The following is a 54970-nucleotide window of genomic DNA, read 5'->3' as shown; positions in this document are numbered from 1 at the left end:
ACACCTTTGCCGGTGTGATCGGCGGCGCCATCGCCCCGCTGATGTTCACGGTGCTGCTCTCCCAGTTCGGCACCTGGATTCCGGTGGCCATCTACGTTGCCGTCGCCGCCGTCGTGACCCTGGTGGGTCTCGCCATGGGCCGCGACAACGACACCGTTGAGGACCAGGACTACCGCCTCCTCCTGGAAGGCGCGGCGGAAGCCAAGCGGGCGTCGGGAGTGGGCGACTCCCGCTGAACCGTCAGGTGCGCAGCAGGATATCGCGGGTGACTGCCAAGTGCTCGTCGATCGCCTTCTGCGCCTGGACGGCGTCGCCGGCCACCAGGGCGTCAAGGATGCCCTGGTGTTCGGCGCACACGTCCTGGCGCCGGCCGCCTGTCCGGAACAGGGCGGCAACGCCCACCAGGATCTGGCGGACGTGAAGCTTGCTGTAGGTCCGGGAGATAAGTTCATTTCCGGCGGCGTCGATGAGCTGCTGATGGAAAAGGGTGTCCAGCCGGATGAATTCGCGGGCATCCCCCGGACTTTCGGTATCCGGAATCCTGGCCTGGAGGTCCAGCGTTTCCTGCATCAGACCCGCGGGGACGCGCTGCTCGGCGATGACCAGCCGGGCAGCGTAATTTTCCAGCACGCCGCGCAGCTCCATGAGCTCGGAAATCTCCCTGCCGGTGATGGCCGGGACGTACGCACCGCGCTGCGGAATCAGCTCCACCAGCCCGTCGGATACCAGGAGGAGCAGGGCTTCACGGACCGGGGTACGGGAAACACCGATGTCTGCCGCCAGCTCTGTCTCGTTAAGGAACCGGCCCTGAAGCTCCGGATCAGTCAGGACGTTCTCGCGCAGGTGGATGTACGCCTTCTCGCGACCGGACGCAGCCGTTCCCGGCATTTTTCCCATACATTATGTATACAACAGATTGGAGTTCTTCCATGCGTCTTGCAGTCGCCCAAATCATCAGCAGCGCAGACCTTGCTGCCAACCTGGAGCTGATCCGGGAGTACGCAACGGAGGCCAAAGCCGCCGGCGCGGAACTGGTGGTCTTCCCCGAGGCATCTATGCGCGCTTTCGGCCATTCCCTGAAGGACATCGCCGAACCGCTTGATGGACCGTGGGCGGAAAAGGTCCGCGGCATTGCCCGGGAACTGGACATTGCGATCGTAGCGGGGATGTTCACTCCTGGAAAGGACGGCCGCGTCCGCAACACGCTGCTGGTCACCGGCCCCGGCCTGGACACCTCATACGACAAGGTGCACCTCTTCGACGCCTTCGGCTTTATGGAGTCCAAGACAGTTGATGCGGGAGAAAGCCCGGTGACGTTCGAACTCAACGGCACCGTCTTCGGACTTGCCACCTGCTACGACGTCCGTTTTCCTGCCTTGTTTACCGCCAATGCCAAGGCCGGCGCGCAGGTCAACATCGTGTGCGCGTCCTGGGGTGCGGGCGAGGGCAAGGCCGAGCAGTGGGACCTGCTGGTCCGGGCCCGCGCGCTGGACAGCACCACGTTCGTTGTGGCCTGCGGCCAGGGCGACCCCGAAACCACCGGGGCAGGGCCGGCCGGAGCGGCTCCCACCGGAATCGGGCACAGTGCCGTCATCTCCCCGCTGGGGTCCGCACTGGCGGCGCTGGACGGAAAGCCCGGGCTCGCCGTCGTGGACATCGACCCCTCACTTGTGGACGAAGTCCGCACCAAGCTTCCCGTTCTGGCCAACGCCCGCCAGTTCTGAACCTGCCGGCTGCACGCCCCCGCCGCTTTACCCGGCAGGGTCCAGGAAGCTGCGGAGGGCGTGCACCCATTCTTCAAACGCGTCCAGGTGCGCATCGTGTGACGCGCTGGGCAGGTCAACCCTGCTGACTTGGCGACCGCGCTGCACGAACTCATCCTTCGCGTGCGGCCGGAACATCCCCTTGCCGCCGTACACTGCCAGCACAGGAATCCGAAGGGACTCCCACTCAGTCCACCGGGTCTTCCCAAGCCCGGCCGCCGCAGCAGCCATGACGGCGGCGTCGAGCCGGGGCCGGAAACCATCCCCATAGGGTTCAAGGTCGGCCGCCCATGCGTAAGCAAGTGCTCCGTCACCGAAGACATCCAGCGCCGCTTTCCTGCTGGTAAACGAAGCGGGCCAGGACGCAAAGTAGTCCCCCAAGGCCGCGAGGTCCGCCGGGTCCCCGCCGCCGGCGTCGACCTCCAGCAGGACGAGCCGGTTCACTAGGTCGGGGCGCGCCGCCGCCGTCAGCATCGCCGTGTGGCCACCCATCGACTGGCCCACCAGCACCACCGGCCCGGCTGCCTCCTCTTCGATGACACGGACGACGTCGGTGACAAAAGCCTCTAGTGAAAGATCGGGCGGGCAGCGGGTACTGCCTCCGTGGCCCCGGAGGTCCAGGAGGACAGTGCGAAACTCGGGAAGGGCGGCCGCCGTCGGAAAGAATTCCCTGGCGCTGCCTGCCAGCCCATGAAGAATGACCACAACAGGTCCCGGACCCCCTGAGTCATAGCACTGCAGGTGGGCTCCCGGCGCGGTCACAACGGTGAATTCCCGCAGCCGTGGTTCCTGGGCCGATGGTGTAGGCATGATGCCACGCTACGGCAGCTTTTCCGGGAGGGACCGGTGAGTCCTCGTTCACAGACAGGAAACGTAACCGGGAACGACGCACGACGGCCGCTTCTCACCTTCCCAACAGGCAGTCGCCTGTGGGTTCGCCTGCAAGGGGGACAGCGGGCTTTCGATGAGAGGTACGGGATGGCGCTCGTTAACATCGCCGAAACAAACCTGACACGCGAACTTCACGCAAAGCCGATTTGTGTAACGTCACGGCAACTTTGAGCGGTCTTTTCCGAAACACAACCAACGAAAGATGGACGGCGGGGGAAAGGCACGGGGCTGCAGCGCCCCGTCAAGCTCACATCCGAAGGGACCTGCCGGTGGAAATCTCTGCCCAACACGTCTGGCTGATGATTTCAGCCGCGATGGTACTGCTGATGACGCCCGGGCTCGGACTCTTCTACGGCGGCATGACCCGTGCCAAGGCCGCGCTGAACATGATCATGATGAGCTTCATCTCCGCCGGCATCGTCGGCGTGGTGTGGGTCCTGTGGGGCTACTCCATGACCACCGGCGACGGAGTGCTGGGCATCTTTGGCAACCCCTTCGCCAACTTCGGGCTGCAGAACCTCATGGGCTCCCCGGACCTCATCAAGGCCGGCTACAGCGCCACCTTCGCCATCATCACGGTGGCACTGATCAGCGGCGCCATCGCCGACCGCGCGAAGTTCAGCGCATGGGCCCTGTTCGTGCCGGTGTGGATCACCCTTGTTTACTGCCCGCTCGCCTACATGATCTGGGGCGGCGGGCTGATGAGCGCCGGTGGAGCAGTCACCGCCATCTTCGGCCAGGTCATCGACTTCGCCGGCGGCGCTGTTGTGGAGATCAGTTCCGGAACAGCCGCACTGGTTCTTGCCCTGATCGTTGGCCAGCGGCACGGCTTCGCCAAGGATCCCAACCACCGCCCCCACAATGTGCCCTTCATCATGCTGGGCGCCGCCATCCTCTGGTTCGGCTGGTTCGGCTTCAACGGCGGTGCTGCAACTACGGCCGAGCAGGCCGGCCTGATCTGGGTCAACACCCTGGTCACTCCGGCGGCAGCCATGCTGAGCTGGCTGGTCACCGAGAAGCTCCGGCACGGCCACCCCACTTCCCTCGGCGCGGCATCCGGCGTGGTGGCCGGACTCGTGGCCATCACCCCGTCCTGCGCCAACATCAGCCCGGTGGCCGCAATCGGCCTGGGCCTGGTGGCGGGTGCCGCCTGCGCCGTGTTCGTTGACCTCAAGTACCGTTTTGGGCTGGATGACTCCCTGGATGTGGTGGGAGTCCACCTGGGCGCCGGACTCATCGGCACCCTGGCACTGGGATTCATCGCCCTCCCCGTGGACGGCCAGGGCGGCGGGCTCTTCTACGGCGGCGGGGTCCAGCAGCTCATCGCCCAAACCGCGGCCGTTGTCATCACCCTGCTGCTGTCCGGCCTGGGAACCCTGGTCATCGGCCGGATCATCAACAAGGCCATCGGGTTCAGGGTCAGCCATGAGGCGGAAACTGCCGGCGTGGACCTCTCCGAGCACGCCGAGAGCGCCTACGCGTTCGGCGAGCTGGGCTCCGGCTTCAACCCCCTGCGGTCCCCCGCTTCCCATCTCCCGACCGCTGCCGTTCCGGCCGCCGCCAAGGATTCCACCGCCAGGGATTCCGCTGCCAAGGATTCCGCTGAACTCCATGCCAAGGAAGACTCCTTCGCATAGCGGGCTGCGCCTAAGGGTTCCCCGAACCTAGTCCGCCAGGATCTTGTACAGTGCACGGCGGGTCTCATCCAGCTTTTCGATGGCAGCCGCCCGCTGTTCCTCCGTGACGCCGCTGCGAAACTGGTGGATGACGCCCATCAGCTTGCCGATGCTCTGGTGGAACTCCCGGTCGGAGCTGTCCGGACCGGCGTTCCACGCATTTTCCATCTCCTCGGCATGCTCCGCCACGTAGGCCCTGCCGGCGTCGGAAAGTGCAAACTCCGTGCCGCGGCCTTCGCTCAGCGCGGTAATCAGGTCCTCGTCCACGAGCTGCTGCAGCGTGGGGTAGATGGATCCGGGACTGGGCCGCCACGCGCCGTCCGTCTTTTCGGCAATGGTCTTGATCAACCCGTAACCGTTCGAGGGTGCTTCGGCCAGGAGCGACAGGATGGCGGCGCGCACATCCCCGCGGCTGGCCCGCCGGGAGCCACGTCCGAAACCGGGACCAAAGCCGGGCCCGAATCCCGGACCAAAACCAGGCCCAAAGCCGGGACCGAACCCGCCGCCGCGGTGTCCGTGCGGGCCCCTCCGGCCCCGGCCCCGCTCAAACCGGCCCCTTGCAAATTCCGGCCCGGGAAATTTTTCGTCAGTAATGCCTTTCATGGTGGCATCGTCCTTTCATCTTTACGCTGACTTCTTCAGCGATAGTTAACGATATGTCGTTAACTATCGCTGAGTCAAGCGATTTTCGTGACCATATCCTGACCTTCCGGGCTCTGGCCCGCCTTGATATAGGGGCGTATCCTCGATTCACACCTCCGAGTTCGAGGGCTGATGAATGGCGAAGAAGCGGAAGCGCAAGCGCGGTCCCGGACGCGCCTTGGGGCAACTCCTGGGGTTCCTTGCCGCGAGCATCATGTGCGGGATCCTGGTTGCCAGCCTGGTGGCGCCTGCACTGGCAGCGGCCAAGTTTGGGGTTAGCAACTCCGTCGGGTTTTTTGAAGGCCTGCCCGCGGAGCTGACCGTGGAGCCGCCGTCGCAATCCACCAAAGTCCTGACCTCCGACGGCCAAACCATCGCCACGTTCTTTGCCGAGAACCGCGTCAGGGTACCGCTGGATCAGATGTCCCCGTACATCAAGGACGCGGTCATCGCAATCGAGGACAGCCGGTTTTATGACCACGCCGGCGTGGACCCTCAGGGGATTGTGCGGGCCTTGGTCTCGAATGTGACCAAGGGTGACAGGCAGGGCGCCTCCACCATCACCCAGCAATACGTCACGAATGTCATCAACGAGGCGCGGCTTTCGCAGGACCGGCCGGACGAGGTGATCCTCAGCGGGCAAAAGGACCTTGGCGACAAGTTGCGGGAGATGAAACTCGCCCTCGCCCTGGAAAAGGAGTTCAGCAAGGAGCAGATCCTCGAGGGCTACCTGAACATCGTGTTCTTCAACAGCGACGCCTACGGTGTTGAGGCTGCTGCGCGCTACTTCTTCAGCACCACGGCCAGGGACCTTAACCTGCCCCAGGCCGCCCTGCTGGCGGGGCTCGTGAACAGCCCCACGTTCTACAACCCGGCGCTCAACCCGGACAACTCAATGGTGCGGCGGAACCAGGTGCTTGGCGAGATGCTCCGCCTCGGCAAGATCACGCAAGCCGAACACGATGAAGCAGTGGCCACCCCGATCGAGCTCAAGATCAGCCCGGAGCGGCAGGGCTGCGCCAATGCCACGATGGCCCCGTACTTCTGCGACTACATCTCGCATCTCATCCTGAACAACCCGGCGTACGGGCCGAATGAGACTGAACGCCAGCGCAAGCTGTACCGCGGCGGGCTGACCATCGTGACCACGCTGGACAGCCGGCTCCAGGCGGCGGCGCAGGCGCAGGTGGATGGCACGGCGGGGCCCAACCCGGACCGGTGGGGTGCAGCACTGGTAACGGTGCAGCCAGGAACCGGGAAGATCCTGGCGATGGCACAGAACACCGTGTTCCTTGCCGAACCGGGCAAGTTCGATACCCATTTGAACTTCAATGTTGATGCCAAGGACCCGCAGGGCAATAATCTGAACGGAGCCGGCGGGTTCCAGACGGGCTCGACCATGAAGCCCTTCACGTTCGCTCAGTGGCTGAACGAGGGCAAGCCCCTTACCGCGGAAGTGGACGCATCACGCCGGGTCTACCCGCTGGGGTTCCCGTGGAGGTCGAGCTGCGGCAAGGTGTTGGGCGCCTACAGCACCGCGCAGAACAATCCTGAACTGGGTGCCGCCGATGACCTGCAGAACGCCGAAGAGGGCTTCTACCGGAAGATGGCCATCAACTACGGCCTGTACAACTCCATCAACACGGCCACCTTCGCTTCGGCCACTCAACTGGACTTCTGCGGCATCCAGAAGATGGTGGACGCGGTAGGACTGCACAACGGACTGGACGGCTCCCCCATCAACATGCACCAATTGGGCAACCTGCTGGGTGCCACCAACGTCGCTCCGCTGCATATGGCGAACGCTTTTGCCACTTTCGCCAATGACGGCCGCTACTGCACCCCGGTTGCCCTCCTTGAGGTCACTGAAGCCTCCGGCGGGAAGCTTCCGGCTCAGCCTGTCGAGTGCAGGGATGCCGTAAAGCCGGACGTTGCCCGCGGTGTGAACAACGTGCTGCAGGACGTGCTGGTGAGGGGCTCCGGCTTCTGGATCAACCCGAAAGTCCATGACAAGGTGCCGACGGCTGCCAAAACCGGCACGTCCAACAACAACGGTGCAACCTGGATCGTCGGCTATACCAGTGGACTTGCCACTGCCTCCTTCTTCGGGGACCCACTTGAGAGCCAAAAGCGCCCCGGCCAGAACGTCACCATCAACGGGACGTTCTACCCCCGGCTCGACGGCTACATGATCGCAGGACCACAGTGGGCTAATTACATGCTGAAGGTGGCACCGCTCTACCCGGCCGGTCCGTTCCCGCCGCCTCCCCCATCGATGATGGGCCCCAACCCGTCACCGAGCCCAAGTCCGAAGCCCTGACGGCTGCAGCCGCCGAGCGACGGCTTGGCGTGGCGGCACTACCCTGAAGGCCCCGCCCTTCCCAGCACCTGAATGGTGTGCTTCATTGCTTCCTGGCGCCGTACCGGTTCCCGGTCTGGGTTACGGACGGTACGACGGCGGATGGCCGGCTTAGTTCCAGCTCCCGCCCGCGTGCCGGGCACCGCTTTTCGATCGGGCGACGCTGGGGGCAGCGGCGCCTGATGGTGAGGAGCCTCGGGCAGAGGGGCCAACTCCCGTGAAGTCCCTGGCAGTGGCGGCGCGGTGGAGCGGTAGGTGTGGCCTGTTGGTGTCCGGGTTTCGACGGTGTGGCGGGTTCCGGGGATGGGTTTGGCGGTCCAGCCGGGGTTTTCCTTGGTGTGGTTGCAGGCTTCGCAGAGCCCTTGGCCGTTGCCGGCGGTGGTTGGGCCGTCGTTGTGCCAGGGGATGATGTGGTCGTCATGCCGGATGGGCGCGTCGCAGTACGGGGTCCGGCAGGTGTCGTCGCGGACCTGGAGGAACCGGCGGAGCCCGGGTGGGAAGAACCTGGCTTTTGAGTCCATCGCGACCAGCTCACCGGTGCCGGGGGCTGTGTAGAGCCTGCGGAGCCAGACCGACAATTCATGCTGATCGGGAGAACCAACATCACTGCCAGCATCACTGCCAGAACTAACGCCAGCATCAGTGCTAGAACCAGAACCAACACCAACAGCAGTGCCAGAACCAGCGTCCGGGGCGGCCATCCCCGCTGAACCGGTGCCGGTTGTCCTGTTCAGGATGTTTTCGCGCGCCCATTGTGCGGGGACGGTGCCGTAGCCGGTGAGTCGGGCGGGTTCGCTGTCACCTTGAAAGAGGGTGCGGTCGGTCATGACGAGCTGGATGTCGATCCCGGTGATCCCGCCCGGGGTGCCGGTGACGCGCTCGACCAGGGAATCGGCCATGATCTTGCCCCTGGAGCGTTCATCACCGGAGGACCGCAAGGTATCGGCGTGCCGGGTCAGGGAAGCGTACGCGGCCACACCCTCGGCGACGGGCAGCAGCGCGGTCAGGTAGGTCATGGTGTCCGGCGCCGGACGAAGGCTCACATTGCGTTCGGTCACGGCACGGCTGGCCCGCCGCGCCACGGACTTCGGATCCCGCCGGTAGGCGGCGGCCCGGACAGCGGCAACAATGGCTCTGTCTCCGGCGCCGGTGAACGTGCCGGTGTCTGCGGCGAGCTCTTCGTCCACCGCCTGCCGGTCCTCGACCGACCGGCAGGCTGTTTCCCGCACGACCAGCGTGGCGCGCCATTCATTCAGCTGACCCGCCCGGAACGCCGCAAAGGTGTGCGGCATTTCCTTTCCGGCCTTGGCCAGGCCCAACAACCGCCCGCCCCGGGACGGTGATTCCCGCCGCGCCAGCGCAATTTGGGCACCCACGCCGGCACCGAGTTCATCGGCAGGGACCCCGGCGGCGACTTGGACCCGGCGCTGGAACAGGTCAAAAGCAACAGCGATATCGGCCTGCTTAGCAGCCGCGGCAGACTTCAAATCCTCAAGCTCCCGCAGCTGATCAATCATGCCGGCACCATCAGCGCAGACCCGCACCGCATCCAAGGCAACCCTGACATCAGCGACCGACGGCACAGCCACCAGGGCCTCCCGGACATCAGCAACCGACGGCACAGCCACCAGGGCCTCCCGGACGGCGGCAACCGACGGGACAGCCACCAGGGCCTCCCGGACAGCGGCAACCGACGGGACAGCCGCCAGGGCCTTTCGGACGTCGGCGACCGGCGGCACAGCGGCCTGGGCGTTCCGGACATCAGCAACCGGCGGCACGGCAGCCTGGGCGTCCGGAACAGCGACGCCCAGCGGGACGCCAGCCATAGCTTCCAGGACGGTGTCGACGGACCGGACATCAGCAACCACCGGCTCAGCAGAAGCAGCCGGCACACAGGGAATGCCCGCCCCGCTCACCCCTGCCAATGCACCAACCGCTTCCATAAACAAAGTCTTCCAGCAGGGTGTGACAATTGCCGGGAGCCAAAGTTCCTATGTGGAAAACCGGGGCAAGACCCTGTCCCTCTGCCACAATAAGCGGCGTGAAGACCCTCGAAACCGAGCGGCTGATCCTCCGCCAATGGGAGCCGGAGGACGCGGACTTCGTGCTGGATCTTTACTCGCGCTGGGAGGTGCAGCGCTTCATTGGCAACCCGCCGCAGGTCATGACGAACCGGGCGCAGGCCGAGGAACGCATCCGCGCGTGGCGGGACATGGGTCACCCGGTCCACGCGGTGTGGGCGGTCCAGCTCAAAGCGGGCGGACAACTCGCCGGAACCCTGCTCCTGAAGTCCATCCCGGCGTCGGGCCGATTACCGCTGCAGCCGTCCGGGGACACGGAAATCGGCTGGCACTTCCACCCGGACTTCTGGGGACAGGGTTATGCAACGGAGGCCGCCGCAGCCGTCCTCGCCTACGCCATGGACAGCGGCCTTCCCAAGGTTGTGGCGGTAACCGCGCCGGCCAACACGGCCTCGCAGAAGGTGTGCTCCCGTATCGGGCTGGTCCACCAAGGACAGACCGGTCGCTATTACAACGCACTCTGCGAGCTTTTTGAACTGACTGGAAGCCCCTGAAAGCTACTGAACGTCTCTGAAAGGCGCACCGACGACGGCGGGTAGCACCGGCGTCGTACGGTCCTACCCGGTCCCTTTCCACAGCCGTTGCCACCATGAGCGCGGCGCTTCCGGAGACTCCGGCGCAGCCTTAACGGCCCGTGACGCCCGGCGCTGGCGCCAGCGCTCCACCTCATCCTCGACATCCCGGGTTTTGGTAATGACTGGCGGGCCGCCCTGGAGCTGTCGCCGTGCGTCGATGACGCGTCTGTTGAAGTCCACCAGGAGGTCCCGGACCTGCTGCTCCGTGTACTGGGCATCGAGCTTTACATCCAGCTCCGCGTCCTCGGTGCGCAGGAGGATTGCGGGCGGGCCCAGGCCGCTGATGTTCTCCCTCTGGAGAAGGCCTTTCACCCACCAGTCGGGATCGTACGACTCCCCCAGCCCCGGAATCGGCTTGCCCGCGTATTTCAGGTTGTCGAACTTCCCCTGCGCCATGGCGTCGCGGACCAGGTATTCGGCCCTGGCGGCGTCGCTCACCTTGCGGCGCTTCTCCCGCTCCTGCTCATCCAGGGCGTCGAGGGCGGCTTCCTCCTCAGCGCTGATTCCCGCTCCGCGGTAGGACCGGACCTCGGCGGCGCGCTCCAGCCGCTTCCGGATATCCCCCGTCCCGCTGCCCATCCGTGCCACCGCCTTACCTCGGTTAGTGCCTTCCTTCAAGTATTTCGAAGCCTTCCGCAGGGTTCAACGCCTGCCCGCACATGATGTGGGAAAGCGCTTCCCGAACTATGCAATACTCTGTCCTATGCCCAACCCAGCACCCGCGTCCAACACCCTCCGCGCCATCCATCAAGCATGGGACTCTCCGCTCACCTCGCCGGCCATGAGCAACACGCTGGACCGCCACGAAAGGTTCCGTGTCACCAACCGCTACGTGGAGATCGGTGGAAAACCGGGGATCCCTGTGTCCGGTGAACTCCATTTCAGCAGGGTGCCCCGGGAGCGGTGGGAGGAACGGCTGCGGCTGATGAAGGCCGGCGGAATCACCGTGGTGGCCTCCTACATCTTCTGGATCCACCACGAGCGCACGGAGGGAAAGGTCAGTTTCGACGGCGGCCTGGACGTCGCCGCGTTCGTCCGGCTGTGCGCGGAGGCAGGGCTGGACGTGGTGCTGCGGGTGGGCCCGTGGTGCCATGGCGAGGTCCGCAACGGCGGCTTCCCGGACTGGGTGCAGGCGGCCCCGGTGAAGCACCGCACCAACGATGCCGGCTACCTGGAGCTGGTGAAGCGCTGGTTCGGCTACCTGGGGCAGGAGCTGGACGGGCTGATGGGCCCCGGCAGCAACGTGATCGGCATCCAGCTGGAGAACGAACTGTACGACCAGCCCGCGCACATCACCGAGCTCAAGAAGCTTGCACGGAACGCCGGCCTGTCCGCCCCCGTCTGGACCGCAACGGCGTGGGGTGGTGCCGAGCTTCCCGACGGCGAGGTCCTGCCGCTTTTCGGCGGTTACGGTGACGGCTTCTGGGTGGACGCCGACGCCCCATGGGATCCGACGTTCCGCGAACATTTCTTCTTCAGCCACGTCTGGGACGACCCCGGCATCGGCGCGGACCTTCGGGAGCAGTTCGGGACCGGCAGCGGGACGCGTGCGCCGCGCACGCCGTCGGGCCTGTTCCCGCCTGCAACCTGCGAGCTCGCCGGCGGCATGGCCACTGCCTACCAGCGCCGGCCGTGGCCGCAGGGGCTTGACGTGGCAGCGGTGGCGCACAACAAGATCGGCAACGGCTCGGCGTGGCAGGGCTACTACATGTTTGCCGGCGGCATGAACCCGGCCGACGGGCTGCAGGAGTCGCAGGCCACGGGGTACCCGAATGACCTGCCCCGGTTCGATTACGACTTCCACGCACCGATCGGAGCATCAGGCCGGCTCGCGCCCAGCTTCGCCGCCCTGCGGAAACAGCACGCATTCCTGGCGGCCTTCGGCGACCGCCTCGCAGAAATGCCCTCCACCCTGCCCGAGGTGCTGCCGACCGGGATCGACGACACCGACACCCTTCGGTGGGCCCTCCGCAGCGACGGATCCGCGGGCTTCCTCTTCATCACGTGGCACCAGCCGCACATCCCTCTCGATACTTACCGTGGAGCGCAGTTTGAGGTGATGCTCGACGGCGGCCCGGTCACCTTTCCCGAGGTCCCTGTCGACGTGCCGGCGGGAACCATCGCCCACTGGCCGGTGAACCTGGAGGTGGGAGGTGTGACCCTTGAATGGGCCACAGCGTCCCCCTTGACAGTGCTGGAAGCTGCGCCGGCCGCTGTACCAACCTTGGTCCTGGCCGCCGAGGCCGGCATCCCGGTGGAGCTCCGTTTCGCACCGGGCACCGAGGTCAGCGGGCCGGCACTCTCCGCACCGGGCCGCACACAGCACCTCGCAGCCGACGAACCCGTAGTGCTGGCTGCCCAGTCAGGGGACGCCGTCCTCGACGTCCTGCTCCTCCCTGCCGGGCTCGCGGACCAGGCCTGGGTCCTGAGCGGCCGCCGCGGCCGCGACCTGGTGTTCTCCACGGACCCGCTGTGGCTGGACCGCGACGGCCTGTTGGCTGGAAGGTCACAGGGAGAACCGGCGGTGGACCGCTACAACCCAAGGACACGGTCGTTCGTACCCGTGGACATCCGGACCGCGGGCACTCCCCAGCGTGGACACAGTATCGAGGCCCGGCTGGTGCGCCCTGCCCGCCCTGTTCCTGTGTCCTATGGAGAGGCGGCAAACCGGGCCGCCGCTCCTGAACCCGATGTGATCGACGGGCTGGCGCAGACGTACAGCCTGGACCTGCCGGCAGGGGCATTCGCCCAGGCCCACGCAGAGCTTGAGATCCACTGGGCCGGCGACGTTGCCCGGGTCCTGGTGGACGGCGTGGCCGTGGCGGACCGGTTCTGGGACGGCTCGCCCTGGCTCCTCAACGTTGCAGACTGCGGCATCATCCCCGGCACCGACGTGGTTTTGCAGATCCTCCCGCTATCCCCACAGGCCAAGGTGGGACTGCCGGCCGAAGCACAACAGCGGAGGGAAACCATACCCGGTGACCTGCTGGCCTTGGACGCGGTCCGGCTGACCACGTGGACCGGGTGGCAGGAGAAGGCGGGGTACAGCGTCGCCTAAGCTGGCACTGTCCCGGACAGGGTTGGCAGTTTCCCGGGCACGTACGGGCCGTCGAAGAGGAGAAGTCCATGGATGCGAGCGGGTCAGGGGAGCGCACGGAGACCTTCACCTGGACCGATCCGCGGGTATCGCTGGAACACCTGCCGCGGATGTCCGGCCTGGAGTTCCTGACCGGGATGCGGGACGGCAGCATCCCGCGCCCGCCCATGGCTGCCCTTATGAACCTGGATTTGGTGGACGTAGCGTCCGGCCGGGTGGAGTTCGAGTGCCGGCCCGCCGAGGCGCACTACAACCCGCTGGGCGTGGTCCACGGCGGCCTGGCCTGCACGCTCCTGGATACCGTGGTGGGCTGCGCCGCCCACAGCACGCTGGCCCCGGGGTTCGGCTACACCTCCATTGACCTCTCGGTCAGCTACCTCCGCCCCATCACCCTCAAGCACGCCATCCTGCGGGCGGAGGGATCGGTGGTGAAGACGGGATCGCGGGTGATCTTCGCGGAAGGGCGCGTCATGGGGCCAACGGGCGAACTTCTGGCCACCGCCACAAGCTCACTGCTGGTTTTTGCCGTGGCGGCGCCGAAGGAATAGCGGCAGCAGAGGCATAGGCACCCAAGGACAGCACACCAAGAGGACAGCGAACGACGGCGGGAGGTCCCGCCGTCGTTCGCTGTCCTCTTGGTGTGGCCGGCAGCCTCAGGCGTTGGCGTGCTCGGCGAGGATGGCGTCGATCTGGCCGACGGCCTCTTTCATGCCTTCTTCCATGCCCATCTGGACCATCTGTTCCATCTGCTCCTCGGATTCGAAGGTGGAGAGGATGGTCATCCTGGTGCGGTCGCCGGCGCCTTCGAGGTTGACGGAGGCGTGCGTGGTTCCCAGGGAATCCACGGGCTGGCCGTTGTCATCGGCAAATCCATCGTCAAACGCCAGCCTCTTGGGGCCTTCGACAGTGCTGAAGCGCCACCAGCCACGGGCTTTTTCGCCCTCCGGACCGGTCATGTAGTAGCTGGCCTTCCCGCCCGGCCGGAAGTCGAATTCCTCGAAGGTGGCCGGCCAGGTGGGCGGGCCCCACCAGCGCTCCAGCTGCCGCGGGTCTTCCCAAAGGCGCCAGACACGCTGGATGTCTGCGTCGAACTCGGCAATGAGTGTGAAGCTGAGTGCCTCAAGATTCTTGGTGGAACTGATAACCGACATTGCAGAACCCTTCCTTATCCTTCAGCCAGAATGTCCGCGATCCGGTCAACACGCTGCCGCCAGATCGCCTCGTACTCATCGAGCAGCCGGCGGGCTTTCTGCAGGCCTTCATGGTTGCCCCGCACAATCTGCTCCCTACCGCGCTTCTCCTTGGTGACCAGGGATGCGCGCTCCAACACCGCCACGTGCTTTTGAACTGCGGCGAAACTCATGGCGTAGAGGGCCGCGAGGCCGGAGACCGAGTATTCGCCGACCGTTACGCGCCGCACAATGTCCCTGCGGGTGGAATCGGCGAACGCCTGGAAGAGGCGGTCAAGTTCGGTTTCGCGGAGCTGATCTACAACCATTTGGTTGTACAATAGTCCTCGCGGAAGCGGGAGTCAATGGGTACGTTGAAGCCCATGAGCATTTTCCTTGCCGGCGCCGGGCCGGACCATCTGGCCTTTCCCGACGTGTTTGAACGGTTCGCTCAGGAGGTGTCCCACGCTGCGCGGACGGAACCTGCCCGGATCGCCGTGGTGGTCCATGACCGGGGCGGCAACCCGGAAAGCCGCCTGGCCGAATACGCGGAACCACTGCGCACCCGGCTGGCCTGCAACGTGGTGCCGGTCCTGCTCGGCCAGGACGGGCCGGCCGAGCCGGCACTCTTCGACGGCGTGGACGCGGTGGTGGTGGGCGGCGGACTGACGCCCGCCTACATGCAGGGCCTGAACGCCGCGGCGGCCTCTATCTCGCGTCGGGTGGCAAGCGGTGCCCCGTACCTCGGTTTTTCCGCCGGGGCCATGGTCACTCCCGGAAGGGCACTCATTGGCGGGTACCGCGTGGACGGAACCGAAGTATGCGGCGAGGAGTGCTCGGAGGGGTTGGACCACCTCGACATCCGGACCGGCCTGCGGCTCGTCCCGTTCACGGTGGATGTCCATGCCGCCCAGGCAGGAACGCTGGGCCGGGCCGTCGCTGCCGTTGCGGCGGGGCTGGTGGACAGGGCCGTCGCCATCGACGAAAACACCGCCCTCGTCCTGCCCGGTGCAGGGGCCGAAGATTTTGAGGTGATGGGAACCGGGAACTGCTGGGATGTCCGCAGCGCGGCACCCGGCGCGGTAGCATCCGTCACCGTCGCTGTCCTGCGCGCCACCTGACGGCCGGCGGCATGCCCCCGTTGCTGCTACGCGTCGAAGTGCGTCTGGACGCCGCCGCCCGTCAACTGTTCGATCAGCTCCCGGGCAACGTCACGCAGCTTCCGGTTGCGGTTGCTGGAGACCTTGGTGAGGATTTCCATGGCTTCCGCCTGCGAGCAGCGGTTCTGGGCCATGATCACGCCGCAGGCCAGGTTGATCGCCGTCCTGCTTTCGAGTGCCGCCTCAAGGTCGTCAGCGCGGTTCTGGGCATTATTGATCCGGACGGAGAGGTGCAGGGTGTTGTGGGCGGCCGCGGCAAATCCCACAGCTTTGTCATAGACGTCAGCGGTGAAAGCCCGGGGCTTGGTGGCAAAAAAGTTGAGCGCTGCACTGGCGTCGCCGCTGATCTCCAGCGGCACCCCCAAGGTGCTGTGCACGTTCCGCTCGGCGAGTTCCCGGTTATAGTCAGGCCAGCGTGGATCCTGGGCGACGTCGTCGATCATCACCGCTGACATCTCGCGCAACGCCTTTACGCAGGGGCCATCACCCATGCTTTGCTCGATATGGTCAAGCTCCACCGCCCTCTCACTGCTGCCTGCAGCTGTGGCTGGCCGACGTTTCAGCTTGAGGGTGACGGCACATTCGATCCGGTCATCGGCCGCTTCCGAAACAGCCGCAGCAGCCATTCCCGACAGCCCGGCCAGGAAGCCCACGATGCTCTCCGCGCCCACCAGGATCTCCTGTAGCTGGTGCACAGACTCGTTATCCGCAGAACTCGACATGGGGCCATCTTACTGTTGCGCTTCTGCAGCCGCAGCGGGTAAGGGAAAACATGGTGGCATATGCTGGGAATATGGCCCAGCAACTACCCCTCGACGAGCTCAGCACCGTGATCGCTCGCATCCAGGGGATGCTGCTCACCGAGGAAAAGGTGACGACGGCGGTCCGCCTCCTGGCCCAGGCGGCGAAGGAGTCTGTGCCCGGAACCATCGGTGCCGGTGTTTCACTCCTGGATTCGCGTGGCCGCCGCACCAGCAGCGGCTACACGGACAAAATCGTGGAGCAGGCCGACGCCGCCCAGTACGAACACGGCGAGGGCCCGTGCCTCACCGCGTGGGCCGCGGAGGAGCCGGTGCTGGTGGAAGACGTCCAGTCCGACCAGCGGTGGCCCGAGTGGCGGAATGCGGTCAGGCTGCTGCCTATCCATTCTGTGGTGAGTGCTCCGCTGCTGGCCGGCAAGGAAGCCATCGGCGCCCTGAAACTGTATGCGGCAACCCCTCATACCTACGATGCCTCCAGCCTGAACTTGCTCCAGCTCTTCGCTGCCCCGGCTGCAACGCTGCTCTCGCACGTCCAGGCGAGCGAGGCTCCGAAGAAGATGACGGAAGGCCTGCAGTCATCGCTGCACAGCAGGGACGTGGTGAACCGCGCCTGCGGCGTCCTGATGGAACGGCTGGGTGTTCCGCACACAGCCGCGCTGCAGCAGCTGATGAAGCAGGCCAGGGAAGAGCGCACCACCTTGCAGAACGTCAGCGAATCGGTTCTGGCCGGGACGCCGGCATCCGGGGACTAGGCGGCGCCCATGGGCTTCGATCCAAACGAACCGGAACAACGGCGCCGGCTCCGCGCAGCAATACGGGCAGCAGACATCACCGTGTCCGAGCTCTGGCTGAAGTACTTCAGCATGGCCGGAGATGCCGGCGAGTATGAAGTGGAAGCCTACCTTCAGGGGCTTCTCTCGCTGCCGCCGGTCCAGCGTGACCTGCTGGCCCTCTCCGCCAACGAACTGATCGATGAACTCCCCCGGCCGCGGGCCCCCTACTCGGACGATTTCGCCTCTGAACCCGAGGTTTCCGAAAGCCGGGACGAGCGCAGTGGCGGGAGCGCCGACGGACGTACCGCCGGGCCAGACGAATAAAGCCGCGCTGCCCGTGAGGGGTTCCTCCTGCCGTATCCGAAACCCCTGCAGGGGCGTAGTGTCGGAAGTAGGAAATTTCGGGATAGCAACAGGATCCGGAGGTTGAATACACGGGCCGGAATGCAATGAGCGCAGTGGCCGACAGCCAAAGTGACAGCAAGGCGCAACTAGGGATCGAGGCCTCATGGCCGGCAGCGATGCACTGACTACCTCCGATGAATATCAGGACCTGCTGCTCGAAAGCGCCGAATTTTCCGACTTCCTCCTGGGCCTCGCCACCATGTCCGCAACATTGCTGGGCGCGGACACCCGTACGGTGTTCTGCACTATCACGGTAGAGCGCAACGGCGCCCCCTCCACGGTGTCCAGCAGCAGTGATCTGGGCCGGCGGCTGGACGAGAGGCAGTACGCGGCCGACGCCGGACCATGCCTCACAGCCGTCCGGCAGCAGAGTGCCGTGCTGGTTGAGGACATGGCCACCGACCAGCGGTGGGGGAAGTATGCGCAGGCCGCCCTCAGCGAGGGCGTGCAAGCCATGCTTGCCGTGCCCATCCGCACTGACGGCTCCTCACGCGCGGCGTTGAACTGCTACGCCCGGAAGGCCCACGCATTCGACGAAGAGACCGTCAGCCTCCTGGAAACGCACGCGGCATCGATGTCCCGCATCCTCCGCCTGGCCCTCCGGCTGCACGCGCCGCAGGCCTATCCGGAACACCTCCGCAGCGCGCTGAAGTCCCGCGCCGTAGTTGACGCAGCCATTGCCCTCATCATGCTCCAGCACCGCGGCGGACGGGACGGTGCGCTGGAGCTGCTCCAGCTCGCCGCTGTGTCAAGCAACCGCAGGATCCAGCAAATTGCGACCGACATTGTTGACGGAGGCAGCTTCTCCGCGGCCCGGCTGGATGGAGGGTAGGTATGTATTCTGAGGGGACCGGAGGACCTGAAGAACTGAATGACGCCGCGGAACAGCGGCGGGGAGCAGCGCAACGTTTCCGGGACACGGAGCTCCCGCTGGTCAAGCTATGGACGTACTACTACGGGATCGGCGGGGACATCGATGAGGTGTCCCTGGACGCGTACCTCAATGAGGCGCTGGACCTCCCGGCCGCGCAGGTTGGGCTCATCACCACGGCGATGGCCGAAATGACGGAAGGTGATACGGAGTGAAGGACCGCCACATCTCACCTGAGGGGTCACGGGCCGCAGAGTCTTTGGCGGACACGGAGTTGACGCTGCAGGAAATGGTCGTGCAAAGCCCTGACATCCGGGATTTCCTGGTTGAACTGGCCGTCCTGGCCGCGTCCCGGCTGTCCGTTCCCGGCAACCGCATCCACGGCGGCGTCACGGTGCTTCGGCACAAGCGGCCGGAAGCGGTTGCGTCCAGCGACGCCGTGGCGCACGCGCTTGACGAGATGCAAAACGGATTCGGAGACGGCCCGTGCCTTACCGCCCTCCGGAGCAAAGCCACCGTACTGGTGCCTGACCTCACCGCAGAGCGGCGGTGGGTGCCGTACGTCCGGGCGGCTGCGGGAAAAGGGGTGTCATCCATCCTTGCCGTGCCCCTGGACCTTGCCGGTGAAGCCGAGGCAGTACTTAACCTCTATTCAGGCTGCAGTAACGGTTTCTCCGGTGACGATATCGGCACCGTGGAGGCCTTCGCTCATCAGGCGGCAAGCTCGCTGCGGCTGGTCCTGCGCATCACCCAGCTCAGCGAGGCCAGGAATGATCTGGCCGCGGCGATGCAGTCACGCACCGTGATTGATATGGCCGTGGGCGCCATCATGGCCGAGAACAGGTGCACCCGGGACACAGCGTTTGCCATCTTGACCAAAGCGTCCAGCACGCGGAACACCAAGCTCCGGGACGTGGCGGCATCCGTGATCGCGTCCATCTCCGGGGAGAAACAGATTTCCACCCACTTCGACGTGTGACTGCTAGGAGTTCGGAGCTGTGACCGGCACGCCGTTGGCCCCGGAACCTGCTTTCCCCAAACTCCAATAGCCCCGGAATTCCGAGGATTTCGGATCCACGCCGGCAGCCACCAGGCAGCGGCGAAGGGTCCTGACCGTCCCGGCTTCAGCGCCCACCCACGCATACGTGGAGCGCCACCCTCCGTTGCGTTCGACGACGCCGCGGACCGCCTGCTCCAGGCGGAGGCCGCGTGGTGCCGCACCGCCGTCGCGGTCCAGCCAGGTGATCCGCACACCGCTGCGCGTGGCCAGGGGAAGGACGTCCGCGGCTTCGGGGACTTCCAGGAAAGCGTGCCCGCCGATGTGGGGCGGAAGCGCTTCGAGGATGGAACTGATGGCGGGGACCGCCGTTTCGTCACCGGCCAGGAGGACGTGCTCCGCGCTGCCCGGCTTCCAGTTGATCCCCGCTTCGGGCAAAGGCGTGGCGGGCGTCACCGCAGTGGCGTCCGGTCCCACAAACCACGCCCGGCACCCGGCCTCCGCCTCCTGCGCCCAGCGCGATCCCGGCCCTGCATGGTCTCCGGGTTCCTGATGCAGCACAAAGTCGATATCGAGTTCCGGACTTGCAGGCCCATGCCGCAGGTCCCTGACGGTGTAGCTGCGGATGGAGCCGCGGCCGGGTTGCTCCTGCCGGAGCCAGTCCTGGTACCACCCCGCCTGCAGGAGTCCGCTGGGCGTGCCCGGCGGTTGGAGGTCATGGCCGGGGATGGGCAGCAGCAGCTTGATGCGGAGGTCCAGGGTAGGTCCGGGCACCCCGAACGCCTGCAGCGCCGGACCGGTGAACGTGATGCGGCGGAAGTGCGGGCTCAGGTCCCGCACTTCCGCCACCACGGCCTCGAACACCCGCACGGGGTGCCGGGAAACCAGGGTTGCGGCAGCCATCAGGGGCATTACGGCAGCTGCGGATCCACGCCGTAGTGCTTGGCCAGGTCAGTGATCACAGCGTGGGCGCCCTGAATACTGACCGAAGCCAGGAACGTGGCGTCGTCAACGTTGATGACCTCGCCCTGGAGCCGCTCCCACAACGGGTTCGACTGGAACGCTTCCTGCTGCGCGCGGGCTTTGTCACCTTCGGCTCCAGCCGGAGTGAAGGCGCTGACCATCACCAGTCCGGCGTCGCCCTGGAGGATCTGCTCGGCGGACAGCGGTACGAAGATCTCCTTCTCGCTGTCCGGCTGGTCCTTGGGGCGCGGAATGTTCATGTCCGCCATGATCTCGCCAATGAAGGAGTTCGAGGAGTACAGCCGCGCGGTGTCGCCGCCGGTGAAACGGATGAGGGAGTAGGTTGCGTCCGGCTTCTTGGCCAGGATCTCGGCTCCCACCTTCGCGGCGCGATCCTCGTAGGCCTTGACCAGTTCCTCGGCCTTGGCCTTCTTGCCCAGCGCCTCGCCCAGGAAAACGACGTTTTCCTTCCAGGTGGGTCCGGTGCTCACGGAGAAAATCGTGGGCGCGATCTTGGACAGCTGCGAGTACAGGGCCTCGTGGCGGACTTTCGCCGACACGATCAGGTCCGGCTGCAGTTCCAGGATCTTTTCCAGGTTGGGCTCGGCCAGGGTGCCGACGTTCACCGAATCCTTGGTGGCATCGGCTACATCGCCGAGGTAAGGGGCGAACGGAGCGTTGGGATCCTGCCGGTACTGCACGTAACCCACCAGGTCGGCCTCGAGCAGCAGGGCAGCATCGATGTAGCTGGGGTCCAGCGCAACAACGCGCTTGGGGACCGTTTCGATGCTGGTTGAACCCATGGTGTGTTCCATGGTCAGCGGGAAGCCTGCTGCTTCGGGAGCGGCGGAAGTGGTGTCACTGGTGGTGGCGGCCGGGGAGCCGCAGGCCGCGGTGGCCAAGAGTACCAGGCCGGCGGCAGCAGCGGTGAGCTGCTGGACAATGCGAATTTTCACGGGGAATGCCTTCACAAACGATGCGGGGATGCGACGCATTAGGTAAGGCTTACCTGCGCCTGCCGTAGACTGTAGCAGGATTTGGCGGATTAGCTCACAAACCCGTGACGTAATAGAAAGTCCCATGTGAAAACCCTGAACGCAGAGCCGTCTCCGAACGTGGCCCGGACAGATCCGGCACGGACGGCCGCGCCGGCCCCACGGCGGAAGGTGCCGCGGAACCGCACGGTTTGGCTGATCGTATCGGCCCTGGCACTGTTTGCCGCCTGCGTGCTCAGCATCTGTATCGGAGGGCAACCGTCATCCCTCCAGGAGGCCTGGCACGCGGTGTTCACCCCCACGGGCGACGTCATGGACGTGACTGTCCGCGAGCTGCGTTGGCCCCGCACGGTCCTGGGAATCAGCGCCGGGATCTGCCTGGGCCTGGCAGGAACCCTGGTGCAGGGCCATACCCGGAACCCGGTAGCGGACCCCGGCCTGCTCGGCATCAACCAGGGCGCGGCGCTGGCCATCGTGGCTGCCACCGCCCTGGCCGGCGACCTTCCAGCCCTGACCCAGGCGGCGCTGGCCTTCGCCGGGGCACTCGTTGCCAGTGTCCTGGTGTTCATGATCGGATCGGCAGCCCGGTACGGTGCCACCCCGGTCACACTGGTCCTGGCTGGAGCGGCGGTGACCGCTTTGTGCTCAGGGCTCGTGGCAGGAATTGTCCTCCTCAATGACCAGGCCCTGGACACCCTGCGGTTCTGGCAGGTGGGTTCGCTGGCGGGACGGACCGGGGTCCTGGAGCTGGTCTGGCCCTTCATCGCGGCCGGCGTTGTGCTGGCCCTGCTCAACATCCGGGCCTTGAACGCCCTTGCGCTGGGCTCGGACGCCGCTGTTTCCCTGGGTATTTCAGTACTGCGGGCGCGGGCCGTGGGCATCGGCGCTGTCACGCTCCTGGCAGGAACCGCTGTAACCCTGGCAGGCCCCATCGCCTTCGCCGGACTGCTGGTCCCGCACATCACCCGTGCCATCACCGGGCCGGACTACCGCTGGCTGGTGCCGCTCTCGCTCTTTACCGGGGCAACCGTAGTGCTCCTCGCCGATACCGCCGGCCGCCTTATTGCCCGGCCCGGGGAACTGTCCGTCGCCGTGGTCCTGGCAGTGGTGGGAGCACCTTTCTTCGTGTACCTCGCCCGGCGCCGGAGGCTGGCAACGCTATGACAGTTCTCCAGAGAACCCGGCTGCAGGCCAGCCCGGGTGCCACAAAAATCAGGGCGCTGCGCGTCGGCCCGGTATCCATCCGGCTCAACGTCCGCGTGATGGTGGTGGCCTCGCTGCTGATCCTGGCAACGGTGGCGGCCATGGCCCTGCACGTCGCTTTCGGCGGCACCCCCATGGCCTACCCGGACGTCCTCAGGGCGCTGCTGGGCGACGAGTCCAATACGCGGATCCACCTGGCCGTCACGGAGTTCCGCGCCCCCAGGATGGTGGCCGCGGTCGTGGTCGGTGCCTCCCTCGCTGCTGCAGGAGCCATCACCCAGACCGTGGCGCGCAATCCCCTCGCGAGCCCCGACCTGCTGGGGGTGACGGCAGGCGCGTCACTGGGGGCTGTCAGCGTGCTGGTGATTGCCGGCGGGGGCCACGCTGGGCTCAGCGGCCTCGCGGCGACCGTGGGCATGCCCGCTGCGGCGTTCACCGCGGGCATCCTCAGCGGCGTGGCCGTGTACCTGCTGTCCTACCGGCGGGGCCTGGACAGCTACCGGCTGGTGCTGGCCGGCCTGGGCATCTCCGGACTCGCCGCGAGCCTGACCACCTGGATCCTCACCCTGGGCGACGTGACCAGCGCGGCCCAGGCGCTGACCTGGATGATGGGTTCACTGAACGGAAAAGACTGGGAGACCGTGCAGCCCATGGCGCTCAGCGCTGCCGTGCTGCTCCTTGCCGCCATGGCCACCGGACGCTGGCTGCTGCTGACCAGCCTGGGCGAGGACACCGCCGTCGGGCTTGGCACCCGGATAGATGCCGTCCGCCTGATAGTCCTGGCGCTCGCCGTCCTCCTGGCGTCCGTGGCCACGGTGACTGCTGGTCCGGTGGCGTTCGTTGCGCTGGCCAGCCCGCGGATTGCCCGGGCCCTGACCTCCACTGTGATTCCCTCCGTGGGAGTATCCGCGCTGGTGGGCGCGATTTTCGTGCTGCTGGCCGACACCCTGTCCGCCAATGCCCTTGCTGCCCCCTTGCCTGTAGGCGTGGCCACGGCCGTGCTGGGGGCACCGTTCCTGATCCACCTGATCCTCAAATACCAGCGGAGGCTGAGTTGAACACGTCCTTGGAGCAGCAGGAGGGCCTCCGGGCCCAGGACCTCAGCCTTGGCTACGACGGCGGCAACATCATCAGCGGGCTCTCGCTGACCATTCCCAATGCCCGGGTAACGTCGATCATCGGGCCCAACGGATGCGGAAAGTCAACGCTGCTGAGGGGCCTGGGCCGGCTGCTCAGCCCCAGGTCCGGCGAGGTGTTCCTCGACGGCGCACCCCTGCGCCAGCATTCCACCCGCCACATCGCCACCCGCATCAGCGTGCTGCCGCAGACACCCACGGCGCCGTCGGGACTCACGGTGGCGGACCTCGTTTCGCGGGGCCGGCACCCGCGGCAGAAGTGGTACCAGCAGTTTTCCGCCTCCGACGAATTGGTGGTGGAGTCCGCACTGGAAGCCACAGACATCCTGGACCTCGCCGATACGCCCCTGGAGGACCTCTCCGGCGGGCAGCGCCAGCGGGCCTGGATTTCCATGACGCTGGCCCAGGAGACGGGAATCCTGCTGCTGGATGAACCCACCACCTACCTGGACCTGGCGCACCAGGTTGACGTGCTGGAACTCGTCCGCCGGCTGAACCGCGAACACCACCGGACCGTGGTGATGGTGCTGCACGACATCTCGCTGGCGGCCCGGTACTCGGACCACATCGTGGCCATGAAGGACGGTGCCATCGTGGCGCAGGGCACCCCGGCCAAGGTCATCACCTCCGAGCGGCTGCTGGATGTGTTTGGCCTGGACGCGCACGTGGTGCCGGAACCCACGGAGGGCCGCCCGCACGTCATCCCGCTGGGAACAGTAGGGGCCCCGGCGGCCGACGCCGTGTCCCTGGTCACACGTGATGCGATTCACTCGCAATAAAAGGCGATTTGGTTGAGAGTGCCGTTTCGGTTTGTGCACCATGGAAGGGCAGGGCTGGACACTTCCAGCCCTATCCATCCTGGTGACGCAATGAGGCCCACCGGTTGCCCTTGGGGGCCGCCGACGCCGCAGGGCGTGAGCAGGCCATTTCCCCGGCCCGGCCGGACCGAAACAAGGAAGTACTGAACAATGACGTTTGAAGCTGCCGAATCCGTGACGCTCAAGATCTGGGACCGCTCCACCATGCACCACACGCTGGATGCGCTCGTCGAGGATCTCTCCACCCGCCACAACACCACCAAGGGCAGCATCGCTGTCACCTGCAGCGGCCCCAACACCTTCACGCTCAGCCTGAACAGCGGCGCTGCCTAACTCCGCCAAATCCCCGGGCGAACCCTCGCCGGTGTGCTTGGTCACATCGCCCGAAATGGGTTGCACTCTTCCCTCGCGACCATGCACCATGGAAAGACGGGAACGCGCTTTCCCAATTGCTTGTCCTCACCGACGAGGACACGGCCGGACATCCCGGGCCGCCAGACCGCAAGAAATGGAAGTTGAATAATGACGTTCGATGCCACTGATTCCGTGACCCTCAAAATCTGGGACAAGGCCACTCTCCACCACACCCTCGACTCCGCAGTCAGCGACCTCTCGGCACGGCACAACACCACCACCTGCCGCGTCGCCGTCACCTGCAGCGGCCCCAACACCTTCACCCTCAGCCTGCGCGGCGAGGACCGGGCCCTGGCGAACGCGTAGGCAGCCAGCCTCTGCTCCACGGAAGCGGCCGACGGCGGGACCTCCCGCCGTCGGCCGCTTCCGTTTAATCCGCCATGGTGCCCGCAAGGGGCGGGCCGCATACTGGACGGGTGACGGCAAGCAGATGGACTGGATTCGGCAGCCGGCGCGGACCCACGGAGGTGTGGTCTGACTGGACAGCTGCGGATGAGGCCGGGGATGCGAAGAGGGCAGCGCAGCTTGCCTCCGAGATGCTCCGGCTGGTCCCGGATTCCTTCGACGCCTGGTTCCATGCCGGGCTCCTCTCAAAGGCACAGGGTGAGTGGGCGCAGAGCCTGGAACGCAATGCGCGTGCAGTTGAGCTTTTTTCGTCGCGGGACGCTGAGGAGTTCGACGGCGTTAATCCGGCAGCGTGGAACCTGGGCATTGCGGCCACGGCGCTGGGCGACTGGGCAACCGCCCGGCGGGCATGGACGGCCTACGGCGTCCAGGGCCTGGGAAGCGGCTTTGAACCCATCGACGAAGATTTTGGCATGGTGCCCATCCGGCTGAACCCGGACCAGCCGTCCCTCCCCCACCAGGTCCCGCCGTCGGCCGGAGCCGCCGAGGTGGTCTGGTGCTGGCGGCGAAGCCCGGCCCATGCCGTCATCGCGAATGTCCCGCTCCCGGAATCCGGGCACAGGTGCAGGGATGTCCTCCTGCACGATGGCGAGCCGAAGGGGTTCCGCCGGCTCGGCAGACAGGACGTCGCCGTGTTCGACCAGCTCAAACGGCTCGAGGACTCGGGCCTGCCCACCTGGGAAGCCCGGGTTGCGGGAGCCACCACGGACGACCTCCAGGAGTTGTCCGACCAGCTGGAACAGAGGGGACTGGGCCTGGATGACTGGTCCGGGATGCGCCTCATGTGCTCGGAGTGCTCGCATGGAACTCCAGCGGAGGGACACCATCATGACCCGGCGCCGTCGGACATCGCCCGGCTGGGGCTGGCCGGCCACGAACATGAGCTGAGCGGGATCCTGAAGGCCTGGACCGGCTCCCGGCCTGCGGTGGACCTGGACCTTACGCTGCTGTGGTGACGGGGTGTCCCGCCCTCGTTTCGCTTCCGGGCCGCAAGTAAACTGGCATCACACCGGAAGCGCCACTGCAAGCATAGGGACGTGATGAGGCAGCAATCACCGGCGCAAGCCGATCTTCTGGGGCCGGAAGCAGCTAAACCGGCCCGCACGGCACTGGCCGTCATCCCCGCAGCCCTTGTATCGGCGTCGGGGTTCCTGCTCTTTGTGCGGGAGGACCGGCTCTCCGGATTCCTCCTCCTGGCGGTGGCCCTTGGCCTGGCGGGCTTCATTAACAGGCGCCTCCTGATCGACCTGGCGCTGATCGCGGTGGGGCTGACCGCTATGAGCCTGGTCCCCATCACCACGGACATCAGCACCGAGCACATGGCGGTGATGGGAACGGCGATGATTGTGGCCGTGGGCATCCCGTATGCCGTGTCGCGCTTCATCACCAGGGACCATGCCATCCGTTTCCCCATCAGGAGCGGGCAGCCATGGACCCGCGCCGAGAAGTGGTACCTGCCCGCCGTCCTGGTGATCGGGTACGCCCTGATGCCGGTCTACATGATCCGCACCGGCGTCTATAACAACTGGCCCGCCGTCAGTGACGTGGACGGGATAGCCAGGCTCTTCCTCGGAACCAACGTGCTGGGCATCTGGGATGAGCTGTTCTTCATCTGCACGGCTTTCACACTCTTCCGCCGGCACCTCCCCGACTGGCAGGCCAACCTGCTGCAGGCCGTGCTCTTCACATCCTTCCTGTGGGAACTCGGCTTCCATGCGTGGGCGCCGTTCTTCATCTTCCCGTTCGCCTTGCTCCAGGCCCGGCTGTTCACGGTGACGAAGTCCCTCTCCTACATCGTCAGCGTGCACCTGCTGTTCGACTTCGTGCTGTTCCTGGTGCTGATCCACGCCCACAACCGCGCGTGGATCGACATCTTCCTCTACTGATCCTGTTCCCCGCGAGGGATTAGGCTGGAGCCCGGATCCGTCCGTCGGAACGGCGCGGCCGCCGGAAAGCAGCGGCCGAGCCGCCATAGATGACGCAGGAAGCAAATGGTGCAGGAAGCAGTTGGCCGGGACAGGCCCAAGGCGGCGACGATTTACGACGTCGCGGCGCTGGCCGGTGTTTCCCACCAGACTGTCTCCCGCTACCTGAAGGACAAAAACGCGCTCAAGCCGAGCACCCTGGAACGGGTGGAAAAGGCCCTCGCCGAGCTGAGCTACACCCCCAACCTGGCTGCCCGGTCGCTGCGGTCGCGGGAGCTGTACCGGGTGGTGGTCGTGGTCCCCGAGGCGTCCCTGTACTTCCCCGCAAGGATGCTCAATGGCGCGGCTGCGGCGGCCCATGCCGCCGGCTACCGGGTGGACGTGGTGGCCATGGAGGGAACAGAAGAAGCACGCAGCCGTCAGCTTCACACCCTCCTGGCGGGCGACGACATTGCCGGCATCCTTTCCTTCGTTCCCCAGCCGCCGCCCACCGCTGCCGGCCACGCCTCCCGTGTTCCACTGGTGGTTGCCGGCGAATACGACAACCAGATGCGCGCGCTCGGCAGCATCGCCGACGGCACAGCCGCGGCCGGCATCGTGGAACACCTGGCGTCGCTGGGGCACCGCAACTTTTTCCACGTGGCGGGTCCGGCCGGCTGGCCTTCGGCGCACAACCGCCGGGCGGTGTACGAGGACACCGTGAGGGCACTGGGACTCAACTCCCTGGGCATCACCGCAGGTGATTGGTCGGCCTCGTCCGGTTACGAGGCTGGACTCGAGGTGGCGGCCGCAACGGGCGTCACCGCGGTGGTGACGGCGAACGACCAGATGGCCATCGGCGTCATCCGTGCATTGCACGATCGGGGCATTTCCGTCCCGGGCAATGTCAGCGTGTTTGGCTGGGACGACACTCCGGAATCGAAATTCCACATTCCCTCCCTGTCCACGGTGCACATGGACCTTGAGGCACTCGGTGCCCGCAGCATGGCCGAGCTGACGGCACGGATCCGCGGCGAACAGCCACCCGCCAACCCCCTGGTGCTTCCGCCCATGGAACTGATCTACCGGGAATCAACAGGACCGGTCCGCAGCTGACCCCGGGAACCAGTGCCGGGAAAGCAGGGCCATACTGGGAACTGACACTCCTCATGAAAGGCGCATCATGTCCGATCCGGAGCTTGAGCTGCTGAGGCAGCGCGCCGCCCGCGGTGATTCCGATGCCGTCGATGAGCTGATCGAGCAGGCCGCCGAACGCGGGGACATGGCCGAGCTCCGCAGCCTGGCAGCCTCCGGAAGCCGGGATGCGGCCGACCAGCTGGTGGAGCTGGCCGCTGAAAGGAACGACCTGGACGAACTGCGGCGCCTGGCGGCCGGCGGCAACCAGGACGCGGCAGACGTGCTGGCGGAGATCGACAGCGAAGCGCACCCTTCCGGCTCCTGACCGCCGAGTCCTCCCGCCGCTTTGTTGCACCCGCGTTTTGGGAAGCGCGAACCGGCCACGTACCCTTACTTAGGCTTACCTAAGAAGAAGGAATTTACGTGCCCACCACCTCCCCGGCTCCGCGATCCCATGCCCGCTGAGACCTTCCGCGACCCCTGGGGCATTCCGCACCTGCGCGCCGGCTCGGCTGATGAGCTGGCGTTTTTGCAGGGGCAGAACGCCGCCACGGACCGGTCCTGGCAGATCGAAATGGAGCGCTGGCGGGCGGAGGGCCGGACGGCCGAACAGCTGGGCTCCGAAGGACTGCCATGGGACCGGTTTGCGCGCCAGGCCCGCATCGATGACACGGCACGCCGCTGCTTCGAGAACCTGGACCCGGCCACGCAGCGGTGGTGCACGGCCTACGTGGACGGCGTCAATGATGCCCTTCGCTCCGGCCGCCGGGACGCCCGCGAGTTCGGGGACACCCGCACGGCGCCCGCCGCCTGGGAGCCGTGGACTCCGCTGGGTGTTTTCCTGGTCCACCACATCCTGTTCAGCACCTTTCCCAACAAGCTCTGGCGGGACCAGGTGGCCAAGGCCCTCGGCCCGGATGCGGTGGGGCTGTTCAGCATTGAGGCGCCCGTGTGGGCCGGCAGCAACGCGTGGGCTGTTGCCGGTGGCCTGACCGCCACGGGTTCGCCCTTGGTTGCCGGGGACCCGCACCGGCTCATGGAGCTGCCGGGCGTCTACCAGCAGGTGCGGCTCGCCTGCCCGGAGTTCGACGTCGTCGGGCTGGCTTTTCCCGGCGTACCCGGGCTGCCGCACTTCGGCCACACGGGGTCCGCGGCGTGGGCCGTCACCAATGCGATGGCCGACTACCAGGACCTCTACAGCGAGCAGCTGCGCCGGGACGGAGGGGCCCTGCTGGCCCTCGGGCCGGACGGCTGGGAGCCGGTGCCCGCGAACCATCAGGAAAAGATCCTGGTGCGCGGCGCATCCGCCGAGACCGTGGACATCATCGAAACACAGCGCGGGCCGGTCATTTCCGGCGGGCCCGACGGCGCCGCGCTGAGCCTGCGGACACCGTCCAGGGCTGCGGGTCGGCTGGGTTTCGAGGCCCTCCTGCCGCTGTTGCGGAGCCGTTCCGCCGGTGACATTGAGGCTGCCCTGGAAGCATGGGTGGAGCCGGTCAACTGCGTCCTGGCCGCAGATTCCGGCGGCGATGTTCGGCAGCTGGTGGCCGGCAAGGTTCCGGTGCGCAACCCGGAGAACCGGGTCCAGCCTGTTCCGGCGGAATCCCCGGACCACCAGTGGCACGGGGACTGGGTGGACCTGCCGGCGTCCCGCGTGGACAGGCTGGCCGTCAACGCCAACGACCGTGCTTCAGGCGGCGGGGACCTGACCGGCATGGAATTCGCCCCTGCCCACCGGGCACGGCGCATCCGGCACCTGCTGGAAGAACGGGCCGGTACCGGGCTCAGCAGTGACACCGGGATCAGCACTGCTCCTGGACTCACCGCTGACGACATGCAGCGCATCCATATGGACTGCCGGCTCGGATCCTGGCCTGCGCTGCGCCAAGTGCTGGTGGACCTGGATCTGGATCACAGCAGCACCACGCAACGCGGGGTCACTCCGCGCCCAATCCAACGCCGAAATGCGGCCGGAAGTGACCCCGCGTTGCCCTTGTCCGCAGGTGCGGTGGAACTGCGGGAGCGGCTGCTGGGCTGGGACGGACAGATGCATGCCGGCAGCACCGACGCAGCATCCTTTGCGGCGTGGCGGTCAGCGCTGGTGGTGGCCCTGGCCGGGACTCCCCTGCTGGCACCGCTCGCCGTGCCCGCCGGGCACTCGCCCCTGTTCGCACCGTGGCTGAACCCGGTGGCACGGGTGGGCTTCGCGCTCGAAACCATCCTCGCCACAGGGGCCGCCTTCGGGATCGACGTCCCTGCCGCGGTGGGCCAGGCGCTCGAGGTGGCGGCAGCGGCGCCGTCGTCCGCTGCCTGGGGAGAAACCCACACCGTGCTGCCGCTGCATGCCGTGGCGGACTACCCGGCGACGGGTGCCGCTGCGCCCGCCGTTCCGCCCACCGCCCTGTCCGGGGACACCGGCTGCGTGCTGTGCACGGAAAGCCTTCCTGGGGTCACGGACGCCTCGTTCCGCGGACCGGTGGCCCGCTATGTGTGGGACCTTTCGGACCGGGCGAAAAGCCGGTGGATCGTGCCGTTCGGTGCGTCCGGCAACCCTGCCGATGACAACTTCCTCAGCCAGATGCCGCTGTGGGCCGCCGGCGAACTTCTCCCCGTCATCACCGACTGGGACCAGCTCACTAAGGAGAACCATGACCAGCACTGACACCGCCCTTCCGTACGCCGACCGGGAGGCCGCTTACGAGGAGGACCTTCCGGGGCTGGGCCGGCTGCGGCTGCTCCGCCTGGCTCCCGAGGAAGACGCGGACCTGATCCATGGCTGGGTGCGGGAGGAACGGGCCCGGTTCTGGGGCATGAACGGACTGGACCGGGACGAAGTGCGGGACATCTACCTGTTCCTGGACAGCCTGGACACGCACCACGGATACCTGATGACCGTGGACGGCCAGCCGGCCGGCATCTTCCAGACCTATGAGCCCCTGGAAGATCCGGTGGCTGAGACCTACCCGGCACGGGCCGGGGATGCCGGCCTGCACCTGCTGCTGGCCCCGGCCGCACGCCCGGTCCCCGGCTTCACGCCCACCCTGCTGTCCGGCCTGGTCCGGTTCCTGTTCTCGGATCCGGCCAAGGACCGGGTGGTGGCGGAGCCGGACGCCCGGAACAGCAAGGCGATCGGTCGCTTCGTGGGGTTCGGGTTTGACGCCGGACCCACGGTCCAGCTCGCCGAAAAGGAAGCGCGGCTGGTGTTCCTGACCCGGGAAAAGTTCGAAGCACGTCCGGCCGGGTAGGGCCCGGCCAGAACCCTTACTCTTCGCCGCTGTCCTTTGCTTCCAGGTACTTGGCCATTGCCTCGCAGGCCTGGTTCCAGCGTGCGTTCATCGCGTGCCGGCTCAACGGGGCGAACATTCCGTCGAGGACTTTCTCCACTGCGTCGTATGCGGCATCCAGGGCTCGTTCCTGCGCCGCCGGGCTGTAATAGTTCATGACAGTGATTCGTTGTGGCTGGAGGCCCGGATGGCGGAATACCGGACCGTTTAGCCGGCCGGCCGGAGCGAGGTGATCATCCGCCGGATGTTCTGGTATTCGGTGGTGTCCATGTACTTCCGGGCCTGTTCAAGGTACGGCAAGGACTCGCTGCCGGGGGTCCTGTTGTTGTCCGGGTTGTAGAAGGCACCGAACATGGCAGCGGTGGGCGGCCATGTGAAGAAATGGAAGATGGGGCAGGCAGTGTCGCCGGTGGGAGCCTCAACTGTGGTGATGCCGTAAGCGGCAGCCGGGGTATCGGCCGGGCCGGGAGCGGTGCCGTCGCCGCGGGTTTCAAAGACATACCGGGGCACATCCCCGTTCTGGGCCAGGGCCGGCATCTGCTGCGACTCAAACTCGGAAAAGGGGTGCTTCTCCATGCAGGTGGATCCCGTGGCCATGTTGGTCCGCAGCGTGGCCAGTGGCCGGCCCGCTTCGTTGGTCACCTCGGCGAAGGCCCCGCCACCTTCGGGCAGCTCCCCGGCCGGGTCCCGCACGCTCCACGCGGGCGGAAGGTCAAAGGCCAGCTGCCCGTCCGCCGTCGTGAATGTCTTCCAGGCCGCCTTGGTGGCTGTGGCGGTGGGCGCGGTGGTGGCTGTGGGTTTCACGGTGGCGGTTGCGGTAGCCGTCTGCACGGCCGATGGCGAGGCAGACGGCGGCGCGGCAGTGGCGGACGGACTGGGGGCGGTGCTCGTCGCTGCCGGCGTGGTGACCGTTGGCTGCCCTGCCTGCGGGCCGCATCCGGCAACCGCAACACCAACCAGAATCAATGCGGGAAACAGACCGCGGGACCTTCTCATCACACCCTCCCAGGGTACGAAAAACCTGTCCCTTCATTGTGGAACCGCGGGCGCAGGAAGGACCGAAAACCGCGGGATTGCCGCCCAACCGTTGCGGCGAATAACAAAACTGCTCCCGGCCCCATGCAGACGGCGGGCCGGTCCCGTAAGGAACCGGCCCGCCGTCGCGATGTCCGTGTTACAGGGTGGCGGTGTCGATCACGAAGCGGTACCGGACGTCCGAGGCCAGGACGCGCTCGTAGGCGTCGTTGATCTTGTCGGCCGGGATCACCTCGACCTCGGCTCCGATGCCGTGGGCGGCGCAGAAGTCCAGCATCTCCTGGGTTTCGCGGATGCCGCCGATCATGGAACCGGCGAAGGAGCGGCGACCCGTGATCAGGGCGAAGGCGTTGACCGGCAGCGGCTCGGCGGGGGCGCCGACGTTCACCAGGGCGCCGTCGAGGGTCAGCAGCTGGAGGTAGGAGCTGATGTCGATCGAGGCGCTGACCGTGTTGATGATCAGGTCGAACGAGCCGGCGAGCTGCTCGAAGGTGGAGGGGTCGCTGGTGGCGTAGTAGCTGGTGGCACCCAGGCGCAGCCCGTCCTCCTGCTTCTTCAGCGACTGGGACAGGACGGTGACGTCGGCGCCCATCGCGGACGCGAGCTTGACGGCCATGTGCCCGAGTCCGCCGAGGCCCACGACGGCAACCTTCTTGCCCGGGCCGGCGCCCCAGCGGTGCAGCGGAGAGAACGTGGTGATGCCGGCGCAGAGCAGCGGCGCGGCGACGTCGAGCTCGATGCCTTCCGGGATGCGCACCACGAAGTCCTCGGTAACCACCACGTGGGTGGAGTAGCCGCCCTGGGTGATGGTCCCGTCGCGGTCAACCGCGCCGTAGGTGCCCACCATGCCGTTGAGGCAGTACTGCTCCTCGCCCTTGACGCAGTTGGCGCACTCGCGGCAGGAGTTGACCATGCAGCCTACGCCCACGCGGTCGCCCACGGCGTGCTTGGTGACGGCGGAACCCACCTCGGTGACGACTCCGGCGATTTCGTGCCCGGGAACCAGCGGGTACTGCTGCGGGCCCCAGTCGCCGCGGACGGTGTGGATGTCCGAGTGGCAGATGCCGGCGAACTTGATCTCGATCAGGACGTCGTGGGGGCCGACGGCGCGGCGCTCGATGGTGGTTGAAACGAGGTCCTCTGTGGCGGACGGGGATGCATAGGCCTTGACGGTGGTCATGGTTCTCCTGTGGTTCTTTGGGGGATAACGAAATGCTACAGGGGTTCATTAACATCAAACCCGCTGTTGGGGTGCCCGGCGAGGGCCCTGCTGTAACGGGTTATGGCAGAACCCCTTTAGCGGGTCGGGCCAGGACGAGGAGGCCGAACAGGGACAGCAATGCCCCGCCGATCATGAGCAGCGCCATGGGAACGGCCGTCCCGGAGCCGCCCAGCCCGGCAATCGGCGCGACGACGCCTGCGGTGGTCCACTGGACAAGTCCGAGCACCGCCGAGCTGGTGCCGGGGTGTTCGGGCACCTCCGCCGAGGCGAGGGCGCCGCCGTTGGTGTTGATCAGGCCCTGCGCCACCATGAGGGCGAAGAAGCTGCCCATCGCCACCAGCAGCGGCGTGGCCCACCACAGGGCTCCGGCCAGCATGGCCATCCCGGCGGCAAGGGCGATGACCTGGCCTGTGAGGATGACGCGGCGGGTCGGCACGCGCCCGGCCAGGCGCGCCGAGACCAGCGCGGCGATGGTCATGCCGCCCGCATTCGCCGCGAAGACGATCGAGTACGCCACGGGCGAGAGCCCATTCATGTTCTGCAGGATGAACGCTGACGTGGCCACGTAGGCGAACAGGGCAATAAAGGCCGACGACGCCACCACGACGTAGCCGACAAAGCGGCGGTTTGAGAGGACGGCCTTCGCCGCGCGGCCGAATTCCCGCAGCCCGCCTGCGTGCCGCTTTTCCGGCGGCAGCGTCTCCGGAACGATGAACAGCGCGCAGAGGGTCATCAGGATGCCGAGGGCGGCCAGCGTCCAGAACGTCATCCGCCACCCGGTCAGCTGGAGGATGACCGCGCCGAGGAGGGGGCTGATGATGGGTGCCACGCCGCCTATTCCCATCACCAGGTTGAGGACGCGGACCAGCTGCTGTCCATGGGCCAGGTCCACGATGACGGCCCGGCCGATGACCATGGCCCAGCCGCCGCCGAAGCCCTGCAGGAACCGGGCCAGCATCAGGATCCCGACGTCCGGTGCGGTGGCACAGGCAATGGACGCCGCTGCCATCAGGACGGTGCCCGCCACCAGCGGCAGCCGCCGGCCGCGCTGGTCGCTGAAAGGGCCGCCCACCAGCTGCCCAAGCCCCATGCCGGCGAAGAACGTGGTCAGCGTCAACTGAACAGCGGATGCGGTGGAGCCGAACTCCTCCGACACCTGCGGGAAGGCCGGGACGTACATGTCGGTGGCCAGCGGCGCCACGGCTGTCAGGAAGATGACCGTGGCAACCAGGGTGGCAGGCACGGCACCGGACGCCGGCCGGAGGCCGTCCCGGGAGTGCGTGACGCTTGCGCGCATGCGGTGGTGCTCCATCCGGTGGTGGCAAAAGGGGGGACCGTTCCATCCAACCGGCTGCCGGGAAACGTAGCGAGGGTCCTGCCGTAACTGGTTCTGGCAGACCCTCCTTACGGCTTTCGGTTTCGTCGTAACGTGTCCCTATGGATAACCGAGCCGAGGTACGACAGTTCCTTTCGACCCGCCGTGGACGCATCACACCCGAGCAGGCGGGGCTGGAACCGTACGGCGGGCGGCGGCGGGTGCCGGGACTGCGGCGTGAGGAAGTGGCGCGACTGGCCGGGGTCAGCGTGGACTACTACACGAGGCTGGAACGCGGAAACCTCACGGGAGTCTCCGATAGTGTGCTGGACGCCATCGCGCGGGCACTCGAGCTGGACCGCGCGGAACATGACCACCTCTACGACCTCGCCCGGGCGGCCAACACATCGGGACGAAAACGGGCTGCGAGCGCCGGCGGCTCTGCCCCGTCAGGGGTGCGGCCGGAACTGCAGTATCTCCTGGACACCATTACGGGTGCGCCGGCCTTTATCGGGAACAACCGGTTGGACATCGTCGCGGCCAACACCCTCGGCTATGCGTTGTACTCGGACATGTACCGCGGCACGGCCCGGCCGGCGAACCATTCCCGCTTCATCTTCCTGGACCCCCGGGCACACGATTTCTACACCGACTGGGACCGGGCGGCCAATGTGAACGTGGCCATCCTGCGCCGGGAAGCGGGCCGCAGCCCGCACGACAAGGGCATCGCCGAGCTAGTGGGCGAGCTTTCCATGCGCAGTGACGAATTCCGGACCCGCTGGGCAGCCCACAACGTCCGGCGGCACTACGCCGGAACAAAGATCTTCAAGCACCCGGTGGTGGGCCTGCTCGAACTGAACTACCAAGTCCTGGGCCTGGAGGAGGACCCGGGCCATACCCTCACGGTCTACCCTGCCACGCCTGGCAGCCCCTCGGACGAGGCCCTGAAACTCCTGGCGTCCTGGGCTGCCACGGAGAACATTGTCGAGGCAGCCCTGGCCCACGCCCGGAGCTAGCCGGAAGGTTACTCCGGCAGACCGATACCGGTGTACTGTTCCAGCCGGTCCAGCAGTTCGGCCCTGAACGCTCCGCTGCCCACCGCCGGGTGCGGTTTCCGCCGCTGCTGGTGGAACCAGTACCCGCCTGACCCGGCAGCGTTGTCCGCGTCCAGCCCGAGCCATACCTGGGTGGCATGACCCAGTTCCAGGTCATCCGGTGCGCCCGGGCCGCCCATCCGCGTCGGGACCCAGCCGGGATCCACCGCGTTGCTGGCGACGTCCGGCCAGCGCACCGCCACCGCCGCCGCGAGCGCGGTGACGTACAGCTTGCTGTCCGAGTAGGCGCCCGGCCGGCCGGTTGCATCCGCCCAGTCCACCGTGGCGAGGTCCGTGGAGCCGGAGCGGTGCATGCCGCTGCTGAGATAAACGATCCGGCGCGGCCTGCCCATGACGGCGGTCATGACATACGGCGCAACCGTGTTCACGCTGAAGATGTCCGGGCCACGGTAGACGCCGGCGTTGTGGATGACCGCGTCGAAGGGGCCGAAGGACTCGGCCTCCTCCGCAACCCTTATGGCCTCTGCGGGGTCGGCGAGGTCGCCGGACACCGCGCCGCGGGCCTGGTCCCGCAGCCCGGACACATCGTCCAGCCGTGATTCGCTCCTGGCGTGCAGCACCACCTCGTGGCCCAGCCGGATCAGTTCCTTCGCGGCATTCAACCCAAGCCCGCCGGCGGAACCGGTAATCAGTACCCTGGCCATGCCACTACTCAACCAAAGGCACTGCGAGGATCCGGTCATCCCCGGGCTCCGGGTCACCCCGGCCGTCGGTGTTGTTGGTCAGGAACCACAGGTGGCCGTCCGGAGCCAGCGCGACATCACGGATCCGGCCGTACTCACGGCTGTAGTGCTCCGTGGACGTGGTGGGGTCGGAGACGGGGACCGACCGCAGGACCTGTCCCCGAAGGTTCGCGATGAACAGGGTCCCGCCGGCATGCGCCATCCCGCTGGGACTGGCGGCACCGGTTTGCCACTGCTGCACGGGATCCACAAAGCCCTCCCTGCCGGCGATCCCCTCGACGGTTGGCCACCCATAGTTGGCGCCGGCGGTGATGATGTTCAGCTCGTCCCAGGTGTTCTGCCCGAATTCGGTGGCGAACATGGTTCCGTCGTCCGCCCACGCTAATCCCTGCGGGTTCCGGTGCCCGTAACTGTAGGTCAGGGAGCCCGGGAACGGGTTATCGGCCGGAACATCGCCCTCGGGGGTCATCCGCAGGATCTTGCCGGCCAGTGAGTCCCGGTCCTGGGCGCTGTCGCGCTGTTGCGCGTCCCCTGCCGTCACGTACAGCATGCCGTCGGGACCAAAGGCGATGCGGCCGCCGTCGTGGGTACTTGCGGCGGGAATCCCGTCAAGGAGTGTCTGCGGCTGTCCCAGGGCCAGCGATCCCGCCGTGCCGGTGATGGGGAAGCGCTGGACCCGGTTGCCGTCCTCCGCCGTCGAATAGACGTACAGGTCTCCCCCGCTGCCCACCGCCAGCCCCAGCAGGCCTGCCTCGCCCCGGTCCGCCACGCCGTCGACCGTCCCGATGGAGCGCGAGGAACCATCCGCGGCGAGCTCGAGGATGCGCCCGCTGTTCCGCTCGCTGACCAGCGGGGTGCCGTCGCGGAACACCACGGACCACGGCGCCTGCAGGTCCGTTGCCACCGGCCGGGGTTCGCCGCCGATGGTGCCGGCCGCGGTCCTGGTGGGTTCATTGGACGGTGCGGATGTGGGCGGTGGAGATGCAGGCGGCCCGGACGAAACCGGGGCGGATGGTGCCGGGGCAGGGGAAGTGCTGGACGGCGGCGCGGGCGGCGTTGCCGTGCAGCCTGCCAGCAGGATGCCTGTCCCGAGGGCAGCTGCCGTAAGGGCCCAATGGCGCATGTACTTCTCCTAACGAGTCGTTCCAGTCACATTAACCCCCGTTGCGCATCATGGCGTCACGTTGCCCGGTTTGTCCCCCGGATGGCGCCATAAGTAGCGCCGTTTCCTTCCGTTTCGCTTCCGTTGCGGGGTGCTGGCCATCGCCCTGCAGCCCGTGCTTAGGTGTTTCCACGGCACACGCCAGGTCAAGCGCAACACCAACTGACAGTGAACAGGAGGACCGATGCCGCATTCATCCAACCGCCCGCAAGGCACCCGCACTTTCGGTCCGTGTTGCCTCCGCCGAATGTGCACCTAGTCCCTGGTGTCGACAAGCTCAACCGCCAGCCGCTGACCCAGCACCGCAGCATCACAGCACCACCGCCACAGCGTCCGACGGCGGCCCGCACCTCCTTCCCTTTTCCCGGCTGTCCGGGTCCCCGAGCGCTTCGTCGCGCCCTGATGCCCACATACCGTCCCTTCGAAAGGCACAGCATGTCCCCCGCTGCATCCTCCCCGCCCCAACAGTCCTCCACCCGTGCTTTCAGCCGGCGGCGCGCCCTGGGCGCACTCCTGGCGATTCCCGCTGTCGGGCTCCTGACGGCCTGCGGCGGAACCGCCACCGCCGGCAACCCCACCAGCCAGGCGTCCTTCGCCCCGCTCGCCACGTCCGTTCCCGCGGGCACCACCATCACCGTGGGTGATCCCAGCATCCGGGTTGCCCTGGAACTGTCCGGCCTGATCAAGGACCTGGACGGCATCAACGTGGAGTTCGCCAACATCTCCGGCGGCCCCCAGACCACCGAAGCGTTCCGGGCCAACGCCCTGGACGTCGGCTCGGTGGCGGACATCCCGCCCATCCACGCCACCTGGACAGGGCTGGACGTCCGGATCATCGCCAGCGCCTACCGGCAGGACGCCGTGAACCACCCGCTGTATGAACTCGGCGTCGCCCCCGGCTCCGGGATCACCAAACTGGAGGACCTGCGCGGCAAGAAGGTGGCGTACAGCCCGGGCCAGGCCCAGGGCGCCCTGGTCCTGCGGATCCTGGAAAAGGCCGGGCTCGCCCAGGACGACGTGAAGCTCATCGAACTGCCCAGCACGGGCGACGCCTACTCCTCGGCGCTTTCCAGCAAGCAGGTTGACGCGGCGCCGCTGGGCGGCGTCCAGATCAAGCGGTACCTCGCCAAGTACAAGGCCGACGGCGCCACCACCCTCCGCCACGGCCTCCGCGACGACCCCGGCCACCTGTACTCCCCCGCCAAGGTGCTCGCCGATCCCGCCAAGGCCGCCGCGCTGGCCAAGTACGTGGAAGCGTGGGGCAAGGCCCAGCGCTGGATCGAGGACCACCCCACGGAATGGCTCGAAGGCTACTACATCAAGGACCAGGGACTCTCCGCGGAGGATGGCCAGTACCTGATCGACGCCGCAGGCAAGCGGGACGTCCCCACCACCTGGACGGAAGCGATCGAACGGCACCAGCAGACCATCGATTTGCTGGCCAGGGAGCAGAAGAAGCCGCAGCTGAAGGCGGCGGACCTCTACGACACCCGCTTCGAGGCCATCGCCGGCACCGCCTTCGCCGCGGCCGGCAAGGGTGGTGCAGCGTGAGCGCCGTCCCGGTCCTGGAACGTCCCGCCGTCGAACCCCACCTGGACCCGGCCCTCGCGGCAGGCGAGGACGTGCGGCCCACCGGCAGGAGGCTGGGCCCCGGACGGCGGCGGCGCCTGGCCTGGCTGCTGGGCCCCGCCGCCCTGCTGGCGCTGTGGACAGTAGCCTCGGCAACAGGGCTGCTGGACCCGCGCATCCTCTCCGAACCCTGGACCGTCGTGGCCACTGCCGGTGAACTCCTGGCGGACGGCAGGCTGCAGGAAAACCTCGCCATCTCCGCCCAGCGGGCCGGTTTGGGGTTGTTTTTCGGCATCGTGGTGGGCGCCCTGCTGGCCCTCGTGTCCGGGCTGAGCCGCGTAGGTGAGGCACTGATCGACGGGCCGGTGCAGATCAAGCGCGCCATCCCCGGCCTCGCCCTGATTCCGCTCCTCATCCTGTGGTTCGGCATCGACGAGACCATGAAGGTCCTCACCATCACCCTGGGGGTCTTCGTCCCCATCTACCTGCAGACCCACGCCGGGCTGCGCGGCATCGACCTGCGCTACGTCGAGCTCGCCCAGACCGTGGGGCTCAGCCGCGCCGCCTTCATCCGCAAGGTGGTTCTTCCCGGCGCCCTGCCCGGATTCTTCCTGGGCCTGCGCTTCGCCGTCACCGGCGCCTGGGTGTCCCTGGTGGTGGTGGAACAGATCAACGCCACCAGCGGCATCGGCTACATGATGGAGCTCGCCCGCACCTATGGCCAAACCAACATCATCGTCCTCGGACTGGCCGTCTATGGCATCCTCGGCCTGCTGTCCGACGGCGCCGTCCGCTTCCTCGAACGAAAGGCCCTCTCATGGCAGCGCACCCTGGCGGGCTGACCGCCGTCGCAACCAACGCAGTCTCGGTCCGGAACCTGATCCGCGGCTTTGGCCCGAAAGGCGTCCTGAACGGCGTGGACCTGGACATCGCCCCCGGCGAGTTCGTGGCCCTCCTCGGCCCCAGCGGCTGCGGCAAAAGCACCCTGCTCCGGGCCCTCGCCGGGCTGGACCACGACGTGAAAGGCAGCGGCGTCATCACCGTCCCGGACCGCGTCTCCGTGGTCTTCCAGGATTCGCGGCTGCTGCCATGGGACAGCGTGCTGGGCAACGTCACCCTGGGCCTTCGGGAGCACGACGCCGAGTCCCGGGCACGCAACGCCCTCGCCGAAGTGGGGCTCGCCGGCCGGGAAAAATCCTGGCCCCACGAGCTTTCCGGCGGCGAGCAGCAGCGCGTGGCGCTGGCCCGGTCGCTGGTCCGCGAGCCGCAGCTGTTGCTGGCCGACGAGCCCTTCGGCGCCCTCGACGCCCTCACCCGCATCAAGATGCACGGGCTGCTCCAGGACCTGGTGGCCGCGCACCGCCCGGCCGTCCTGCTGGTAACCCACGACGTGGACGAAGCCATCGCCCTCGCGGACCGGATCGTGGTGCTGGACCACGGCCGCGTTGCCACCGTCCGCACGGTAACGCCGGACGTCAGCACCGCGGTGGATGCCGCCGGCCACGAAGCCCTGCGCCGCGACCTCCTTGCCGACCTTGGCGTCGTCGGCACCAGCCACTGACCCTCCCGACCTGAAGGACCATCCCATGACTTCCGAAAACCCCTCCCGGAACCGCCCGCTCCACCTCAACGCCTTCCTGATGAGCACCGGGCATCACGAGGCATCCTGGCGGCTGCCGGAGAGCGACCCGCACTCCAGCACGGACATCGAGCACTACAAAAAGCTCGCCCGGACGGCCGAGCGCGGCAAGCTGGACTCGATCTTCTTCGCCGATTCCCCCGTGCTCTTCGGCGAGGTGGGCCGGCGCCCCTCGGGCAAGCTTGAGCCCACCGTGCTCCTTACCGCCATCGCCGGCGCCACGGAACACATCGGCCTGATCGCCACCGCCTCCACCACCTACAACGAACCCTTCAATCTGGCCCGCCGGTTCGCATCCGTGGACTGGGCCAGCGGCGGGCGCGCGGGGTGGAACGTGGTCACCACAGCAGGCCCGGACGCCGCACGCAACTTCGGTGTGGACGACCAGCCCGCCCACGCCGTCCGGTACGAACGTGCCGCCGAATTCATCGAGGTGGCGCAGAAGCTGTGGGACAGCTGGCAGGATGACGCAGTGCTCGCGGACAAGGCCGAGGGCGTGTGGGGCGATGCCGACAAGATCCGCGTGATCGACCACGAAGGCAAGCACTTCAAGGTCCGGGGCCCGCTCAACGTGCCCCGCTCGCCGCAGGGCCACCCGCTGATCGTCCAGGCCGGCTCGTCAGAGGACGGCAAGGACCTCGCCGCACGCTACGCGGACGCCGTCTTCACCGCCCACCAGACGCTCGCTGATGCACAGGCTTTCTACCGGGACCTCAAAAAGCGCACCGCCGCCGTCGGACGCGATCCCGAAAGCATCAAGATCCTGCCGGGCATCGTGCCGGTCATCGGTGCAACGGAAGCGGAAGCCCTGGAGCTGGAGCGGGAACTGGACCGGCTGATCAAGCCGGAATACGCCCGGATCCAGCTGGCCAAGACCCTGCGTGTCTCCCCGGAGGACTTGCCCCTGGACCGCCAGCTGCCGGACAATCTGCCCAGCGAGGACGAGATCGAGGGCGCCAAGAGCCGTTACACACTGATCGTCCAGCTGGCCCGCCGCGAAAAGCTCACCGTGCGCCAGCTGATCGGACGCCTGGGCGGCGGCCGCGGACACCGCACCTTCACCGGCACCCCGGTCCAGGTTGCGGACGCCATCCAGGAATGGTTCGACGGCGGCGCGGCGGACGGCTTCAACATCATGCCGCCGGTGCTGCCCTCGGGGCTGGAGACGTTCGTGGACCAGGTGGTGCCCATCCTCCAGGAACGCGGCCTGTTCCGCACCGAATACACCGGCAGGACGCTGCGGGAACACTACGGGCTGGAGCGCCAGGCCAACCGCTACGCCGGCTCGGGGGCCGGGGAACTGGCATCCATCGGATCGGCGTTCTAGCGGGCGGAAGGTTCGACGGCGGCGCCCCGGCGGGTGCCGCCGTCACCGTCGTCTCCTTCCGCGGCTTCCGGCGGCTGGGGCTTGTAGACCCACGCCACCAGCACCACCGAGATGATCATCAGCAGGAACCAGGCCACCAGCTTCTCCAGGCCCACGGGGTGCCAGCCGTCCATTTGGCTTGGGTACAGCCAGGCGCCGGACCAGGTGGCGATGTTCTCGGCGATCCAGATGAACAGCGCCACCAGCAGGAACGCGATGGCCAGCGGCATGCGGAACTGCTTCCGGAACACGCGGAAGTGCATCACGCACCGGCCGTAAATGACCACGACGGCGGCAAGCAGCACCCAGCGCAGGTCCCAGATGTAGTGGTGGGTGAAGAAGTTGGCGTAAATGGCCGCGCCCAGGACCGCCGTGATCCAGCGCCGTGGATAGCTGGCAAACCGCAGGTCGAACAGCCGGTACACGCGGACCATGTAGGAGCCCACCGCGGCGTACATAAAGCCGCTGAAGAGCGGCACCGCCCCGATCCGCAGGAAGCCTTCGGCCTCGTAGGACCAGGAGCCGACGTCGGTCTTGAACAGCTCCATCACCGTACCCACCAGGTGGAACAGGATGATCACCCGCAGTTCACGGAGGGTCTCGAGTTTGAAGGCGACCATCAGGACCTGGATGGTGACGGCGGCGAGCGTCAGGAAGTCGTTGCGGGCCAGCGCCGCCGTGTCCGGGTACCAGAGGCGGGCCGCCATGAGGACCGCGAGGAGGGCGGCACCGAAGATGCAGGCCCAGCCCTGTTTGAGGCCGAAGACGATGAACTCGGTGAGCTTTGCTGTGACACCGCCGGCCGGGGCCTTGGCCAGGAAGCGGCGGGCCTGTTCGTCGATCCGCTGCTCTACCTGGGTGGAACTACGCACGTACTCCCTGACGCTGGGCGGACTGTCGGTTCTTGCGGAGGTCTTTATCCAGCTCGCCCAGGCAGTAGTCCTTGAACCAGTGCCTGATCCGCCGCGGAAGCTTGGGATAGGTGAGGGCGAGGACGCGCACGGTGCGGTCGAAGCGGCGCTGGTGGCGGCCGCTCCACGGCAGGCCGAAGTCCTGCCGGACGTGCGGGGGCAGGAACCCGGCGGTGAGGAACCTGGCGGGCGGAATGATGGCGCGGTACCAGAGCGCCGTGTGCTTCGGGAACAGCAGGCCGCGGCCCACGCGCACCCCGCCGGCCTCCGCGCGGAGGGTGGAGATGCGCTGGTCCCAGTAGCGGCGGAAGGCCGCCCGGTCCTCCGGCCACATGTCCGGGGGAAGCTGCAGGGCTGTGCCGATCCTCGCATAGTCGCGGTACATCGCATCGGCTGACTCGTCGTCGAGCGGGCCGTAGATCTTTTCGATGATGGTGATCGCCGTGTCGTAAAGCGTGGCCACCACCCAGAGCTGGAGTTGGGGGTCGAAGGCGTTGTACCCGGGGGATTCTTCGTTATCGGCCCGGCGGACCGGAACATGCGCCCGGTTCACGCGGCGGCGGACCTCGTTCACCTGCTCGTCAGTGCCGTACACGATGGCATAGACGTATGTCAGCGTTCCCTTGAGCCGGTTCACCGGACGCCCCACGAACGTGCTGTGTTCGTCAACGCCGCGGCCGACGGCCGGGTCGGCAAGCTGCAGAAGGAGGGCCCGTCCCGCACCGGCGAGCAGGATGCCTTCTCCGCCGTAGTCGGCCATTCCTCGCACCATCTCAACAGGGTACCGGAGGAGCCAAAGAAGGGGCGACGGCGGAACTTCCCGCCGTCGCCCCTTCTGCTGTCTATTGCTGTCAGGCCTTGTGTACTTCGAGGTCCTCGAGGGACTTGCCCTTGGTGTCGGTGGACAGGAAGGTGGCCACGGCGGCGAGGAGGCAAATGCCGAAGGTGATGAGCCCGATGACCACGGGAACGTTGGCTGAGCCGGGAGGAGCCACGGCGGTGAAGATGCTCGGGAAGAAGGATGCGATCATGAGGCCGACGTTCTGCGACACCGCGAAGCCGGTCACCCGGATCCGCATGGGGAACTGCTCCTGGAAGAAAGTGGCAAACGTCGAGTTCCACATCTGGAAGAAGATTCCCTGGACGATCACAACGCTGACGAAGACCAGGAACAGGCTCCTCTGGTCAATCGCCCACAGGTAGCCGCCCGCGGCCAGGCCGCCGCCGAGTCCGCCGGCCACCATCAGCACCCGCCGGCCGATCTTGTCGGACAGGGCGCCGAACATCGGGATGGTCACTACTGCGGCGATGTTGGCCACGAGGGTCACCCATAGGAACTCGCTGCTGGAGAAGCCGATGCCGTAGCCCTCCTGGGTGGCGTAGGAGACACCGAAGATGAGGGTGGCCATGCCGATCACGTTGGTGAACGTCATGATGACGCACAGGATCATGACCCGCGGGTGGGTGCGCAGGAGGTCGAGGAGCGGGAACCTGCGCTTCGCCGCAGCGCTGTCAGACTGCGCCAGGTAGGCCGGGGGCTCCTGGACCCGGCGGCGGATGATGTACCCGGCGAGGATCACGAAGGCGCTGAGCAGGAACGGAATGCGCCAGCCCCAGGTCTGGAACTGGTCGGCAGGGAGAAGGGCAGCCAGCGGAAGCAGCACGCCGGTGGCCAGGATGGAGCCCACCTGCGTTCCCTGAAGGCTGAAGCTTGCGAAGAAGCCGCGCCGGGCGTCAGGCGAATGCTCCACGATCATGGCGCTGGCGCCGCCGAGTTCGCCTGCCACCGCAAACCCCTGCACCAGGCGGAGGATCACGAGGAGGACGGGGGCGAGGATGCCCACCTGTCCGTACGTGGGCAGGAGCCCGACGGCGAACGTCGCGAAGCCCATGAGCAGCATGGCCAGGACGAGCACGTTCTTGCGGCCGTGCTTGTCGCCGTATGCTCCCAGGACAATGGCGCCGACGGGGCGGGAGACGTAGCCCACCGCATAGGTCGCCAGCGAGGCGATGATCGCGACGGTGGGGTTTTCGGACGGGAAGAAGATGGCGGGGAAGATGAGCGTGGCGGCAAGGCCGTACAACGCAAAGTCGTAGTACTCAAGGGCGCCGCCGATCCAGCCGCTCATCGCGGCCCGCTTCGGATCCCTGCCCCCGGTACCGGTTGTGAGACCGGGCTGGGCATGCACGGTGGGCGTTATGCTCATGCGCTGATTTCCTTCGTCTTCGTTGGCAAGGAACCGGAGTGCTTCCATTCCGGATTGTCTTGGTGACTGGGGGCCGCTGGTGGAGTTGGTGATCATCCTCACCGGCCGGGATGTGCGTCACTTTTTGAATCGTTTCACTCGATTATAGGCAGTGTTGCCCGTCACGTCAAAGAAAAGGGAAAGCGGATTCCTGTAGCAGGGAAAGCGTTTGGGGAGGCGCCCCTCCGGACCCGCTGATTCGGGAGCAGGACATGCCCCGGAACCGGCGCGCGTGAGCCTCTACCGGTGCTGATCGACGAGGACCGGGTTGCCGTCCGGGTCCACAACGATGAAGCTCGCCGGTCCCGTGCTTCCTGGGTCGGCCTCCGCAACAAATTCCACGCCCTGCTCCTTGAGCTCCCGCTGCAGCTCGCGCACATCGGTGAAGGAGTCCAGCGGCTCGGCATTCTGGTTCCAGCCCGGGTTGAACGTGAGCATGTTTTTCTCGAACATTCCCTGGAACAGGCCAATGACGGTCTCGCCGTTCTTCAGGATGAGCCAGTTCTGCGACATGTCACCGCCGAAACTGCTGAAGCCGAGTTTCTCGTAGAACGCGGCCGACGCCGCAAGGTCCTTGACGGTCAGGCTGACTGAGAACGCGCCGAGCTGCATGTGGTGCTCCACTCTCCGGGACGGGCTGATGCCTCTTGATGATACGGCGCGTGGCATGGACTCACGGATGAAACTTTCAGCAATCCGGCCGGTACCGGAACCCGGTTCTCTAAACTGGCCAAGGACCATAGCCACACCAAGAGCAAGGGAGCCAGGAATGAGCGGAGTAGTTGTTGTAGGAGTGGACGCCAGCCAGTCGGCCAGGAAAGCCGCGGAAGTTGCCAGGGACCTGGCGGAATCCCTGGGAGCTTCGCTTCACGTAGTGACCGCGTTCGAGACCGAGAACGCCGAAGTCTTCGGCAGCGGCTCGGACACGGTGCGGATTTCGAACGCCGACAGCGCCGAAATCGTGGCGAACGAACTGGGCAAATCAGGACAGGGGCCGAAAATTACTTACTCGGCAGCCCGCGGCAAACCGGCAGATTCCCTGATCAGGGAAGCCATCCGCCTGGACGCCCGGCTGATCGTTGTGGGCAACCGCAGGATGCGCGGCATCGGCCGGCTCCTGGGCAGCGTCGCCAACAGCGTGGCGCACAACGCCCCGTGCGATGTGTACATCGCCAACACGTACGACGACTGACAGCTGAGCCAGGCAAGCGAACGACGACGGAACCTCCCGCCGTCGTTCGCTTGTTTCAAGCGCCAGCGGCGGAGTTCCTCGCGGCAGCGAAGGGTGTTTAGGTCGCGGCTTCCGCCTCCGCCAGCCTGACCGAGCGGAGCTCCTCGACCACAGCATGGGAAGGCCAATGGCTGTACGTCAATTCCCGGGCACGGCCGCGATCGGCCTCCGGGAACAGCCTCTCCAGCAGCCCCACCGCGTGCAGGAGTGCGATCAGCGCGTTGGTCCGTGGATCGACCACCGCAGGTTCCACCGACCCGGCAGCCATTGCTGCCGAAACCTTCTGGAGCAGTGCCGCCTCCGGAGCATGGTCCTTTTCCGGATACCGCGTGGTCCTGAACAGCGCCAGATGCTTCTCGCCCACATGCTGCACGATGCCCAGCGCCGCCATGCCCTCATAGATCCGGTGCACCTCGGCACGGCTTTCCAGCATGGAAACCCAGCGCTTGGGCGTGTGTGGCCGTGACTTGTGCCGGATCAGGTCCAGCTGCTGCTGGAAATCCGACTCGACCGCAATGCCGGTTGCCCGGACGTGCCTGCCCTGCAGTTCGATGGCACCCAGCAGATCCAGCTCGGCCAGGATGGCACCGGCCACGCCGGCCTGGAGGAAGGGCTGCGGCACATCGGGCTCGCCGTCCGCGTCATTTGTTGCCAGTAGGAGGAATGCCTGCGGAAGGTTCAGCTCCCGGGCCCTCGGAGATTGAGCATCCATACGTCCATGGTCCCGCCGTCGGACCCCCACCACAATGACGATTTACGCGGTGGAAACGCGGAGCACTAGCAGCAAGCGAAATTGCAGAGTACATTTAATGCAATCAGCCTTGCAGAGTGATCTGCACTACAGAACGGGTGGTCCTTGAACACGAACGCCGCAGAAGTGGAGGCCGCCGACGCCGGAACCACAGACGCCGGAACCACGGGTGCCGGGAACAGTTCGCAGGCCTGGCTCGGCGACGCGCTTCCGGACGTCCCACTCACCAAGGCCCAGAGCCGGGTGGTGGAGGTCATCGCCCGCAACCCCCAGCTTTCCTCCTACGCGGACATCGCCGAGATCGCCCAGCGCGCGGACGTCAACAGCTCCACCGTGGTCCGTGCGGCCCAGCACCTTGGCTACCGCGGCTGGCCGGACCTCCAGCGGGAACTGCGCTCCCGGTACCTGGTGATGATCTCCACGGAGGACACGCTCACCGAACACGGCGAGCACCGCAGCCCCCTCCACGACGCCCTGAACCACGACATCGAGAACCTCCGCCTGACGCTGGACTCCAACACAGCCGACGACGCCGAGGCCGCCATTGCGGCAATGGCCGCCGCCAAGTCCATCACCGTCGTCGGGATTGGCTCATTCGCCGGTCCCGCCAGCGTGATGGCCCACCTCGGCGCCACGATGGGGTACCCCATCTCCCTGGAGAACCGCGGCGGCGTGCACCTGGCCTCCAGCACCAACACCCTCGGCGAAGGAGACGTGCTGGTGGTCATCAACATGTGGCGTTCGGTCCGGCAGATCATCGTGGCCGCCGAAGCCGCCAAGCAGGCCGGCGCCACGGTCATCGCCATCAGCGACATGCGCCGGGGCCGCCTGGCAGCCGTGGCCGACCACCTGCTGGTGGTGGCCTCGGAAGGCATCTCCTTCTTCCAGTCCGTCACCGCCGCAAACTCCCTGGTCTACGGCCTGCTGGCCGGCATGGAGGCGGCGCACCCCGAACGCAGCCGCGCCGCCATCCGCCGCACCCAGCAGCTGTGGAAAGACCTGGACATCTACCTCGACTAACTCCCTCTATCCAGCACTTCAGGAGCGCCTCCCCATGAACCAGAACACCCGGCGGATCGCCGTCATCGGCCTCGGCGCCATGGGCGGAGCAATGGCCGCCACCCTGCACAAGGCCGGCTGGGACGTCACCGGCTTCGACCCCTCGGACACGGCACGGTCAGCAGCGGAAGCAGCCGGCATCACCACCACCGCCACCCTCGGGGACGTCGCCGGAACCCCCTATGCCGTGCTCTCCCTGCCCGCCGCCAGCATCGTGGAAACAACAGTCCCCCAGCTCCTGGCAGCACCCGGGACGGTCGCCATCATCGACACCACCACCTCCGAGCCGGCCACCAGCAAGCAGATGGCCGAACTCGCCGAAGCCCAGGGAGCAGCCTTCGTTGACGCCCCGGTCTCCGGCGGCCGCGACGGCGCCGGAACAGGGTCGCTGAGCGCTTTCGTCGGCGCCACCGAAGTCGCCCTTAAAGCAGCCGAACCCGTCCTGCTGGCACTCACCGGCGGCAAGTACAGCCACATCGGTGGCCCCGGCAGCGGCAACGTGGTCAAGCTCCTTAATAACGTCCTCGCGGCGGCCAACCTGGCCTCCGTGGGCGAAGCCCTGGGCGTTGCGAAGGCCTACGGCATCGACCCCGCCAAAGCTGCGGCAAGCATCAGTGAAGCCTCCGGCGGCAGCAAGGTCTCCGCGAACATGTACCCCAACTGGGTGCTCAGCGGGACGCACGATTCCGGCTTCTCGCTGGGCCTCATGGCCCGCGATGCAGCCCTCGCAGTGGATGTTGCCGCACAGATCGGCGAGACGCCGTCCCTGCTCGCCGCCGTCGCCAGCCAGTGGCAGGACGCCTTGGCAGTCCTCGGGCCGCGAGCGGACTTCACGGAAATCGCCCGCGTGGTTGCCCCGGCCGTCACCCCGGCGGGAGCACCCGGCGCCGCCACCCCTGCCGGCACCACATCCCCTGTCTGACCCCCGGAATCGGCCCCTCATCCCCAGCACCAAAGGACCCCACCTTGAGCATCACCACAGCACCAACCTCCTCCTCGGCAGCAACCGCCAAAGCAGTCCTTGACGCAGCATTCCCGGGCGGCCTGGGCGCGTTCGTCGACGGCCGCACCCTTCCCGGCAGCGGCGAGGGCATCACGCTCACTGCAGCCGCCACCGGCGAAGCCTTTGCCACCTATGCGGACGCAGGCCCCGAAGGCGCCGAGGCCATCCTGGAAAGTTCGACGACGGGCGCGGCCGTCTGGGGCGCGATGAACGGCTTCGAGCGGGCCGCCATCCTCCGCAACGTCAGCCGCGCCGTGGAACAGCATGGGGAAGAGCTGGCCATCCTGGAGTCCGCCACCACGGGCAAACCCATCCGGGACGCCCGGGTGGAGGCCGCCAAGGTGGCCGAAATGTTCGGCTACTACGCCGGCTGGGCGGACAAACTGACCGGCCAGACCATCCCGGTTCCCGGGAACTGGCACACCTACACGGAGCGCGTGCCGTGGGGCGTCGTCGTCGCCATCACCCCGTGGAACGCTCCCCTGTTCACGGCCGGCTGGAACTCCGCCGCTCCCCTGGCCGCGGGCAACGCCGTGATCATCAAGCCCAGCGAATTCACCCCGGCCTCCTCGGTCCGGCTCGCCGAGATCGCCCACGAAGCCGGTCTCCCAGCGGGCGTCTTCAACGTGGCCGCCGGGCTCGGCCAGACCGTCGGCGCCACCCTCACCACGGACCGGCGCGTGGGCAAGGTCAGCTTCATCGGCTCCGTCCCCACCGGGCGCCGCGTTGCCGTCGCCGCCGCCCAGGCCGGAATTCCCGCCCTGCTGGAGCTCGGCGGCAAGAGCGCCAACATCGTGTTCGCCGACGCCGACCTGGACCGCGCCGCGGACGGCGCCATCTCGGCGATCTTCTCGGGTGCGGGCCAGTCCTGCGTTGCCGGGTCACGGCTCCTGGTGGAGCGCAGCGTGCACGCCCAGTTCGTGGAGATGGTCGCCGCGAAAGCCGCACGGCTGCGCGTGGGAGACCCATTCAGCGCGGACACCGAGGTGGGCCCCATCATCACCGCCCAGCAGTTCGCCACCGTCAACACCCTCATCGCGGCCGGCATGGACGACGGCGGCCGCCGGCTCACCGGGGCCGCGCTTCCGGAGGCACTGGCCGGGTCAGGCCTCGCAGGCGGACACTGGGTTATGCCCACGCTGCTCGACGGCGTCACACCGGCCAACCGCCTGGAAACCACGGAGGTCTTCGGACCGGTGGTGGGCGCCGACGCGTTCGATACCGAGGCTGAGGCCATCGCCCGCGCCAACAACACCAACTTCGGCCTGGCTGGCGCGGTGTGGACCTCCGATGTATCCCGCGCCCACCACATCGCCCGGGAGGTGAAGGCCGGCACGTTCTGGATCAACTCCTATAAAACGATCCACGTGGCAGTTCCCTTCGGCGGCTTCGGCGACTCCGGCCACGGGCGCTCCTCCGGCCCGGGCGTCCTAGACGAGTACACGCAGACCAAGGCCGTCTGGGTGCCCACCCGCGCGGCCGGCTCGCCGTTCCCGTCCCTGTCCTACTAAAGGAAAGCCCCGCCAGATCAAGGGAGATGTCCATGGAACTGACTGACACAACCACCGCAACAGGTGCCCTCCGCGCCGCCCTGGCGGACGCCGTCGAACGCTGGAGACCCCGCGTCCAGGCCGTGGCGAAGGAGATCCACGCGCTCAAGGAAATCTCCTTCGAGGAGGTCCGCTCGGCCGAGGCCCTCGCGGCCCTGCTGGAGGAGGGCGGGTTCGAGGTGGAGCGCGGCACCGGCGGCCTGGCCACGGCGTTCAGTGCGGGCGCCGGGACCGGGGACCTCACCGTGGCCCTGTGTGTGGAATACGACGCACTGCCGGAGATCGGACATGCCTGCGGGCACAACCTGATCGCCGGCGCGTCCGTGGCCGCCGCCCTTGCCCTGCGGCCTTTCGTGGACGAGCTGGGCATCACCCTGAAAGCCATCGGCACCCCTGCCGAGGAGCACGGCGGCGGCAAGGCGCTGATGCTGGAGCGCGGGGCGTTCGACGGCGTGGGGCTGGCTTTGATGGTCCATCCCGTCCAGGACGGAATCACCTACAACCCGGCGGGCACCAGCGCGCAGGCCGTGGGCCGATACCAGGCAACGTTCACCGGCAAAGCCGCCCACGCGGCGGCGGCCCCGCACCAGGGCATCAACGCCGCGGATGCCGCCGTGCTGAGCCAGGTGGCCATCGGCCTGCTCCGCCAGCAGATCCCCGCCGACCACCGGATCGCCTGCTTCGTGGCCGAGGCCGGGCACGTCACCAACATCATCCCCGAAAAAGCCGTGGTCCAGTTCGAGTGCCGGGCCTTTACGCTGCCGGAATACGAGGCCCTGCATCAACGCGTCCGGAACTGCTTCGAAGGCGCCGCGCTGGCTACCGGCACAACCCTGGTGATCGAGGAGGCCGAGCCGCTCTACGAACCGCTGCTGCAGGACGACACCCTCGCAGCCCACTGGACCGACGCGATGAACGCGTTCGGCAAGGACACGTCCCGCTCCTCCGGACTGAGCGGCGGCTCTACCGACATGGGCAACATCTCCCAGGTCATCCCGTCCCTTCACCCCTGGCTGAGCATTCCGGGCGCCAACGTACCCATCCACTCGCATGCGTTCGCCGCGCTTGCGGATTCCTCCGAGGCATACGGGGTGATGTTCCAGGCGGCCACCGCGCTGGCCTGGACCGTCGCCGGCGCCGCCACAACCCCCACCGAGCGGGAGCGCTTCACCCAAGCCGCGTACCGCCGTCGCACTGTCACCCAGGAAGGCACATCATGAGCACTACCAAAACGGCCCGGATCGACAAGGCCGGCACCAGGCTGACGGTCCCCATTGCCGCTCTGGCCTTCGTCATTGCGCTGGCGGTCCAGTTCATCGGGCAGGCGAAAATCGACGTCGGAATCGGCGCCATCATCATCTTCCCCATGGTGTGGGGCCTCATCCTGGGCCTGCTGGTCTCGGTCCAGAAATTCAAGCCCCTGGGCCTTGACCTTCAGCGCGTTGCCGCGGCCCTGGTGGGCGTCGCCGTGCTGCTCCTGGTGGCCCGGCTGGCCTTCAACATCGGGCCCAGCCTGCCCACGCTGCTCAAGGCAGGCCCGGCGCTGCTCCTCCAGGAAGTGGGCCACCTGCTGGGCACCATCGTGCTGGCCCTGCCGCTGGCCGTGCTGCTCCGGATGGGCAAGGCGACCGTGGGCGCCACGTTCTCCCTGGACCGTGAGCCGTCCTTCGCCATGGTGTCCGAGAAGTACGGGCCGGATTCGGACCAGTACCGCGGCGTGCTGGCGATGTACGTTTTCGGCACGCTGTTCGGCGCCGTGTTCATCACGCTGCTGACGTCCCTGGTGGCAAACTGGAAGATCTTCGATCCGCTGGCCCTGGCCATGGGCGCCGGCGTGGGGTCCGGATCCATGATGGCGGCCTCCGCGGCCAGCATCGTGGCCGCCTACCCTGCGGACCAGGAGGCCATCCTGGGCATGGCCGCCGTGTCCAACCTGATCACCACCGTGCTGGGCGTCTACGTGGGCATCTATATCGCGCTGCCGCTGGCTGACCGGTTCTACAAAGCACTGACCCGCAAGCAGGAAGCCCGCCAGGAAGCCGCTGTTACGGCAGGCGCCCCCGCCGAACGCACCGTCGCGGACCTTGACCGTGAGGCAGCGCAGGCAGAGGAGAACCGCCGGTTCCGCGAGCGCGTTGCGGAGTCCTCGGCTGCCATGAGACTGCCGCTGTGGCTGTCCCTGTCCGTGCTGACGATCCTGGGCATCGGCACGGCGTCCGTGGCGGCCAAGGGGTTCAGCCTGAGCATTGTGGCCGGGTATGCCATCATGCTGGCCCTGGTTTTGGTGAGCATCGCGCTGGCCAAGGCCACCCGGAAGATCTCGGCCATCATCTTCGTCACCACCCTCGGCGCGTACATTTCCAGCCCCTGGTTCTTCGCGGCCGAAGCACTCAACGCCGCGGTCAAGACCGTGGACTTCCTGTCCATCGCCACGGTGATGCTGACGCTCGCCGGTCTGTCCCTGGGCAAGGACATCCCGCTGCTGAAGAACATTGGGTGGAAGATCATCCCCGTGGGCCTGGTGGCCATCACGGCGTCCTTCCTGCTCTCCACCGTGATCGCGGAGTTCGCACTGGGTCTGTGGCAGTAAGGAGTCTCTGGCAGTAAGGGGGCTCTGGCAGTAGGGCAGCGGGCATGCGGGACTCGAGGAAGGCAGCCATCCAAGAGTCGGGCGGCTGAAAGTCGAGTACACACCACGCATGCCCGCTCCCCCGCTCCCCCGTAGCGTCCGTTAGAAGTCCTGCGGCACCGTGCGCGCAGGAGGTCTGACGGGCCGGAGGCGCTATGGGGCATGACGGTGGCATCCCGGGCGGCGGGCCATGACCGACGACGGCGACGTCCGGCCCCTCCTGGACAAGACAGTCCTGGCAAGATTGCGCGCCGACCTTGATGACGATGAGGGTGTCTGGCGGGTCTTTGTGCAGGACTTCACTGCGCACCTGCCCCATCGGCTCCAGCGGCTGCGCCTTGCCCTCACCACCGGGGACCTTCCCGGCTCCATTGATGCCGTTCTCAGCCTGAAGACCTCAAGCCAGATGGTGGGCGCCGAACGCCTCGCAAGCCTTGCCCTCGACCTGGAACTGAACATCCGGGAGGAGTCCCGCAACTCCGACCCCGCCATCGCCCTGCCCCGGCTGGCGGCGGACCATCTTCGCGGCATCAAGCAGTGCGCGCAGCGGACAACCAACCTCCTGCAGGCCCACCTCCAGGAACGGCCCGGCAGGAACTGACTTCTTCCCCCGCAGGGGCTCATCCGCCATAGCGGTCAAGGGCTGGGGAGCGGGCCACCTGGATCATTGGTATTACTCCGGGGAGCCATGCGCCCAACACGGCCAGCGCACTAATCCAGGTTGTTCCCTGCCGTTTCGAGCCCGCACCCCGCACCGCTTAAATGTTATCCGGGCCCGGCTCCCGCCGTGGTCAGCTCCTGGAAGCGTCAGGTGGAGGCGTCCCTCTCGATTTCTTCGGCGAGTTCGTCAACCTCTTCGGGACGCATGTCGATGCCTTCCTCCTCGAAACGTTCCTCGAGCACGTGGCTTACGTCGTCCTGGACATGGCCCAGGCGGATCTCGTCCTTAACTTCCTCTGCGATGCTTTCGGGCGTCTCGGTGTGGGAGACGTCCTCCGCACTGTC

The 54970-nt window shown here is 66.9% G+C and carries 58 protein-coding genes (2 of these 58 cut by a window edge); 36 read left to right on the top strand and 22 right to left on the bottom strand.

The window, feature by feature from the left end:
• On the top strand, positions 1-236 hold the final stretch of the coding sequence (locus DXK94_RS03770) for an MFS transporter (RefSeq protein WP_115523888.1). 1150 nt of this gene lie to the left of the window's left edge; the window shows 236 of its 1386 coding nt (coding positions 1151-1386); its start codon lies off the left edge, out of view; it ends in the stop codon at positions 234-236.
• A gap of 4 nt (positions 237-240) precedes the next feature.
• On the opposite strand, the gene DXK94_RS03765 is transcribed toward DXK94_RS03770, so the two are convergent.
• Positions 241-897 (bottom strand): GntR family transcriptional regulator, encoded by a 657-nt coding sequence (locus DXK94_RS03765; RefSeq protein WP_079598819.1) that lies wholly within the window; start codon positions 895-897, stop codon positions 241-243.
• 32 nt (positions 898-929) lie between these two features.
• Between DXK94_RS03765 and DXK94_RS03760 the strand changes: the two genes are divergently transcribed.
• The gene (locus DXK94_RS03760) at positions 930-1724 is read left to right on the top strand and encodes a carbon-nitrogen hydrolase family protein (protein ID WP_115523887.1); all 795 of its coding nucleotides are present in this window, start codon (positions 930-932) and stop codon (positions 1722-1724) included.
• Positions 1725-1751: 27 nt separating this feature from the next.
• Here the strand turns inward: DXK94_RS03760 and DXK94_RS03755 are convergent, their stop codons facing one another.
• The gene (locus tag DXK94_RS03755; protein ID WP_115523886.1) at positions 1752-2573 is read right to left on the bottom strand and encodes an alpha/beta fold hydrolase; all 822 of its coding nucleotides are present in this window, start codon (positions 2571-2573) and stop codon (positions 1752-1754) included.
• Between the two features lie 350 nt (positions 2574-2923).
• Here DXK94_RS03755 and DXK94_RS03750 point away from each other — a divergent pair, with 350 nt between their 5' ends.
• Positions 2924-4291: an ammonium transporter gene (locus DXK94_RS03750; RefSeq protein ID WP_115523885.1), complete on the top strand. Its 1368-nt coding sequence runs from the start codon at positions 2924-2926 to the stop codon at positions 4289-4291.
• Positions 4292-4318: 27 nt separating this feature from the next.
• On the opposite strand, the gene DXK94_RS03745 is transcribed toward DXK94_RS03750, so the two are convergent.
• Complete coding sequence (locus tag DXK94_RS03745) at positions 4319-4933, bottom strand: PadR family transcriptional regulator (RefSeq protein WP_115523884.1); 615 nt, start codon at positions 4931-4933, stop codon at positions 4319-4321.
• Positions 4934-5108: 175 nt separating this feature from the next.
• On the opposite strand from DXK94_RS03745, the gene DXK94_RS03740 reads away from it, so the two are divergent.
• Positions 5109-7292, top strand: coding sequence for a transglycosylase domain-containing protein (locus tag DXK94_RS03740; protein WP_115523883.1), 2184 nt, complete (start codon positions 5109-5111; stop codon positions 7290-7292).
• Between the two features lie 38 nt (positions 7293-7330).
• Here DXK94_RS03740 and DXK94_RS03735 read toward each other — a convergent pair whose 3' ends face one another.
• Positions 7331-8848 carry an HNH endonuclease signature motif containing protein gene (locus DXK94_RS03735; protein ID WP_115523964.1) on the bottom strand — a complete coding sequence of 506 codons (1518 nt, stop codon included), beginning with the start codon at positions 8846-8848 and terminating at the stop codon, positions 7331-7333.
• A 524-nt stretch (positions 8849-9372) separates the two neighbouring features.
• Between DXK94_RS03735 and DXK94_RS03730 the strand changes: the two genes are divergently transcribed.
• Positions 9373-9906, top strand: coding sequence for a GNAT family N-acetyltransferase (locus tag DXK94_RS03730; protein ID WP_115523882.1), 534 nt, complete (start codon positions 9373-9375; stop codon positions 9904-9906).
• A gap of 63 nt (positions 9907-9969) precedes the next feature.
• Here the strand turns inward: DXK94_RS03730 and DXK94_RS03725 are convergent, their stop codons facing one another.
• A complete protein-coding gene (locus tag DXK94_RS03725; RefSeq protein ID WP_115523881.1) occupies positions 9970-10566 on the bottom strand; it encodes a DUF1992 domain-containing protein in 597 nt (198 codons plus the stop codon).
• Positions 10567-10690: 124 nt separating this feature from the next.
• Between DXK94_RS03725 and DXK94_RS03720 the strand changes: the two genes are divergently transcribed.
• Positions 10691-13045, top strand: a complete 2355-nt coding sequence (locus DXK94_RS03720) for a beta-galactosidase (RefSeq protein ID WP_115523880.1) — start codon at positions 10691-10693, stop codon at positions 13043-13045.
• A 68-nt stretch (positions 13046-13113) separates the two neighbouring features.
• The gene (locus tag DXK94_RS03715) at positions 13114-13632 is read left to right on the top strand and encodes a PaaI family thioesterase (RefSeq protein ID WP_115523879.1); all 519 of its coding nucleotides are present in this window, start codon (positions 13114-13116) and stop codon (positions 13630-13632) included.
• Between the two features lie 105 nt (positions 13633-13737).
• Here the strand turns inward: DXK94_RS03715 and DXK94_RS03710 are convergent, their stop codons facing one another.
• Both DXK94_RS03710 and DXK94_RS03705 read right to left on the bottom strand, forming a co-directional pair.
• Positions 13738-14235: an SRPBCC domain-containing protein gene (locus tag DXK94_RS03710; protein WP_115523878.1), complete on the bottom strand. Its 498-nt coding sequence runs from the start codon at positions 14233-14235 to the stop codon at positions 13738-13740.
• A 14-nt stretch (positions 14236-14249) separates the two neighbouring features.
• Complete coding sequence (locus tag DXK94_RS03705; protein WP_115523877.1) at positions 14250-14582, bottom strand: metalloregulator ArsR/SmtB family transcription factor; 333 nt, start codon at positions 14580-14582, stop codon at positions 14250-14252.
• Positions 14583-14636: 54 nt separating this feature from the next.
• Between DXK94_RS03705 and DXK94_RS03700 the strand changes: the two genes are divergently transcribed.
• Positions 14637-15374: a Type 1 glutamine amidotransferase-like domain-containing protein gene (locus DXK94_RS03700; protein ID WP_115523876.1), complete on the top strand. Its 738-nt coding sequence runs from the start codon at positions 14637-14639 to the stop codon at positions 15372-15374.
• Between the two features lie 26 nt (positions 15375-15400).
• Here the strand turns inward: DXK94_RS03700 and DXK94_RS03695 are convergent, their stop codons facing one another.
• Positions 15401-16135: a GAF and ANTAR domain-containing protein gene (locus DXK94_RS03695; RefSeq protein ID WP_115523875.1), complete on the bottom strand. Its 735-nt coding sequence runs from the start codon at positions 16133-16135 to the stop codon at positions 15401-15403.
• A gap of 71 nt (positions 16136-16206) precedes the next feature.
• Here DXK94_RS03695 and DXK94_RS03690 point away from each other — a divergent pair, with 71 nt between their 5' ends.
• The 5 genes from DXK94_RS03690 (at position 16207) to DXK94_RS03670 (ending at position 19202) form a co-directional block, all read left to right on the top strand.
• Positions 16207-16926 (top strand): GAF and ANTAR domain-containing protein, encoded by a 720-nt coding sequence (locus DXK94_RS03690; RefSeq protein ID WP_115523874.1) that lies wholly within the window; start codon positions 16207-16209, stop codon positions 16924-16926.
• Between the two features lie 9 nt (positions 16927-16935).
• Positions 16936-17271: a hypothetical protein gene (locus DXK94_RS03685; protein WP_079595043.1), complete on the top strand. Its 336-nt coding sequence runs from the start codon at positions 16936-16938 to the stop codon at positions 17269-17271.
• A 184-nt stretch (positions 17272-17455) separates the two neighbouring features.
• Positions 17456-18184, top strand: coding sequence for a GAF and ANTAR domain-containing protein (locus DXK94_RS03680; RefSeq protein WP_115523873.1), 729 nt, complete (start codon positions 17456-17458; stop codon positions 18182-18184).
• A 2-nt stretch (positions 18185-18186) separates the two neighbouring features.
• Positions 18187-18438, top strand: coding sequence for a hypothetical protein (locus tag DXK94_RS03675; RefSeq protein WP_079595045.1), 252 nt, complete (start codon positions 18187-18189; stop codon positions 18436-18438).
• Complete coding sequence (locus DXK94_RS03670) at positions 18435-19202, top strand: GAF and ANTAR domain-containing protein (protein WP_309544308.1); 768 nt, start codon at positions 18435-18437, stop codon at positions 19200-19202. The genes DXK94_RS03675 and DXK94_RS03670 overlap by 4 nt, the downstream gene beginning before the upstream one ends.
• A 3-nt stretch (positions 19203-19205) precedes the next feature.
• Here DXK94_RS03670 and DXK94_RS03665 read toward each other — a convergent pair whose 3' ends face one another.
• Both DXK94_RS03665 and DXK94_RS03660 read right to left on the bottom strand, forming a co-directional pair.
• Positions 19206-20123 carry a siderophore-interacting protein gene (locus DXK94_RS03665; RefSeq protein WP_115523962.1) on the bottom strand — a complete coding sequence of 306 codons (918 nt, stop codon included), beginning with the start codon at positions 20121-20123 and terminating at the stop codon, positions 19206-19208.
• Between the two features lie 8 nt (positions 20124-20131).
• On the bottom strand, positions 20132-21139 hold the full coding sequence (locus DXK94_RS03660) for an ABC transporter substrate-binding protein (RefSeq protein WP_258868421.1): 1008 nt from the start codon (positions 21137-21139) through the stop codon (positions 20132-20134).
• A gap of 126 nt (positions 21140-21265) precedes the next feature.
• Here DXK94_RS03660 and DXK94_RS03655 point away from each other — a divergent pair, with 126 nt between their 5' ends.
• The 11 genes from DXK94_RS03655 to DXK94_RS03605 all read left to right on the top strand — a co-directional run bounded on the left by DXK94_RS03655 (position 21266) and on the right by DXK94_RS03605 (position 31440).
• Positions 21266-22342, top strand: coding sequence for an iron ABC transporter permease (locus DXK94_RS03655; protein WP_115523871.1), 1077 nt, complete (start codon positions 21266-21268; stop codon positions 22340-22342).
• Positions 22339-23439 (top strand): iron chelate uptake ABC transporter family permease subunit, encoded by a 1101-nt coding sequence (locus DXK94_RS03650; RefSeq protein ID WP_258868420.1) that lies wholly within the window; start codon positions 22339-22341, stop codon positions 23437-23439. The genes DXK94_RS03655 and DXK94_RS03650 overlap by 4 nt, the downstream gene beginning before the upstream one ends.
• Positions 23436-24296, top strand: a complete 861-nt coding sequence (locus tag DXK94_RS03645; protein WP_115523870.1) for an ABC transporter ATP-binding protein — start codon at positions 23436-23438, stop codon at positions 24294-24296. The genes DXK94_RS03650 and DXK94_RS03645 overlap by 4 nt, the downstream gene beginning before the upstream one ends.
• Before the next feature lie 189 nt (positions 24297-24485).
• Positions 24486-24668 (top strand): hypothetical protein, encoded by a 183-nt coding sequence (locus tag DXK94_RS03640; RefSeq protein ID WP_079595049.1) that lies wholly within the window; start codon positions 24486-24488, stop codon positions 24666-24668.
• A gap of 189 nt (positions 24669-24857) precedes the next feature.
• Positions 24858-25055 (top strand): hypothetical protein, encoded by a 198-nt coding sequence (locus tag DXK94_RS03635; RefSeq protein WP_115523869.1) that lies wholly within the window; start codon positions 24858-24860, stop codon positions 25053-25055.
• Between the two features lie 110 nt (positions 25056-25165).
• Entirely contained in the window at positions 25166-26110 is a 945-nt protein-coding gene (locus DXK94_RS03630; protein WP_147294353.1) for a M48 family metallopeptidase, read from the top strand.
• A gap of 84 nt (positions 26111-26194) precedes the next feature.
• Positions 26195-27040, top strand: a complete 846-nt coding sequence (locus DXK94_RS03625; RefSeq protein ID WP_254865461.1) for a CPBP family intramembrane metalloprotease — start codon at positions 26195-26197, stop codon at positions 27038-27040.
• A 105-nt stretch (positions 27041-27145) separates the two neighbouring features.
• Positions 27146-28174 (top strand): LacI family DNA-binding transcriptional regulator, encoded by a 1029-nt coding sequence (locus tag DXK94_RS03620; RefSeq protein ID WP_115523867.1) that lies wholly within the window; start codon positions 27146-27148, stop codon positions 28172-28174.
• A gap of 67 nt (positions 28175-28241) precedes the next feature.
• Positions 28242-28520 (top strand): hypothetical protein, encoded by a 279-nt coding sequence (locus DXK94_RS03615; protein ID WP_115523866.1) that lies wholly within the window; start codon positions 28242-28244, stop codon positions 28518-28520.
• 129 nt (positions 28521-28649) lie between these two features.
• Positions 28650-30857, top strand: a complete 2208-nt coding sequence (locus DXK94_RS03610; protein ID WP_115523865.1) for a penicillin acylase family protein — start codon at positions 28650-28652, stop codon at positions 30855-30857.
• Positions 30844-31440, top strand: a complete 597-nt coding sequence (locus tag DXK94_RS03605; RefSeq protein ID WP_115523864.1) for a GNAT family N-acetyltransferase — start codon at positions 30844-30846, stop codon at positions 31438-31440. Before DXK94_RS03610 ends, DXK94_RS03605 begins: the two co-directional genes overlap by 14 nt.
• 16 nt (positions 31441-31456) lie before the next feature.
• Here the strand turns inward: DXK94_RS03605 and DXK94_RS03600 are convergent, their stop codons facing one another.
• The 4 genes from DXK94_RS03600 to DXK94_RS03585 all read right to left on the bottom strand — a co-directional run bounded on the left by DXK94_RS03600 (position 31457) and on the right by DXK94_RS03585 (position 35033).
• Positions 31457-31636, bottom strand: a complete 180-nt coding sequence (locus DXK94_RS03600; protein ID WP_079595056.1) for a hypothetical protein — start codon at positions 31634-31636, stop codon at positions 31457-31459.
• Positions 31637-31686: 50 nt separating this feature from the next.
• On the bottom strand, positions 31687-32475 hold the full coding sequence (locus DXK94_RS03595) for a hypothetical protein (RefSeq protein ID WP_115523863.1): 789 nt from the start codon (positions 32473-32475) through the stop codon (positions 31687-31689).
• 178 nt (positions 32476-32653) lie between these two features.
• On the bottom strand, positions 32654-33694 hold the full coding sequence (locus DXK94_RS03590; protein ID WP_115523862.1) for an NAD(P)-dependent alcohol dehydrogenase: 1041 nt from the start codon (positions 33692-33694) through the stop codon (positions 32654-32656).
• 100 nt (positions 33695-33794) lie between these two features.
• Positions 33795-35033, bottom strand: coding sequence for a multidrug effflux MFS transporter (locus DXK94_RS03585; protein ID WP_220272952.1), 1239 nt, complete (start codon positions 35031-35033; stop codon positions 33795-33797).
• Between the two features lie 140 nt (positions 35034-35173).
• On the opposite strand from DXK94_RS03585, the gene DXK94_RS03580 reads away from it, so the two are divergent.
• Positions 35174-36067 carry a helix-turn-helix transcriptional regulator gene (locus DXK94_RS03580; protein ID WP_115523860.1) on the top strand — a complete coding sequence of 298 codons (894 nt, stop codon included), beginning with the start codon at positions 35174-35176 and terminating at the stop codon, positions 36065-36067.
• Positions 36068-36075: 8 nt separating this feature from the next.
• Here the strand turns inward: DXK94_RS03580 and DXK94_RS03575 are convergent, their stop codons facing one another.
• Both DXK94_RS03575 and DXK94_RS03570 read right to left on the bottom strand, forming a co-directional pair.
• A complete protein-coding gene (locus DXK94_RS03575; protein WP_115523859.1) occupies positions 36076-36810 on the bottom strand; it encodes an SDR family NAD(P)-dependent oxidoreductase in 735 nt (244 codons plus the stop codon).
• Between the two features lie 4 nt (positions 36811-36814).
• Positions 36815-37972 carry a sorbosone dehydrogenase family protein gene (locus DXK94_RS03570; protein ID WP_115523858.1) on the bottom strand — a complete coding sequence of 386 codons (1158 nt, stop codon included), beginning with the start codon at positions 37970-37972 and terminating at the stop codon, positions 36815-36817.
• Positions 37973-38446: 474 nt separating this feature from the next.
• On the opposite strand from DXK94_RS03570, the gene DXK94_RS03565 reads away from it, so the two are divergent.
• Genes DXK94_RS03565 through DXK94_RS03550 form a run of 4 tightly spaced genes read left to right on the top strand, consistent with a single transcriptional unit; the run spans position 38447 to position 42546 of the window.
• Entirely contained in the window at positions 38447-39562 is a 1116-nt protein-coding gene (locus DXK94_RS03565) for an ABC transporter substrate-binding protein (protein WP_115523857.1), read from the top strand.
• On the top strand, positions 39559-40422 hold the full coding sequence (locus DXK94_RS03560; protein WP_115523856.1) for an ABC transporter permease: 864 nt from the start codon (positions 39559-39561) through the stop codon (positions 40420-40422). Before DXK94_RS03565 ends, DXK94_RS03560 begins: the two co-directional genes overlap by 4 nt.
• A complete protein-coding gene (locus tag DXK94_RS03555; RefSeq protein ID WP_115523855.1) occupies positions 40398-41141 on the top strand; it encodes an ABC transporter ATP-binding protein in 744 nt (247 codons plus the stop codon). The genes DXK94_RS03560 and DXK94_RS03555 overlap by 25 nt, the downstream gene beginning before the upstream one ends.
• A 25-nt stretch (positions 41142-41166) precedes the next feature.
• Positions 41167-42546, top strand: a complete 1380-nt coding sequence (locus tag DXK94_RS03550) for an LLM class flavin-dependent oxidoreductase (RefSeq protein WP_115523854.1) — start codon at positions 41167-41169, stop codon at positions 42544-42546.
• Here the strand turns inward: DXK94_RS03550 and DXK94_RS03545 are convergent.
• The 4 genes from DXK94_RS03545 to DXK94_RS03530 form a co-directional block, all read right to left on the bottom strand.
• Complete coding sequence (locus tag DXK94_RS03545) at positions 42543-43457, bottom strand: DUF817 domain-containing protein (RefSeq protein WP_115523853.1); 915 nt, start codon at positions 43455-43457, stop codon at positions 42543-42545. The genes DXK94_RS03550 and DXK94_RS03545 overlap by 4 nt on opposite strands.
• Positions 43450-44268 (bottom strand): oxygenase MpaB family protein, encoded by an 819-nt coding sequence (locus DXK94_RS03540; RefSeq protein WP_115523852.1) that lies wholly within the window; start codon positions 44266-44268, stop codon positions 43450-43452. The genes DXK94_RS03545 and DXK94_RS03540 overlap by 8 nt, the downstream gene beginning before the upstream one ends.
• A 79-nt stretch (positions 44269-44347) precedes the next feature.
• A complete protein-coding gene (locus DXK94_RS03535) occupies positions 44348-45703 on the bottom strand; it encodes an MFS transporter (RefSeq protein ID WP_115523960.1) in 1356 nt (451 codons plus the stop codon).
• Positions 45704-45982: 279 nt separating this feature from the next.
• Entirely contained in the window at positions 45983-46354 is a 372-nt protein-coding gene (locus DXK94_RS03530; protein WP_115523851.1) for a VOC family protein, read from the bottom strand.
• A gap of 157 nt (positions 46355-46511) precedes the next feature.
• Between DXK94_RS03530 and DXK94_RS03525 the strand changes: the two genes are divergently transcribed.
• Positions 46512-46934 carry a universal stress protein gene (locus DXK94_RS03525; protein WP_079595087.1) on the top strand — a complete coding sequence of 141 codons (423 nt, stop codon included), beginning with the start codon at positions 46512-46514 and terminating at the stop codon, positions 46932-46934.
• A 97-nt stretch (positions 46935-47031) separates the two neighbouring features.
• On the opposite strand, the gene DXK94_RS03520 is transcribed toward DXK94_RS03525, so the two are convergent.
• A complete protein-coding gene (locus DXK94_RS03520; RefSeq protein WP_115523850.1) occupies positions 47032-47685 on the bottom strand; it encodes a GPP34 family phosphoprotein in 654 nt (217 codons plus the stop codon).
• Positions 47686-47829: 144 nt separating this feature from the next.
• Between DXK94_RS03520 and DXK94_RS03515 the strand changes: the two genes are divergently transcribed.
• The 6 genes from DXK94_RS03515 (at position 47830) to DXK94_RS03490 (ending at position 54566) form a co-directional block, all read left to right on the top strand.
• Complete coding sequence (locus DXK94_RS03515) at positions 47830-48744, top strand: MurR/RpiR family transcriptional regulator (RefSeq protein ID WP_115523849.1); 915 nt, start codon at positions 47830-47832, stop codon at positions 48742-48744.
• A gap of 34 nt (positions 48745-48778) precedes the next feature.
• Complete coding sequence (locus tag DXK94_RS03510) at positions 48779-49705, top strand: NAD(P)-dependent oxidoreductase (RefSeq protein ID WP_115523848.1); 927 nt, start codon at positions 48779-48781, stop codon at positions 49703-49705.
• A gap of 44 nt (positions 49706-49749) precedes the next feature.
• Positions 49750-51297, top strand: a complete 1548-nt coding sequence (locus DXK94_RS03505; protein WP_115523847.1) for an aldehyde dehydrogenase — start codon at positions 49750-49752, stop codon at positions 51295-51297.
• A gap of 32 nt (positions 51298-51329) precedes the next feature.
• The gene (locus tag DXK94_RS03500) at positions 51330-52556 is read left to right on the top strand and encodes an amidohydrolase (protein WP_115523959.1); all 1227 of its coding nucleotides are present in this window, start codon (positions 51330-51332) and stop codon (positions 52554-52556) included.
• Positions 52553-53926 carry a DUF3100 domain-containing protein gene (locus DXK94_RS03495; protein WP_115523846.1) on the top strand — a complete coding sequence of 458 codons (1374 nt, stop codon included), beginning with the start codon at positions 52553-52555 and terminating at the stop codon, positions 53924-53926. Before DXK94_RS03500 ends, DXK94_RS03495 begins: the two co-directional genes overlap by 4 nt.
• Positions 53927-54155: 229 nt before the next feature.
• Positions 54156-54566 carry an Hpt domain-containing protein gene (locus DXK94_RS03490; protein WP_115523845.1) on the top strand — a complete coding sequence of 137 codons (411 nt, stop codon included), beginning with the start codon at positions 54156-54158 and terminating at the stop codon, positions 54564-54566.
• A gap of 206 nt (positions 54567-54772) precedes the next feature.
• Here the strand turns inward: DXK94_RS03490 and DXK94_RS03485 are convergent, their stop codons facing one another.
• Positions 54773-54970, bottom strand: the 3' portion of a protein-coding gene (locus DXK94_RS03485; protein WP_079595094.1) for a hypothetical protein. It continues 42 nt past the right edge of the window; only the last 198 of its 240 coding nucleotides appear in the window; its start codon lies off the right edge, out of view — the gene reads right to left on this strand; the stop codon is at positions 54773-54775.

The sequence above is a fragment of the Arthrobacter sp. RT-1 genome (assembly GCF_003367205.1).
Lineage (GTDB): Bacteria > Actinomycetota > Actinomycetes > Actinomycetales > Micrococcaceae > Arthrobacter.
The sequence above is the reverse complement of the archived record's forward strand: the minus strand, read 5'-3'. Positions and strand labels throughout refer to the sequence as shown.

What these genes read in the sequence shown, in the direction of transcription:
- DXK94_RS03765 (WP_079598819.1), bottom strand. Translation starts at nt 897, where the DNA reads ATGGGAAAAATGCCGGGAACGGCTGCGTCCGGTCGCGAGAAGGCGTAC.
- DXK94_RS03760 (WP_115523887.1), top strand. Translation starts at nt 930, where the DNA reads ATGCGTCTTGCAGTCGCCCAAATCATCAGCAGCGCAGACCTTGCTGCC.
- DXK94_RS03755 (WP_115523886.1), bottom strand. Translation starts at nt 2,573, where the DNA reads ATGCCTACACCATCGGCCCAGGAACCACGGCTGCGGGAATTCACCGTT.
- DXK94_RS03745 (WP_115523884.1), bottom strand. Translation starts at nt 4,933, where the DNA reads ATGAAAGGCATTACTGACGAAAAATTTCCCGGGCCGGAATTTGCAAGG.
- DXK94_RS03740 (WP_115523883.1), top strand. Translation starts at nt 5,109, where the DNA reads ATGGCGAAGAAGCGGAAGCGCAAGCGCGGTCCCGGACGCGCCTTGGGG.
- DXK94_RS03735 (WP_115523964.1), bottom strand. Translation starts at nt 8,848, where the DNA reads ATGATTGATCAGCTGCGGGAGCTTGAGGATTTGAAGTCTGCCGCGGCT.
- DXK94_RS03725 (WP_115523881.1), bottom strand. Translation starts at nt 10,566, where the DNA reads ATGGGCAGCGGGACGGGGGATATCCGGAAGCGGCTGGAGCGCGCCGCC.
- DXK94_RS03720 (WP_115523880.1), top strand. Translation starts at nt 10,691, where the DNA reads ATGCCCAACCCAGCACCCGCGTCCAACACCCTCCGCGCCATCCATCAA.
- DXK94_RS03715 (WP_115523879.1), top strand. Translation starts at nt 13,114, where the DNA reads ATGGATGCGAGCGGGTCAGGGGAGCGCACGGAGACCTTCACCTGGACC.
- DXK94_RS03710 (WP_115523878.1), bottom strand. Translation starts at nt 14,235, where the DNA reads ATGTCGGTTATCAGTTCCACCAAGAATCTTGAGGCACTCAGCTTCACA.
- DXK94_RS03705 (WP_115523877.1), bottom strand. Translation starts at nt 14,582, where the DNA reads ATGGTTGTAGATCAGCTCCGCGAAACCGAACTTGACCGCCTCTTCCAG.
- DXK94_RS03700 (WP_115523876.1), top strand. Translation starts at nt 14,637, where the DNA reads ATGAGCATTTTCCTTGCCGGCGCCGGGCCGGACCATCTGGCCTTTCCC.
- DXK94_RS03695 (WP_115523875.1), bottom strand. Translation starts at nt 16,135, where the DNA reads ATGTCGAGTTCTGCGGATAACGAGTCTGTGCACCAGCTACAGGAGATC.
- DXK94_RS03690 (WP_115523874.1), top strand. Translation starts at nt 16,207, where the DNA reads ATGGCCCAGCAACTACCCCTCGACGAGCTCAGCACCGTGATCGCTCGC.
- DXK94_RS03685 (WP_079595043.1), top strand. Translation starts at nt 16,936, where the DNA reads ATGGGCTTCGATCCAAACGAACCGGAACAACGGCGCCGGCTCCGCGCA.
- DXK94_RS03680 (WP_115523873.1), top strand. Translation starts at nt 17,456, where the DNA reads ATGGCCGGCAGCGATGCACTGACTACCTCCGATGAATATCAGGACCTG.
- DXK94_RS03675 (WP_079595045.1), top strand. Translation starts at nt 18,187, where the DNA reads ATGTATTCTGAGGGGACCGGAGGACCTGAAGAACTGAATGACGCCGCG.
- DXK94_RS03665 (WP_115523962.1), bottom strand. Translation starts at nt 20,123, where the DNA reads ATGGCTGCCGCAACCCTGGTTTCCCGGCACCCCGTGCGGGTGTTCGAG.
- DXK94_RS03650 (WP_258868420.1), top strand. Translation starts at nt 22,339, where the DNA reads ATGACAGTTCTCCAGAGAACCCGGCTGCAGGCCAGCCCGGGTGCCACA.
- DXK94_RS03640 (WP_079595049.1), top strand. Translation starts at nt 24,486, where the DNA reads ATGACGTTTGAAGCTGCCGAATCCGTGACGCTCAAGATCTGGGACCGC.
- DXK94_RS03635 (WP_115523869.1), top strand. Translation starts at nt 24,858, where the DNA reads ATGACGTTCGATGCCACTGATTCCGTGACCCTCAAAATCTGGGACAAG.
- DXK94_RS03625 (WP_254865461.1), top strand. Translation starts at nt 26,195, where the DNA reads ATGAGGCAGCAATCACCGGCGCAAGCCGATCTTCTGGGGCCGGAAGCA.
- DXK94_RS03620 (WP_115523867.1), top strand. Translation starts at nt 27,146, where the DNA reads ATGGTGCAGGAAGCAGTTGGCCGGGACAGGCCCAAGGCGGCGACGATT.
- DXK94_RS03615 (WP_115523866.1), top strand. Translation starts at nt 28,242, where the DNA reads ATGTCCGATCCGGAGCTTGAGCTGCTGAGGCAGCGCGCCGCCCGCGGT.
- DXK94_RS03610 (WP_115523865.1), top strand. Translation starts at nt 28,650, where the DNA reads ATGCCCGCTGAGACCTTCCGCGACCCCTGGGGCATTCCGCACCTGCGC.
- DXK94_RS03605 (WP_115523864.1), top strand. Translation starts at nt 30,844, where the DNA reads ATGACCAGCACTGACACCGCCCTTCCGTACGCCGACCGGGAGGCCGCT.
- DXK94_RS03600 (WP_079595056.1), bottom strand. Translation starts at nt 31,636, where the DNA reads ATGAACTATTACAGCCCGGCGGCGCAGGAACGAGCCCTGGATGCCGCA.
- DXK94_RS03595 (WP_115523863.1), bottom strand. Translation starts at nt 32,475, where the DNA reads ATGAGAAGGTCCCGCGGTCTGTTTCCCGCATTGATTCTGGTTGGTGTT.
- DXK94_RS03590 (WP_115523862.1), bottom strand. Translation starts at nt 33,694, where the DNA reads ATGACCACCGTCAAGGCCTATGCATCCCCGTCCGCCACAGAGGACCTC.
- DXK94_RS03585 (WP_220272952.1), bottom strand. Translation starts at nt 35,033, where the DNA reads ATGCGCGCAAGCGTCACGCACTCCCGGGACGGCCTCCGGCCGGCGTCC.
- DXK94_RS03580 (WP_115523860.1), top strand. Translation starts at nt 35,174, where the DNA reads ATGGATAACCGAGCCGAGGTACGACAGTTCCTTTCGACCCGCCGTGGA.
- DXK94_RS03575 (WP_115523859.1), bottom strand. Translation starts at nt 36,810, where the DNA reads ATGGCCAGGGTACTGATTACCGGTTCCGCCGGCGGGCTTGGGTTGAAT.
- DXK94_RS03570 (WP_115523858.1), bottom strand. Translation starts at nt 37,972, where the DNA reads ATGCGCCATTGGGCCCTTACGGCAGCTGCCCTCGGGACAGGCATCCTG.
- DXK94_RS03565 (WP_115523857.1), top strand. Translation starts at nt 38,447, where the DNA reads ATGTCCCCCGCTGCATCCTCCCCGCCCCAACAGTCCTCCACCCGTGCT.
- DXK94_RS03555 (WP_115523855.1), top strand. Translation starts at nt 40,398, where the DNA reads ATGGCAGCGCACCCTGGCGGGCTGACCGCCGTCGCAACCAACGCAGTC.
- DXK94_RS03550 (WP_115523854.1), top strand. Translation starts at nt 41,167, where the DNA reads ATGACTTCCGAAAACCCCTCCCGGAACCGCCCGCTCCACCTCAACGCC.
- DXK94_RS03540 (WP_115523852.1), bottom strand. Translation starts at nt 44,268, where the DNA reads ATGGTGCGAGGAATGGCCGACTACGGCGGAGAAGGCATCCTGCTCGCC.
- DXK94_RS03535 (WP_115523960.1), bottom strand. Translation starts at nt 45,703, where the DNA reads ATGAGCATAACGCCCACCGTGCATGCCCAGCCCGGTCTCACAACCGGT.
- DXK94_RS03530 (WP_115523851.1), bottom strand. Translation starts at nt 46,354, where the DNA reads ATGCAGCTCGGCGCGTTCTCAGTCAGCCTGACCGTCAAGGACCTTGCG.
- DXK94_RS03525 (WP_079595087.1), top strand. Translation starts at nt 46,512, where the DNA reads ATGAGCGGAGTAGTTGTTGTAGGAGTGGACGCCAGCCAGTCGGCCAGG.
- DXK94_RS03520 (WP_115523850.1), bottom strand. Translation starts at nt 47,685, where the DNA reads ATGGATGCTCAATCTCCGAGGGCCCGGGAGCTGAACCTTCCGCAGGCA.
- DXK94_RS03510 (WP_115523848.1), top strand. Translation starts at nt 48,779, where the DNA reads ATGAACCAGAACACCCGGCGGATCGCCGTCATCGGCCTCGGCGCCATG.
- DXK94_RS03500 (WP_115523959.1), top strand. Translation starts at nt 51,330, where the DNA reads ATGGAACTGACTGACACAACCACCGCAACAGGTGCCCTCCGCGCCGCC.
- DXK94_RS03495 (WP_115523846.1), top strand. Translation starts at nt 52,553, where the DNA reads ATGAGCACTACCAAAACGGCCCGGATCGACAAGGCCGGCACCAGGCTG.
- DXK94_RS03490 (WP_115523845.1), top strand. Translation starts at nt 54,156, where the DNA reads ATGACCGACGACGGCGACGTCCGGCCCCTCCTGGACAAGACAGTCCTG.